Origin of the sequence: Paenibacillus borealis (assembly GCF_000758665.1) — a bacterium.
Lineage (GTDB): Bacteria > Bacillota > Bacilli > Paenibacillales > Paenibacillaceae > Paenibacillus_AQ > Paenibacillus_AQ borealis.
In genome coordinates this window covers 1,211,102-1,268,772 of the sequence record NZ_CP009285.1, presented here as the reverse complement: position 1 = coordinate 1,268,772, position 57,671 = coordinate 1,211,102, and the positions used below count along the sequence as shown (strand labels likewise).

Annotated in this window: 51 protein-coding genes and 2 riboswitches (1 of these 53 cut by a window edge); of the genes, 11 read left to right on the top strand and 40 right to left on the bottom strand. The window is 52.1% G+C overall.

Going from position 1 to position 57,671, the window contains the following annotated elements; all coding sequences use genetic code 11:
* On the bottom strand, positions 1–287 hold the 5' end (the start) of the coding sequence (locus PBOR_RS05340; protein WP_042210798.1) for a M50 family metallopeptidase. Its footprint begins 400 nt before the window's first position; only the first 287 of its 687 coding nucleotides appear in the window; the start codon lies at positions 285–287; the stop codon falls past the left edge of the window.
* 213 nt (positions 288–500) lie between these two features.
* Between PBOR_RS05340 and PBOR_RS05335 the strand changes: the two genes are divergently transcribed.
* Both PBOR_RS05335 and PBOR_RS05330 read left to right on the top strand, forming a co-directional pair.
* On the top strand, positions 501–1,010 hold the full coding sequence (locus PBOR_RS05335) for a phage tail tape measure protein (protein WP_042210797.1): 510 nt from the start codon (positions 501–503) through the stop codon (positions 1,008–1,010).
* Positions 1,011–1,063: 53 nt separating this feature from the next.
* Positions 1,064–1,768, top strand: a complete 705-nt coding sequence (locus tag PBOR_RS05330) for an AIM24 family protein (protein WP_042210796.1) — start codon at positions 1,064–1,066, stop codon at positions 1,766–1,768.
* 87 nt (positions 1,769–1,855) lie between these two features.
* On the opposite strand, the gene PBOR_RS05325 is transcribed toward PBOR_RS05330, so the two are convergent.
* The 24 genes from PBOR_RS05325 to PBOR_RS05210 all read right to left on the bottom strand — a co-directional run bounded on the left by PBOR_RS05325 (position 1,856) and on the right by PBOR_RS05210 (position 32,774).
* On the bottom strand, positions 1,856–2,311 hold the full coding sequence (locus PBOR_RS05325) for a Dps family protein (protein WP_042210795.1): 456 nt from the start codon (positions 2,309–2,311) through the stop codon (positions 1,856–1,858).
* Between the two features lie 229 nt (positions 2,312–2,540).
* Entirely contained in the window at positions 2,541–4,019 is a 1,479-nt protein-coding gene (locus PBOR_RS05320) for a potassium/proton antiporter (RefSeq protein WP_042210794.1), read from the bottom strand.
* 87 nt (positions 4,020–4,106) lie between these two features.
* Entirely contained in the window at positions 4,107–6,653 is a 2,547-nt protein-coding gene (locus PBOR_RS05315) for a discoidin domain-containing protein (RefSeq protein ID WP_042210793.1), read from the bottom strand.
* Between the two features lie 220 nt (positions 6,654–6,873).
* Positions 6,874–8,388: a glycosyl hydrolase gene (locus tag PBOR_RS05310; RefSeq protein ID WP_042210792.1), complete on the bottom strand. Its 1,515-nt coding sequence runs from the start codon at positions 8,386–8,388 to the stop codon at positions 6,874–6,876.
* Between the two features lie 212 nt (positions 8,389–8,600).
* Positions 8,601–11,063, bottom strand: coding sequence for a PA14 domain-containing protein (locus tag PBOR_RS37935; protein ID WP_245648048.1), 2,463 nt, complete (start codon positions 11,061–11,063; stop codon positions 8,601–8,603).
* Between the two features lie 13 nt (positions 11,064–11,076).
* Positions 11,077–11,157: riboswitch (cyclic di-GMP riboswitch) on the bottom strand.
* Positions 11,158–11,294: 137 nt separating this feature from the next.
* Positions 11,295–12,668, bottom strand: coding sequence for a sugar phosphate nucleotidyltransferase (locus PBOR_RS05300; RefSeq protein ID WP_042210791.1), 1,374 nt, complete (start codon positions 12,666–12,668; stop codon positions 11,295–11,297).
* 590 nt (positions 12,669–13,258) lie between these two features.
* On the bottom strand, positions 13,259–13,618 hold the full coding sequence (locus PBOR_RS05295) for a hypothetical protein (RefSeq protein WP_042210790.1): 360 nt from the start codon (positions 13,616–13,618) through the stop codon (positions 13,259–13,261).
* A 42-nt stretch (positions 13,619–13,660) separates the two neighbouring features.
* Positions 13,661–15,001 carry a UDP-glucose dehydrogenase family protein gene (locus PBOR_RS05290; RefSeq protein WP_042210789.1) on the bottom strand — a complete coding sequence of 447 codons (1,341 nt, stop codon included), beginning with the start codon at positions 14,999–15,001 and terminating at the stop codon, positions 13,661–13,663.
* 4 nt (positions 15,002–15,005) lie between these two features.
* Positions 15,006–16,106 (bottom strand): glycosyltransferase, encoded by a 1,101-nt coding sequence (locus PBOR_RS05285; RefSeq protein WP_042210788.1) that lies wholly within the window; start codon positions 16,104–16,106, stop codon positions 15,006–15,008.
* 102 nt (positions 16,107–16,208) lie between these two features.
* Positions 16,209–17,348 (bottom strand): glycosyltransferase family 4 protein, encoded by a 1,140-nt coding sequence (locus tag PBOR_RS05280; protein WP_042210787.1) that lies wholly within the window; start codon positions 17,346–17,348, stop codon positions 16,209–16,211.
* Positions 17,345–18,535 (bottom strand): glycosyltransferase family 4 protein, encoded by a 1,191-nt coding sequence (locus tag PBOR_RS05275; protein WP_042210786.1) that lies wholly within the window; start codon positions 18,533–18,535, stop codon positions 17,345–17,347. Before PBOR_RS05275 ends, PBOR_RS05280 begins: the two co-directional genes overlap by 4 nt.
* Complete coding sequence (locus PBOR_RS05270; RefSeq protein WP_042210785.1) at positions 18,522–19,376, bottom strand: glycosyltransferase family 2 protein; 855 nt, start codon at positions 19,374–19,376, stop codon at positions 18,522–18,524. Before PBOR_RS05270 ends, PBOR_RS05275 begins: the two co-directional genes overlap by 14 nt.
* A gap of 256 nt (positions 19,377–19,632) precedes the next feature.
* On the bottom strand, positions 19,633–21,012 hold the full coding sequence (locus PBOR_RS05265) for an oligosaccharide flippase family protein (protein WP_042210784.1): 1,380 nt from the start codon (positions 21,010–21,012) through the stop codon (positions 19,633–19,635).
* Complete coding sequence (locus PBOR_RS05260; protein WP_042210783.1) at positions 20,978–22,477, bottom strand: O-antigen ligase family protein; 1,500 nt, start codon at positions 22,475–22,477, stop codon at positions 20,978–20,980. The genes PBOR_RS05265 and PBOR_RS05260 overlap by 35 nt, the downstream gene beginning before the upstream one ends.
* A 31-nt stretch (positions 22,478–22,508) precedes the next feature.
* Positions 22,509–23,282: a WecB/TagA/CpsF family glycosyltransferase gene (locus PBOR_RS05255; RefSeq protein WP_039302998.1), complete on the bottom strand. Its 774-nt coding sequence runs from the start codon at positions 23,280–23,282 to the stop codon at positions 22,509–22,511.
* Positions 23,279–24,625: an O-antigen ligase family protein gene (locus PBOR_RS05250; RefSeq protein ID WP_042210782.1), complete on the bottom strand. Its 1,347-nt coding sequence runs from the start codon at positions 24,623–24,625 to the stop codon at positions 23,279–23,281. The genes PBOR_RS05255 and PBOR_RS05250 overlap by 4 nt, the downstream gene beginning before the upstream one ends.
* A gap of 14 nt (positions 24,626–24,639) precedes the next feature.
* On the bottom strand, positions 24,640–25,575 hold the full coding sequence (locus PBOR_RS05245) for a glycosyltransferase (RefSeq protein WP_042218950.1): 936 nt from the start codon (positions 25,573–25,575) through the stop codon (positions 24,640–24,642).
* A gap of 25 nt (positions 25,576–25,600) precedes the next feature.
* Positions 25,601–26,293: a sugar transferase gene (locus PBOR_RS05240; protein ID WP_042210781.1), complete on the bottom strand. Its 693-nt coding sequence runs from the start codon at positions 26,291–26,293 to the stop codon at positions 25,601–25,603.
* Between the two features lie 30 nt (positions 26,294–26,323).
* Positions 26,324–27,214 carry a UTP--glucose-1-phosphate uridylyltransferase GalU gene (gene galU / locus PBOR_RS05235; protein WP_042210780.1) on the bottom strand — a complete coding sequence of 297 codons (891 nt, stop codon included), beginning with the start codon at positions 27,212–27,214 and terminating at the stop codon, positions 26,324–26,326.
* A gap of 45 nt (positions 27,215–27,259) precedes the next feature.
* Positions 27,260–27,901 carry a CpsD/CapB family tyrosine-protein kinase gene (locus PBOR_RS05230; protein ID WP_042210779.1) on the bottom strand — a complete coding sequence of 214 codons (642 nt, stop codon included), beginning with the start codon at positions 27,899–27,901 and terminating at the stop codon, positions 27,260–27,262.
* Entirely contained in the window at positions 27,885–28,625 is a 741-nt protein-coding gene (locus PBOR_RS05225; RefSeq protein ID WP_042210778.1) for a YveK family protein, read from the bottom strand. Before PBOR_RS05225 ends, PBOR_RS05230 begins: the two co-directional genes overlap by 17 nt.
* A gap of 363 nt (positions 28,626–28,988) precedes the next feature.
* Positions 28,989–29,624 carry a response regulator gene (locus tag PBOR_RS05220; RefSeq protein WP_042210777.1) on the bottom strand — a complete coding sequence of 212 codons (636 nt, stop codon included), beginning with the start codon at positions 29,622–29,624 and terminating at the stop codon, positions 28,989–28,991.
* Between the two features lie 23 nt (positions 29,625–29,647).
* Positions 29,648–31,093, bottom strand: coding sequence for a sensor histidine kinase (locus PBOR_RS05215; RefSeq protein ID WP_245648046.1), 1,446 nt, complete (start codon positions 31,091–31,093; stop codon positions 29,648–29,650).
* An 826-nt stretch (positions 31,094–31,919) separates the two neighbouring features.
* Positions 31,920–32,774 carry an AraC family transcriptional regulator gene (locus PBOR_RS05210; RefSeq protein WP_042210775.1) on the bottom strand — a complete coding sequence of 285 codons (855 nt, stop codon included), beginning with the start codon at positions 32,772–32,774 and terminating at the stop codon, positions 31,920–31,922.
* Between the two features lie 84 nt (positions 32,775–32,858).
* Between PBOR_RS05210 and PBOR_RS05205 the strand changes: the two genes are divergently transcribed.
* Positions 32,859–34,793: a beta-N-acetylhexosaminidase gene (locus PBOR_RS05205; protein WP_052429342.1), complete on the top strand. Its 1,935-nt coding sequence runs from the start codon at positions 32,859–32,861 to the stop codon at positions 34,791–34,793.
* 392 nt (positions 34,794–35,185) lie between these two features.
* On the opposite strand, the gene PBOR_RS05200 is transcribed toward PBOR_RS05205, so the two are convergent.
* Positions 35,186–36,262 carry a Gfo/Idh/MocA family protein gene (locus tag PBOR_RS05200; RefSeq protein ID WP_042210774.1) on the bottom strand — a complete coding sequence of 359 codons (1,077 nt, stop codon included), beginning with the start codon at positions 36,260–36,262 and terminating at the stop codon, positions 35,186–35,188.
* A gap of 222 nt (positions 36,263–36,484) precedes the next feature.
* On the opposite strand from PBOR_RS05200, the gene PBOR_RS05195 reads away from it, so the two are divergent.
* Both PBOR_RS05195 and PBOR_RS05190 read left to right on the top strand, forming a co-directional pair.
* Positions 36,485–37,423, top strand: coding sequence for a M14 family metallopeptidase (locus PBOR_RS05195; RefSeq protein ID WP_042210773.1), 939 nt, complete (start codon positions 36,485–36,487; stop codon positions 37,421–37,423).
* Between the two features lie 84 nt (positions 37,424–37,507).
* Positions 37,508–37,747 (top strand): NHLP leader peptide family RiPP precursor, encoded by a 240-nt coding sequence (locus PBOR_RS05190; RefSeq protein WP_245648045.1) that lies wholly within the window; start codon positions 37,508–37,510, stop codon positions 37,745–37,747.
* Positions 37,748–37,761: 14 nt separating this feature from the next.
* On the opposite strand, the gene PBOR_RS05185 is transcribed toward PBOR_RS05190, so the two are convergent.
* Together PBOR_RS05185 and PBOR_RS05180 are read right to left on the bottom strand one after the other, a co-directional pair.
* Positions 37,762–39,678 (bottom strand): sensor histidine kinase, encoded by a 1,917-nt coding sequence (locus PBOR_RS05185; protein WP_245648042.1) that lies wholly within the window; start codon positions 39,676–39,678, stop codon positions 37,762–37,764.
* Between the two features lie 116 nt (positions 39,679–39,794).
* Complete coding sequence (locus PBOR_RS05180; protein WP_167549517.1) at positions 39,795–41,687, bottom strand: sensor histidine kinase; 1,893 nt, start codon at positions 41,685–41,687, stop codon at positions 39,795–39,797.
* Positions 41,688–42,024: 337 nt separating this feature from the next.
* Between PBOR_RS05180 and PBOR_RS05175 the strand changes: the two genes are divergently transcribed.
* The 3 genes from PBOR_RS05175 to PBOR_RS05165 all read left to right on the top strand — a co-directional run bounded on the left by PBOR_RS05175 (position 42,025) and on the right by PBOR_RS05165 (position 44,340).
* Complete coding sequence (locus PBOR_RS05175) at positions 42,025–42,204, top strand: hypothetical protein (RefSeq protein WP_042210769.1); 180 nt, start codon at positions 42,025–42,027, stop codon at positions 42,202–42,204.
* 21 nt (positions 42,205–42,225) lie between these two features.
* Positions 42,226–42,831 (top strand): hypothetical protein, encoded by a 606-nt coding sequence (locus tag PBOR_RS35270; RefSeq protein WP_052429341.1) that lies wholly within the window; start codon positions 42,226–42,228, stop codon positions 42,829–42,831.
* Between the two features lie 49 nt (positions 42,832–42,880).
* Positions 42,881–42,942: riboswitch (Fluoride riboswitch) on the top strand.
* A 63-nt stretch (positions 42,943–43,005) separates the two neighbouring features.
* Positions 43,006–44,340, top strand: a complete 1,335-nt coding sequence (locus PBOR_RS05165; protein ID WP_042210768.1) for a voltage-gated chloride channel family protein — start codon at positions 43,006–43,008, stop codon at positions 44,338–44,340.
* Here the strand turns inward: PBOR_RS05165 and PBOR_RS05160 are convergent.
* Positions 44,337–45,560: an MFS transporter gene (locus PBOR_RS05160; RefSeq protein ID WP_042218946.1), complete on the bottom strand. Its 1,224-nt coding sequence runs from the start codon at positions 45,558–45,560 to the stop codon at positions 44,337–44,339. The genes PBOR_RS05165 and PBOR_RS05160 overlap by 4 nt on opposite strands.
* 175 nt (positions 45,561–45,735) lie before the next feature.
* Between PBOR_RS05160 and PBOR_RS05155 the strand changes: the two genes are divergently transcribed.
* On the top strand, positions 45,736–46,431 hold the full coding sequence (locus PBOR_RS05155) for a peptidylprolyl isomerase (RefSeq protein ID WP_042210767.1): 696 nt from the start codon (positions 45,736–45,738) through the stop codon (positions 46,429–46,431).
* Between the two features lie 133 nt (positions 46,432–46,564).
* Here the strand turns inward: PBOR_RS05155 and PBOR_RS05150 are convergent, their stop codons facing one another.
* The 9 genes from PBOR_RS05150 to PBOR_RS05110 form a co-directional block, all read right to left on the bottom strand.
* Entirely contained in the window at positions 46,565–46,903 is a 339-nt protein-coding gene (locus tag PBOR_RS05150) for a DUF898 family protein (protein WP_099052442.1), read from the bottom strand.
* Positions 46,904–47,149: 246 nt separating this feature from the next.
* On the bottom strand, positions 47,150–48,244 hold the full coding sequence (locus PBOR_RS05145) for a Leu/Phe/Val dehydrogenase (RefSeq protein WP_042210766.1): 1,095 nt from the start codon (positions 48,242–48,244) through the stop codon (positions 47,150–47,152).
* Between the two features lie 183 nt (positions 48,245–48,427).
* The gene (locus PBOR_RS05140; protein ID WP_042210765.1) at positions 48,428–48,757 is read right to left on the bottom strand and encodes a hypothetical protein; all 330 of its coding nucleotides are present in this window, start codon (positions 48,755–48,757) and stop codon (positions 48,428–48,430) included.
* Positions 48,758–48,794: 37 nt separating this feature from the next.
* Entirely contained in the window at positions 48,795–49,502 is a 708-nt protein-coding gene (locus PBOR_RS05135; RefSeq protein ID WP_042210764.1) for a pirin family protein, read from the bottom strand.
* 180 nt (positions 49,503–49,682) lie between these two features.
* On the bottom strand, positions 49,683–50,330 hold the full coding sequence (locus PBOR_RS05130) for a nitroreductase family protein (protein ID WP_042218944.1): 648 nt from the start codon (positions 50,328–50,330) through the stop codon (positions 49,683–49,685).
* Positions 50,331–50,462: 132 nt separating this feature from the next.
* Positions 50,463–50,900 carry an RrF2 family transcriptional regulator gene (locus PBOR_RS05125; protein ID WP_042210763.1) on the bottom strand — a complete coding sequence of 146 codons (438 nt, stop codon included), beginning with the start codon at positions 50,898–50,900 and terminating at the stop codon, positions 50,463–50,465.
* A 30-nt stretch (positions 50,901–50,930) separates the two neighbouring features.
* A complete protein-coding gene (locus PBOR_RS05120; RefSeq protein ID WP_157763978.1) occupies positions 50,931–51,506 on the bottom strand; it encodes a hypothetical protein in 576 nt (191 codons plus the stop codon).
* A gap of 160 nt (positions 51,507–51,666) precedes the next feature.
* Positions 51,667–52,599, bottom strand: coding sequence for a manganese-dependent inorganic pyrophosphatase (locus PBOR_RS05115; RefSeq protein WP_042210761.1), 933 nt, complete (start codon positions 52,597–52,599; stop codon positions 51,667–51,669).
* A gap of 95 nt (positions 52,600–52,694) precedes the next feature.
* Positions 52,695–53,525, bottom strand: coding sequence for an AAC(3) family N-acetyltransferase (locus tag PBOR_RS05110; protein ID WP_042210760.1), 831 nt, complete (start codon positions 53,523–53,525; stop codon positions 52,695–52,697).
* A 203-nt stretch (positions 53,526–53,728) separates the two neighbouring features.
* Between PBOR_RS05110 and PBOR_RS05105 the strand changes: the two genes are divergently transcribed.
* Positions 53,729–54,712 carry a ring-cleaving dioxygenase gene (locus tag PBOR_RS05105; protein ID WP_042210759.1) on the top strand — a complete coding sequence of 328 codons (984 nt, stop codon included), beginning with the start codon at positions 53,729–53,731 and terminating at the stop codon, positions 54,710–54,712.
* Between the two features lie 117 nt (positions 54,713–54,829).
* On the opposite strand, the gene PBOR_RS35265 is transcribed toward PBOR_RS05105, so the two are convergent.
* Complete coding sequence (locus PBOR_RS35265; RefSeq protein WP_052429340.1) at positions 54,830–55,501, bottom strand: stalk domain-containing protein; 672 nt, start codon at positions 55,499–55,501, stop codon at positions 54,830–54,832.
* A 147-nt stretch (positions 55,502–55,648) separates the two neighbouring features.
* Positions 55,649–56,332 (bottom strand): YjjG family noncanonical pyrimidine nucleotidase, encoded by a 684-nt coding sequence (locus PBOR_RS05095; protein WP_042210758.1) that lies wholly within the window; start codon positions 56,330–56,332, stop codon positions 55,649–55,651.
* A 103-nt stretch (positions 56,333–56,435) separates the two neighbouring features.
* Here PBOR_RS05095 and PBOR_RS05090 point away from each other — a divergent pair, with 103 nt between their 5' ends.
* Positions 56,436–57,395: an MraY family glycosyltransferase gene (locus tag PBOR_RS05090; protein WP_171720677.1), complete on the top strand. Its 960-nt coding sequence runs from the start codon at positions 56,436–56,438 to the stop codon at positions 57,393–57,395.
* The last annotated feature ends 276 nt before the right edge of the window (positions 57,396–57,671 follow it).

Genomic DNA, 57,671 nt, shown 5'->3' with positions numbered 1-57,671 from the left:
CTATATAAGTAGAACAGCAGGAATGAGAATAGTGAGGCCAGAGGATAACCGGCCAGCGATACAAGGATTGCCCTTCCCCCTGCGGCAATCGCCGAGTAGGTTACACCGCTATGATCAGGGTGCAGCTCTATCCGCAGCACACTCCCGGAGAGCAGTAGGGTTGCCAGCGCATGGCCGAATTCGTGAAACATCGTATCCAGATTACGAAATAGGGATGAGAACGGAATAAACCGGGTCAACAGCGCAGAACCCGCCAGAAACAACAACGTTTTGAGCCATTTATTCACTTGGAAGCAGCTCCTTTCCGTTCAAAGTATACGTTAATTTAAATGCACACTCAATATATTAGAAACCTTCATATGATTTGTACTGTATTACACATATGGTTACCTGCATAGACAGGAAGGGTAATTATGCCTAAAGCTGCCCGTGCTGCCCAAATCAGGACTGGCTATGATAAAATAAGAATACAACAAGCCTATAACAGGTGGTGACCCGTAATGTACAAACGTGCAACAAGAAATATGATTAAGCTGCTGGGGTCGGCCTTGCTGATATTCGGGATTTCTTTCAGTTATGATATCCCTGCGGCACAAGCCAACTATTTCACTGATTTATATAATGGACTACAGAGTTTCTCGGAGCTGCCCGGTGAAGTCAACAAATTGCAGGAGAGCTATCAGCAGACGGCAGAGGAGCTTCAGAAGACCAAAGAGAACCTGGGAACGGCTGTGGACGAGCTGGGGCAGACCAAAGACCAGCTGGACCAGACGCTGCAGCAAATGGCGACTTACCAGGCCCAGAACGCTGCCCTGCAGGAACAGAACCGCCAGCTCAGCCAGGTCGTAGATGAGCTCAAAAATGACCGTACGGCACGTGAAAATTACTATAACCGGATCAAGGTGACTGTGATTACCGGACTTGCTCTTATCCTGGGTTATTTCCTGCTGATCCGGCTGCTGCGCTTCACCATGCGCCACCGTTCCAGAAGAAGCGACCGGCTGCGTTAAGACCGGGGCAGGAATGACATGTATACGGCACTGCACGAGGGGAGCATGAAGAAATGAACGTTGATGTCCAGGATGAAGGCGACAGCGGCAGCGGACAGGCCGTTGCATTTACCGTCGCAGAGAATGAAGAGGTCCATGTGCTCCATCCGCAGCAGATTATCGCTTATCAAGGCCCTTCATCAGGCCGGGCGGACCGGCTCATGGATGTTAAGGGCATGTACCGCAAACGGAAGCTGATCCGCTCGGATATCACCGGCCCCTGCCGGTTCGTGGCTGCCTTACCGCCCGGTTACCGGGTCAAGACGCTGCAGCTCGACGGCAAGAGCGATCTGCTCTACGATTTCAGGCATCTGTTCTTCTACAGCAAGGGAGTCACCATGCAGACAAGAGTGCTGAATATGAAGAATATGCTGATTACCCGGGATATCGTCAAGGTGAAATTCTCCGGTCATGGCAGTATCGGCATTCTGACGGAAGGCACAGTCTGTGAAGCCGAGCTGGACCCGTTTGATCCGCTGTACGTTGACGCCGGCAGTATCATTGCCTATCCCGAGAATGCCCGGCTTGAGCTTACGGTCTACGGCAATCATCTCGCCAGCCAGCATATGAGCTATCACTGGAAGATGACCGGCCACGGGCCTGTGCTGTTCCAGGCCGGACGTCAGAGCAGGCGCTTCCAGCGCGATAATAATGAAGACGGCATTGTCAAACGCTTCCTGCGCGAGGCCCTGCCGTTTGGCGGAGTATTCATCAAGTAATCAATGCAGGGATAACCTTCCATCCAACTGCAAAGAGCGCCTGTGCGGATAACCCACAGGCGCTCTTCTTGTATACTATGGTTACAATTAAGCCAGGTAAGCGTTCAGCATCCAGGCCGATTTCTCTACACTTGTTCTGATACCGATCAGCAGATCAGCTGTAGGCTGGTCGCTAAGCTCCTCTGCAGCTGAGATAGCCTGCTTCAGTTCTTCTGCTACAGCAGCGAAGTCCTTCACCAGCTGCGCTACCATTTCCTTCGCGCTTTCTCCGCCGGTTGCTTCCTTCAATTCGGAGAGGGCCAGGTACTGTGTCATTGTGGAAGCAGGTTGTCCGCCAATGGCGAGCAGGCGTTCAGCCAGCTCATCGACATAACCGGCAGCTTCATTGTACAGCTCTTCAAATTTCTCATGCAGTGCGAAGAATTGGGCACCGCTGACATACCAGTGGTAGTGATGCAGCTTCACTCCTAGCAGAGTCCAGTTTGCTGTCTGACGGTTCAGGGCAGCATGCAATTCAGTTTGGCTTTTAACGTGTGTACTCATTCTAATAACCTCCTGGGATGTGTATTTATTTGTTATTGTATTTAGACTCATTCTAAATCTATATACAATTTAACACAAATTAAGGCTTAATGCAATCTGTTTTATGATTCGGTTACTGCAAATTCTAGCATTCCCCTTTCTGAACCTCCTATTATTTCGGTCACAATGCTGTAAAAATCTGCTATATTGACACAATTCACTTCACCCGGCAGAGAAGCTCACATCTTCACTAAACCATTGTGGTATCCGTCTCTGCTGCCTTCCCCTTCCCGCTCCGGAAGATCGCGCGCATCTCGTCACGTTTGCTCTTGGGGCTGAGCACGTACACCGTGTCGCCCGGTTCAATAACCGTGCTGCCATGGGGCGTCACAATGCTCTTGTTGCGGATTATTGCCGTGAACAGGATATCATCCGGCAGGCCGATCTGCGCAATCTGCATCCCGGCAATCGGCATATGCCGGTCAATTCCGATATGATTGAACTCGGAATCCGTCTTGCCAAGGGCGACGAGCTCCATCAGTGACGGCTGGCCCGCATCCTCCCGGCCGACCAGCTTCAGCCGCGAGGCCAGCGGTGAAATGGTCGTTCCCTGAATAACCGCAGAGGTCAGGACTACGAAGAATACTACATTGAAGAACAGCCGGCCCTGGGGAAGTCCCGCGAGCAGCGGATAGGTCGCAAGTACAATGGGCACAGCCCCCCTGAGTCCGGCCCAGGAGATCAGTGTCTTTTCACGGAAGGAGAACTTGGCAAACAGAAGACTGATGAATACCCCCGCAGGTCTGGCCACGACCATCAGAATGACAGAGAGCAATATGCCCTGCCAGGCAATGTCCGCCAGCTCCTGGGGAAAGACCAGCAGCCCGAGCAGAATGAACATGGCGATCTGCATCATCCAGGCAAAGCCGTGATTGAAATTCATAATCGTACGGTGATACATCAGCTCAGAGTTCCCCAGCACCAGCCCCATAACATAGACGGCAAGCAGACCGCTGCTGTGCACCATCGCTGAGAGCCCGTAGGTCAGAACAGCAAAGCCGATTGCCATCACCGGATACAGCCCGGTAGAGTCCAGATTAATCCGGTTGATCAGATATGTAGCCAGCTTCCCGATAAGAATCCCCAGCAGGAGACCGATCCCCATCTCCCAGAAAAAGGACAGTACCAGGCTCCAGATTGCGGTATCGGGATGCTGTATCCATTCGATCAGGGAAACGGTGAGAAATACCGCCATCGGATCGTTGCTGCCGGACTCTGCTTCGAGTGTGGAGGTCAGGCGTTTATCAATATTTTTGCCTCCGAGTACGGAGAACACTGCTGCCGCGTCCGTTGAACCGACAATCGCCCCGAACAGGAAGCTCTCCGCCCACGGCACGCCTAGGACAAATCTGGCAAAAACACCGACAATTACTGTAGTCAGCAGTACACCTGCCGTAGCCAGCGACAGCGCCGGCTTCATAATCGGACGGATATCCTTCATGCTCGTCTGCATTCCGCCCTCAAACAGAATGACCACCAGCGCAAAAATTCCGGCGATCTGTGTTAAGGAAGCATTGTTGAAATAAATAAAATGGCTGAGCACCATCCCGGCAGCGATAAACAGAACCAGTGCAGGCATTCCAAAACGGGTGGAGAATTTGGTGGACAGCACGCCTACCAGCAATAACGCCGCCAGCAGCAGAATAATTTGATCGGCAAGATGAGTCATCGGTCCGGTTCACTCCTTTCCCATATTTACTCCGCAGCAAAAAACCCCGGTGGGTTCTGAAATCCACGGAGGTTATTATGCCGTCCTTTATTCTCTTGAATACACCTGCAGCTCCTGAATCGACCAATAGTTGCCTCCGGAGCCTGTCTGCAGAATGCGGATATAGCGGGTTTTGACCGGTGAAAAGGCAATCTTGGTCATCTCCAGCTTCCCTTTGCCGGATGCTACCTGTCTCCAGCTCTTGGCATCATCCGATACCTGGACGGTATATCCCCGCGGATAGTCATATGACGATAACGTATAATCAAGATCAATGGCTTCTACTGCATGTACTGCACCCAGATCAATCTGGAAGTATTCCCCTGATGCCTGGTGCTTGCCGGTATCCCAGCGTGTGCGCCGGTCTCCATCAATGGCACTCTCCGGTTTCGAGGCTGCCGTATTCACGTTGGACGTGACCTTCCAGCCGGTCCGGTCCAGCGGGACGAGTTCGGTGGCCGTAATCTGCGTCTTCTCTGACATAACGCCAGAGCCTGACACTCTTACAGCATAAGTATAGAGCGTGCCCTCCTGCAGTTTCCTGTCGGTGTACTCTGTACTCTGCACACCGGTAGCAATAACCTTCAAATCTCCGCTGGGGCCGTCGGCCCGGAGCACTTCATAGCTTGCCCCGGGAGCCTCCAGCCAGCTGAGATGCATCGACAGTCCTTTGACTGCCGCAGCCTTGAAGCCTTGCGGCGCCACATCCGCCACTTCGGAAGAAGGCTGCAGAATATACTGCACCGCCTCACCCGGAGCCAGCGTTTCGGTGAATTCCAGCACAGGTAAGGCATTTCTGCCCGATATATAGCTGCGCGCCTCATCATAAGTATCCCCGCTGCCAAACCGTTCACCTTCGTATACTGTCTTCTCCGGCATGGTCACCTTCACTTTAACCGTCTGCTCGGTTTCTTCGAAATTGACGAAGTTCACCAGCAGCTTGTTGGAGGTGGCTCCGCTGCCTGCCAGCGGCTCAAGGGTTGAAGTATCTACCGCCCGCACGTACACCAGCTTATCAGCCAAATCGTCTTTGTTAGTAATCTGGTAGCTCAGCGGTGTCCCGTGCGTGGCATAAGCCAGATCCAGCCGGCGCATAATACTGACGCGTGAGTCTTCACCTTCTTTGGTATAATAAATCTCCGTAGCTCCCGGATCATGCTCCTCCAGGTTGAAGCCGTACTTGAACAGACTGAAGTTTTTGAAGAAAGCGGCATGCTGCACAAACATATCGGCATATCCGATATGCCCCCGCATAATCCGGTCGAACACAGCCGCAGTCCGCTCGGATGCGCCGTATTGATAAGCATCCACATGGGTATCCGAGGTGCCGAATTCTGTGGTGAGCATTTTTTTGCTGAGGCCGTCAACCGCTCCACCGAAGGTCTTCAGGTTCTCTGTAAAGCTGCCTCCGTTGCTGAAAATGTAGGATTCCCCATAGGAATGCCCATTGGTCAAATCCGTTACTTCCTCCAGCTCATTGCGCTGCTCCGGGTCACGTTCCCAGCCGTCCGGATCGCCGCATTGCTTGACCGTCCCCTTCTGGTTGCCGCAGGAGTCTTCGCTGTAGCCCGGCCAGTATGCCCAGCCCGGGGCAACCGTCTGCAGATGCGGTGCGATCGTCTTACCCTTCTTGTTCAGCCAGTCGGCTATTGCCAGATTGACCGCTTTGGAACGGTTGAACAATCCGGGCTCATTATCCACCTCATAGTACTGGAAATACGGGCTATACTGCTCGAAATAATCAGTCAGCTTCTTCTCCGCATCATCCGGCAGTGAACCGTCTTCCTTGAGCTTGATATCGCCCGTGTACAGGTAGAGCGCAACAGCCTGCATATTATAATCCTTCAGGACCTCATAGTAATCGCCCATATTCTCGCAGGATCTGCCCACATCACTGGCACAGCTGGTCCGCATGATGTTGCCGCTGTAGGCTATGCCGAGCCACTTCATAATATAAGGCAGATGCGTAACTGCACCTTTGTCGAAATAAAACTGTTTGTTGTTGACCATGGTTCCGGTCAGCGTATAGCTGCCGTGAATCGGCTCCTTGACCGGAGTCTTCAGTGCTTCCAGACTAAGGTCATCCCATGTCCACCAGTTGTACTTATCCTCCGCAGCAGAAGAGTAGATCCCGCGCGCTGCCCGCAGCGTCAGCTCGTTGGTTCCGCTGATGAGCTGTTCTTTGGGAATGTATAGCTCATAGGTTTTGCGGAAATCGTATTTACTGTCCGTACCATCCACACCGGCAATCTGAATAATCCCGGACAGCTGCCGGTTGGAGAACACACTCATCTGCGGGACGGATTTGTAGGCATCAAGGATGCTGACGCGAAATAAGACCCCGTTAACCGGGATCTTATCCAGCTTGTACGTAATCCGCAGTTCAGGATTGGTCTCGCCGTGCAGCCCGGATGGGATAGTCTGAAGCTCAGCTGCCTTCACTGTGGATGAAGCAATGCTGAATACCCCTTTGGCCCCGTTTGATCCGGCTGCTGCGAACTCTGCAGCTGAACCGTCATGCTGGCCAAGCTTCCATAGCACAGTCCCCTCCGGAACTGCGGGGCCCGCATCCTTAGCCGCAGATAATTCCGACATATCGACTTCCACCTCGCCGCTATTTGTCCCATTATCTCCGAAGACAGAGACGGACAACAGAAACAAGATGATCAATGCTGCAAATTTTAGTAGTAGATAAATGGGTTGTTTTCTTTTTTTCTTGAGTCTAGTCCTCATTCCCTTGTCCTCGCTTTCTTCCGGGGTCGCTGTAATGTACCGGTTTGCGTAGAGCTTCATTCGTATTGACCAGCTTCATTCCTCAAGGAAGAGTCAGCGCGTTCTGGGGAATCACCGTCTGTTTCTGGCGTGGGCTCTTCCACATCAAACGGACGCTTGCATCACCGTGATTCTCATAATACTCCACTTTAATATCGTAGGCTGTTGCGGCTGTGAGAGTTATACTTCCTTCCCGGCTGACACCGCTTTGCTTCTTCCAGCTGTCAATGACCAGCTTGCCGCCAATCCACACACGGATACCGTCATCCGAAGAGGCTGTAAAAGTATACTTTTCGCTGTAGACTGGCTTAATCTTACCGGTCCATCGTACGGAAAAAGAGTCCTTGCCGATTCCCGGTGCCGGTGAGTCTCCATGCCAGTTGAAGTCAATCTTGTTATCATTGCGCGTAAGCAGCGGTTTGCCGGACAGCTCCGCATTGCCGAAATACTGTCCCTGGAGGCCGTTACGCGACGCCGCAGCGAGTGCATTCATCTGAGCGCCCAGAGCCAGCTTGTAATCATCCCTTGATACGGTGTACTTATTGCTCATGAAACTTTGAATTTTCTGGAGATTATTATTTTCGAGCAGCATTTTCCCCCATGTCATCGTATATACCCATTTACTCTGGGTTTGAGACAATATGACAGGGTCTGGAAGCTCTCCGCTCTCGCCGATGCCGATAGGTTTGCCGTCGGCCAGCTTCAGCAGGTTCTCGTAATACGATTGCTTAAAATCATTGTTATAAATATCGGCTGCCAGGATATCTACCTTAGCGGCACCCGGATAATAATTGCTGTAAGCCTCTGCCCATTCATTCGGTGCATTCGGATTCCATACCCACAGCAGATTATTGAGTTTATGCGTATTGACCATACGCTCGTACACAATGTCCCACAGCTTGGCGAAGTTATCCTTCTGTCCCCACCAGAACCAGTTGCCGTTCATTTCATGATACGGCCGCCATAGGACCGGCACCCCTGCATCCCGCAGCTCACCCAAATATCCGGCAACCTCATCCAGCTCTGCAATCAGGGCTTTGTACTGGGGTGTTCCGGGAGTGACGTAGGCGTCGAATTTGGCCTGGCTCAGGTTCATTTTCACATTATTCCATTCCGGCGAGGTCCCCGGCAGATTCTGGTGGAAGGTCATTGCTACAATGCCTCCGCCCTTGTGCCACTTAATAGCACTGTTTACGACAGCCTGGCGCTGCTTGGCAATGGTCTCCTTGGACTGGTTATTGATAGCTCCCAGTTCGTAGCCGTGCAGAACGGCATACTGTCCGCTTGCATTTTTGAGCTTATTATTGAATTCATCAGGACTCTCCAGATAATCATGCTGGCCGGAGATCATACCTTTGCCGCTGAGATCGGCAAGATAACTTAACAGTGCGGCAGCTTCCTTGGAAGCGGAGGGATTCACGGGTTTGACGGGAGCGGCAGGAGTGTTGACGGTACGCGCTACAGGAAGACTGCGCGCCTCCCCCCATGGCAGAAGTGAAAGGATAAGGATGATCGGAATAATTGTTGTATATAGCCTGTACTTTCGGTAAGTGTTCAATATAATCTCCTTTCCCCGGGTTTCACTGCCGCCTTAGGCGTGCAGGCATGCAGCCCTCTATTAAGCGGCTGCAATGAATATACCCGGATGGTCTATAGCTTAGTAGCCCTGCTGATAAGCAGGGCCATTAAGATTGGACTTTATAAGATTAGAATTGTAACGTCTTAACCAGTATCAGCGCCAATAATGAATGCAGCTGCGGGGGTATGACCTTAGGAAGCGGAAGGAAGAAACAATGCGCTCGAGGGAACTGTTGCCTTGACCTGGCTTGGGCTCTCCCACATCAGGCGCGCTCTGGCATCTCCCTGATTCTCGTAATATTCGACTTGAATATCATATAGCTGACCTGCTTCCAGGCTTATGCTTCCTGTACGTTCGGTCCCGCTCTGCTTCATCCAGCTGTCAATTACAAGCTCACCATTAATGCGTACGCGGATGCCGTCATCTGAAGTTGTATAAATCTGATAAGTCTCAGTGTATAACGGCTTGATCTTACCGCTCCAGCGGACAGAGAAGAAGTCAATGCCGATTGCGGCATCCGGCGTGCCCTGACGCCAGTTGAAGTCAAGCACGGCATCGGTACGTACCACTGCCGGAGCACCGGACAACGTCATATTATTGAAATATTCCCCAACCAGCCCGTTCGCCGCCGGAGCCGTAAGATTCTCCGGTGCGGCAGCCGGCGCTGGAGCTGCTGTCGGTGCAGCAGTTGGAGTTGCTGTTGGCACCGGCGTTGGTGTTGCTGTTGGCACTGGCGTTGGTGTCGGTGTTGGCGCCGGTGTTGGCACCGGCGTTGGTGCCGGTGTCGGTGCTGTTGGCACCGGTGTTGCTGTTGGCACCGGTGTTGCTGTTGGTGTTGATACTGGTAATGGCGTTGCTGTTGGTGCTGGTGTTGCAGTCACAGCCGGAGCAGCCAAAGCTGCCTTGCTGGCTGACGAAGCAGCCGTGTTCACGAATAACGCGCTTGTAGGAACAGTTGCTTTGGCCTGGCTTGGGCTCTGCCACATCAGACGGATATTGGCATCGCCGGCATTCTCGTAATACTCAACTTTGATATCATACAGCTGACCTGCTTGCAGGGTTATGCTTCCTGTACGCTCGGTACCGCTCTGTTTGGTCCAGCTGTCAATTACAGCAGTGCCGTTAATATAGACACGGATACCATCATCAGAAGTAGTGATAATTTGATAGGTTTCACTGAAAGACGGTTTGATCTGTCCGGTCCAGCGGATGGAGAAGTTATCCACGCCAAGCGTGGCATCCGGTGCTGCCTGCCGCCAGTTAAAATTCAGCAGCGCATCATTCCGGACCAGAACCGGAGTCCCTGACAGCGTCATGTTCTTGTAGTACTCCCCTTGAAGACCATTCTGTAAGGGGGCCGACACAGAGTCATTGGAGTCAGGTACCGGAATCGGCGTAGCTATTGGTACCGGCGTTGGCGTTGCTGTTGGTACCGGCGTTGGCGTTGCTGTTGGTACCGGTGTCGGCGTTGCCGTTGGTACCGGCGTTGACGTTGCCGTTGGTACCGGTGTTGGCGTTGCCGTTGGTACCGGCGTTGGCGTTGCCGTTGGTACCGGCGTCGGCGTTGCCGTTGGTTTCGGCGTTGGTGTCGGTGTTGCAGCCGCAAATGCGCCTGCTTTATAATCATCGCGGGTCAAAGTGTAGCTGTCGCTCATGAAGCTTTTGATGGTAGCATCTGTGTTGGTTTCGTACAGCATTTTTCCCCAGCTCATCATATATACCCAATTTTTCTGGGAGAGCTGCAACTTTGCCGTACTCGGCATTTGTCCATTCTCGCCAATGGCAATCGGTTTGCCATTCGCAAGGCTGAGCAGGCTGTCGTGGTATTTATTCATATAATCATTCTCATATATATCTGCTGCCAGTACATCCACCTTGTCGGCTCCCGGATAGGTCAGCTCATAAGGATCGGACCAGGCATTCGGTGCATTAGGATTCCATACCCACAGCAGGTTGTTTAATTTATGAACGTTCACGAAACGGTCATACATAATATTCCAAAGCTGAGCAAAGTTATTTTTCTTCCCCCACCAGAACCAGTCACCGTTCATTTCATGGTAAGGTCTCCAGAGTACGGGAACACCAGCATCCCGCAGACTTTTAAGTGAAACTGCCACTTTGTCCAGATCTGCAATTAATGCAGTGTACTGTGTTGTACCGGGAGTGATATATTTATTGAATTCCGCCTGGCTCAGCGGTTTCTGAACATTGGACCAGAGGTATGCGGTGCCGGGCAGATTCTCATGAAAAGTCATGGCTACAATGCCGCCGCCCTTATACCAGTTGATTGCGCTGTTCACAACATTTCTGCGCTGCGCCGCTGCTGTGCTCTCCGATTGGCCGCTGATTACACCCAGCTCATAGCCGTGAAGAGCAGCATATTGTCCGCTGGTTCCCTTCAGCTTGTTGCTGAATTCGTCCGGACTTTCCAGATAGTCATGTTGTCCTGTGATAATGCCTTTTCCTGTGATGGAATACAGATCGTTCAGCAATCTGACAGCTTCGGTTGAAGCCTCCGGATTAACGGGTGCTTTGGAACTAGATGCCGCTTCTACGGTTGAAGGCATGCCGCCGAGTCCCAGAGGGACTGCAGTCAACAAAAGGGCCAGAGACAGCACGGTGCACAGCAAACGAGACTTACGGTAAGTTTTCAAAATCCATCTTCCTTTCGGTAGCCAGGCTGCCACTCTTTCGAAGGCCCTATAGCTTTGCGTCCCTATCTTTCGATTAGGTTTGCCTTTGTCGTTTTGGAAGGATCAATCCCTCTTACCGTAAGTATCGTCGCTATTTAGTTATAGTTTAGAGCAAAAATAAAAATTTCTTAATAAATGGTTCTTAATACCTGTTTTGGATTTGTAACAATTGGTTAAATAGATAGTTTAGACCTAAGAAATGAATTGCTGTAAGGCGATATCTTCCCAATCCAAGGTGATTCGGATGTTATCTTCCTCCACCAGCTCAGAGCCGGTCTGCACTTCGATAAATTCCATATCTGTCAACGCCAGGATCGCATGCTTGGTGCCTTCCGGTATCCGTACGACATCCCCTGCCTTCACATTATGCATTTTCTCATTCAGCACAATGCTGGCTTCACCGCTGACAATAGTCCAGATTTCACTGCGTTTGTGATGCAGCTGATAGCTGATGTTCTTGCCTTCGGAGATGAAGATACGCTTCGTCAGCACCTCATTGCCTTCCGCATATTTCACGTAGTCAATAACCTTGTAGTGGCCCCAGCGGCGTTCTTCGTACATCGGTCTTTGTTCAAAAGACTTCAGCACTTCCTTAATGCGCGGGCTCTCTGCCTTATGCGTAACCAGAATTCCGTCCGGGCTGGCGGCGATAATCAGATCCTTCGCTCCGATCACGGTGATCGGAATGTCCAGTTCGTTGATCAGGCAAGTACCTTCGGAATCTGCAGTCACGAAGCCTTTACCGACATGATTGCTGGTCATTTCCTCGGTCAGAGTGTTCCAGGTACCCAGGTCCTTCCAGAATCCGGCGTACGGCTGAACCACGATATTCTCTTCCTTCTCCACCACTTCGTAGTCGAAGCTGATGGAAGCCAGCAGTTTGTACTGCTTCTGCAGTTCCTCATAATTCAGCGGCAGCCCTTTGCGCTGCAGAATATCCAGCAGATACCCCAGACGGAAAGCGAACACGCCGCAGTTCCAGAGTGCGTTCCGGCTGATCAGCTCCTCGGCCTGCTTGCGGTCCGGCTTCTCCTGGAAGTGGCTGACCTGCAAATAACCGCTCGCTCCAGCTTCGGCGCTGGTGGGAATGATATAGCCGTATTTCTCGGAAGCATGCTCAGGCACTACGCCCATCAGCGCCAGATTGGCGCCGCTCTCCAGCATCGTGCTCTCCAGCTGCAGTACGGTATCGAAGAAGGATGACTCCACATAAGGATCGACAGGCAGGATGGCTACGGTCTCGCTTGGTGACACACCAGCGACCGAATACAGGTAAGCTGCTGTCAGTGCAATGGCGGGAAAGGTATCGCGCCGCTCCGGCTCAACGATAATCGGCACCTCGCCGCCCAGTTGACTCTGAATCATCTCTACCTGGCTGCGGCCGGTAGCCAGATATGAAGATTCTGCCATCCCTGTCTCCTGCAGCTGTCTCCATACCCGCTGTACCATGGATTCCGGTTCACCTGCCGGGCTTTCCAGTACTTTCAGAAATTGCTTCGAACGTGAATCATTGGACAAAGGCCAGAGCCGTTTACCAGAACCGCCTGATAGAAGTACTAGTTTCATAAGTGAACCCTCCTAAGTTTATGTGTTGTCGCGAAAATATCGGATTGTTATTGGGAGCTGCAGATTGCGGAAAAGCTTAATGCGCTGGCTGTTATGAGAGTCACTGCAAGGAATGTTTGGACTTTCGGCCGCTGCCCATCTCCGGATTTCCTGATTAGACCGCTCTTCGCGGTAGAAATCCGGAGACAGCATATGCTTCCGAAGCTAGCTTTCCTACGGAAAGCTTTCAGGCGGACGCTATCGCTCCTACAGTTCCAAAATCCCTCTCCGTTCCATTACATAACAGGCTTCCTATGAGAATTCCAGCTGCTGGGCTATTCGCCCAAGCAGTGAATTCTCATCCTTCGCTCACCGCCTCCTGGGCGAAGCTCCCGGCTAAAGATCCGGCTATTGCCGCTTGTTGTTGCGGCAATTGAATTAATTGCTGCCGCCTGCTTTAGCGGCGGCAAGGCCAGCTCACGCTTGTTCCAAGGCGTCGCCGCTCAATCAAGCGGCGGGATACCCCAAAACTCTTGTTCCAAGTTATTCCCGTTGGCTATAGCAGCGGGTGAAGGAACACAAGATTCTTGTTCCAAGTTTTTGACGCTCACTTACGCGGCGGTGAAATCAAGTGCACCTTTGCTCCTCATTTCCTCGTTTAGCCCGCATCTGGTGAAATCAAGAGCACTTTTGCTCCTCATTTCCTCCTTTAGCCTGCATTCAGCGAAATCAAGAGCACTTTTGCTCCTCATTTCCTCCTTTAGCCTGCATTCAGCGAAATCAAGAGCACTTTTGCCCCTCATTTCCTCGTTTAGATCAAATCCGGCGAAATCAAGAGCGCTAATGCCCCTCATTTCACCATGCAGCGCACTTTCAGCGGAATCAGAGGGATTTTTTCCTTTAATCCCCTCATGTAGCCGACTTTCGGCGAAAACAGAGGGATTTTTCCCTCTAATTTTCCCATGCAGCACACTTTCAGCAGGAGGCTGCAGGAACCCTGATAGACCAAGGGATTAAATCGCGCCGGCAACGCTGGCGGAGAATCCGCTAAGGCCGCCCATCTGCGGGCGGCCGACGGAATGATACTCCAGGCCGGTGCCCTCGATCTGCTCTTTGGTATAGACGTTGCGGCCGTCGATCAACACTTGGCGGCGCATGCTCTTCGCCAGCAGATGCAGATCGATATCCTTGAACTGGCTCCAGTCGGTGAGGAGGCATACCGCATCGCTGCCTTCGGCAGCTTCTTCCGCCAGCCCGCACCAGCGGAGCTGCGGATGATCGTATTGCGCTCTGAAGTTCTCAGCGGCAATCGGATCATAGAGCTTCACGGTTGCGCCTTCGGCAACCAGCGCTTCAACAATCTCACGGGCTGGGGCTTCGCGCACATCATCGGTGTTCGGCTTAAAGGCTAAGCCCCAGATGCCGATGACCGCACCGCGCAGGCTGCCCAGCGACTCATGCAGCTTGGAGATAATCATGAAGCGCTGGCCTTTGTTGACCTCAACAACCGATTTCAGCAGTTTGAACTCGTAGTCCACGTTGCCGGCGATCTGGATCAGCGCATTGGTGTCTTTCGGGAAACAGGAGCCTCCATAACCGATGCCGGCCTGCAGGAAGGTAGATCCGATTCTCCGGTCCATCCCCATGCCTTCTGCCACTTCGGTTACATCAGCTCCCACTTTTTCGCAAATGTTAGCAATCTCGTTAATGAACGATATCTTCGTGGCCAGGAACGCATTTGAAGCATATTTGATCATCTCGGCGCTGCGGATATCCGTGACGAATACATTATCCGTGAAGCCCTGATGCAGCTGGCGCATCGTCGGCTCAAGCTGAGGATTGTCGAGTCCGATTACGATCCGGTCGGGGTGAAGTGTGTCGCGGATCGCGGAGCCTTCACGGAGGAACTCAGGGGCGGAGACAATATCGAAGGGATGATTCGTATGCATCGCAATAATATTGCGGATTTTCTCATTGGTGCCTACCGGAACGGTCGACTTGGTCATGATGATCTTGTAGCCTTCCATCGCCTGGGCTATCTCAATGGCTGCCCCTTCGATATACCTTAAATCTGCTTCACCGCCCGGCAGTGAGGGAGTACCTACTGCAAGAATGACGATGTCGGAGCGGCGGACCGAATCCTTAAGATCGGCCGAGAAGCTCAGCCTGCCCTCGCGGAGATTCATTTCAATCAGCGCCTCAATGCCCGGCTCATAGATGGGTGATTCCATCCGGTTCAGCTTCTCAATCTTCGCCTCATCCTTATCGACACAGATGACATGATTACCGTTAAGGGTGAAGCATACACCTGAGACAAGACCTACATAGCCGGTACCGATTACTGCGAGTTTCATACAATCATCCTCCTTTTAGGAAATTGACGTAGGCCTGTTCCACATACTGCTTGAACTGGACCATAAACGCCTGCTCATCGAATTTGCGTGCATGGCCCATAATCTGCTCGATATCCCACGCATAGGACTCAGCCTCATCAATGGCCTGGAGCAGATCATCAACTTCCTGGTGCTGGAAGAACACGCCGTTGACGTAAGGAATAATCGTGTCCAGCGCTCCTCCGGCCTGATAGGCGATGACCGGTCTTCCAGCTGCATTCGCCTCCAGCGGCGTAATGCCGAAATCCTCTTCTCCGGGAAAAACAAGCGCCCGGCACTGCGACATCAGCCCTGTCACTTCCTCATCCTCCAGCCGGCCCAGGAAGGATACATTATCCTTGGCCATGCCTTCCAGACGTTTGCGGTCCGGCCCGTCTCCCACGATATACAGCTTCACCCCGTTACGGTTGAACGCCTCCACTGCCAGATCGATCCGCTTGTAGGAAACCAGCCGGGATACGATCAGATAGTAATCTCCAATGGTAGGAGAGCTGGTGAAGCGCGCTGTATTAATCGGCGGGAAGATCACATCGGAATCCCGGTGATAATAATTCTGAATCCGCGTCTTCACGACGGAGGAGTTGGCTACGAACTGATTTACATTTTTGGAGGTACGCTGGTCCCAGTTCTTCAGGCGCTGCATGTATACCTTGAGCAGTCTTTTGAATATACCGGAATTCGACTGGCGCTCCATGTAGGTGTCATAATCCCAGGCGAACCGCATGGGGGTATGGCAGTAACACAGATGAAATGTAGACTCGGGAACCTGGATGCTTTTCATAAAAGCACTGCTGGAGCTAAGGACGATATCATACCCGCTGAAGTCCAAATCGCGGACGGCCATCGGATAGAGCGGCAGCACCCCTTTGAAATTCTTCTTCACACCCGGGATTTTCTGCAGCCAGGAGGCCCGGATATCCGCATCTTTGAGGTTATCGGTCAGGCGGCTTCCGTTAAAAACCGTTGTGAAGATCGGAGCATCCGGATACATGTGATGAAAAACCTCCACCACTCTTTCCGCTCCGCCCATTTGGATTAAGTAATCGTGCGCTATCGCAATTTTCATGTGAATCATCCTCAAAGTTTTATGGAGCAGCATCATCAAGCAGTGAACGCATGGTAGGAACGGATGGTGAAGCAAGTCTTAAGCATTGTTCAAGGCAGAGGGTCAGGTAACCGCCAGCAAACCTTTGTAGTAAGCGACGATATCCTTGACCGTGTTCTCGATGACAAAATGCTCTTTCACCCGTTTCATTCCATTATCCGCCATCCGTCTACGCTCTTCGGGATGGTTCAGCATCCAGGTGATGGAGTCTGCAAGTACAGTAGCATCTCCCGGCTGGATCAGCAGTCCTGTTACGCCAGGAACTACAATCTCCACCGGTCCGCCTTCATTGGAGGCAATCACCGGCAGTCCGGCCGCCATACCTTCGACGATGACCTGGCCAAACGGCTCGGGGGTGATCGACGTGTGAATCAGCAAATCGGCTTTGTTCATAAGTCCTTGTATGTCATCTACATGACCCAGCAGGCTGACATTGGTAATGTTGCCTTGCTGCATCTGCTGAATTAATTCCTGTTTGTACTCCTCTTCCCCGAACAGCGCGTCCCCGGCAAGCCAGAATTTCACCCGGCGGTCATTCTTGAAGGCCTTGGCAGCTTCCAGTACAATATGCTGGCCTTTCCAGTGAGCCAGGCGTCCCACCAGCAGGACGTTGAAGTCCTTCTGGTCCCGCTTGCCGATTCCTTCACCGATGGCTTTGGCAAAAGCGGAGTAGACGACCAGCGTCTTCTTCGACCGCGGCAGCTCCAGTGCATTCAGCGTGGAATGGGAATTGGCGATGACGCCGTTCGGCAGCAGGCGTGACAGCAGCCGGATCGCCTTGGCGACAACCGGCTTCAGGTACGGGGCTCCGATATGGTCCCGGATATGCCAGATCAGGGGCACTCCGGCTTTTTTGGCAGCCACCGCTCCGTAAAATGCCGATTTCAGCGAATTGGTATGCACGCAATCGACCTTCTCCTCTTTGAGCAGCGGGGCGAGCTTGCGGCCGTAGGCCAGCAGCTTCATTGCAGCAGCCGGGGCCCCGAGATTCACAGCGTTGCGTCCGCGGCTGCGGATGCTCTCATCCAGCGGGATAATGCGGACATCGATGCCCTTCTCCCGCAGGCGTTCCGCCAAAGTGCCTTCTTCCGCCAGAATCACCAGCGGGCTAATCTGTTCACCGATATTGGTGAGAATGTTGAACAAGGCAACCTCTCCGCCGCTCCATTTGGCGGTGTGATCAATATAAGCGACTTTGATCATCCTACGCTCACACCCTTTCCCAAAGTTTCGAGGAATACGGACTCTATCTTGTCGCCTACATGCTGCCAGGTATACTTCTCCAGCACATGATTCCGGCATTCGTCACGGCCCGGCAGCAGCTTGCGGTTGCTTAGCATATGAATCATGCCTTCCGCCATATCGTCGCTGGCTGCACTCTTGAACAACAGCTCCGGCCGGAAGCCCTGCAGAATCTCCTTGTTGCCGCCGACCGGAGTCGCCATCACCGGAAGTCCGGAGGCCAGCGCCTCCACGGTGATCAGGCCGAAGCCTTCCAGTGCCTGCGAAGGAACTACGAACATGTCCGCCGCCTGATAATAGGAGGCCAGCTCATGATCGGGAATATAGCCCAGGAGCCGGACTTTGTTGCCCAGTCCATAATCGGCTATTTTCTCTTCGAGCTCTCCGCGCAGCGGGCCTTTGCCCCCGATCAGCAGAATCGCGTTCGGGAACCGCTCGGCCACCTGCTTCCAGGCTTCGAGCAGCTGCAGCAGCCCCATCCGGTTCATCAGCCGCCGGACGGTCAGCACGGTAGTTGCACCTTCCGGCAAATTCAGCGTCCGCCGGATCGCCAGCCGGTTGGTGGAAGGCACGAAGCGTTCCACATTGGCAGCACCCGGAATGACGATGATCTTGTGCAGCGGCACCCCATGCAGATCATGCAGCATATTGCGGAAGTATTCGCTGAGGACGATGAATTTGTCCGCCAGCTTGTAAGCCTTATGTTCAATCGATTTGGCAATCGTTGTTTTGACCTTGTGCTTAATGCCTTGACCTTCGATCTTCATCTCTTCATTCCAGGGGCCGTGGAAGGTCATCACCACCGGAATGCCCCGCTTCTTCGCTTCAATCGCCGGCCCGATGCCGTAAGGTGCGAAGTGGGTATAGAGGATATCAATCCGCCCGCTGCCGTCTCCCATCAGGTCCGCCGCCTTGCGCTGGAAGGCATCCTTGCGTTTCCAGATCGTCTCCTTGGGATCGCCGGCGTTGTGGATGATCAGTTCCTTCGGGGTAGCGGGTGTCTCCTGACTACAGATCAGGGCATGCACCAGGTTCCTTGAGGAGAGCTGCTCACATACGGATTTGAAATAAGTGTTAAGTCCTCCGGGCTGTAACGAGGGCCAGCTGAGGCCGGTCGTCATAATGTTCAATCCGTCATTGTACGACATAGCTTCTCTCCCCTTTGTTCTCCTTCTCGGCCTGGCCCATGGCATTATGCCGGGTCAGCTTGCCGGAGCTGTGCAATTCGTAATGCTTGAAGCCGACCATGAATTCATACATCACCCAGAATATCGATACCGCGAAGCCTGAAATGCCTTTTTTGAATAAGCCGTGCACGAAATACTTCTGGAGGAAGCGTGCCGGCGGCCGCAGCAGCAGGTGGCTCAGCTTGAACGGCTTGCCGCTGGCAAAGGCGCTTTGCGCTTCCAGATCCGTGTATTTGTTGAACCGGGCCACGTGGTCGTTGATGCTGCGGAAGCCTTGATGCCACAGCGTTCCGTTCAGCTTCACCGTCCGTTCCTCGGATACCTCGGGCATCTCATGCACCAGGCTGTTGCGGATCCCATACTCCTTGCGGTTATACAGCCGCACGAGGTACTCCCCCTTATCCAGCCATTTGCCGAGAAAATCACCAATCCGGTATAGCGAGAACGCTACGGTTGCATCCGTAAGTCCCGGCTTGCGCTCCAGAATATCCTGCGCCAGCTCTTCACTGACCACTTCGTCGGTATCAATCAGGAAGACCCAATCATGGACGGCGCGTTCCACTCCGAATTCCCTTTGCTTCGCGTATCCGGGCCATGGGTTAACGTACACCCGGCATCCCAGGCTTTCGGACAGCTGTACCGTCCCGTCTTTGCTCCCTCCGTCGATTACAACCACCTCGTCGGCGAACAACCGGCAGGACTGAATTGCTGCGGAGATTCGAACTTCGTCATCCTGAGCAATGATGACCGCCGATATCGGGTAACTCCCCCGGCCGCCAAGCACGCTTGTCATTGAATCCATGAAGGTATCCTCCTTTGCCTTGGTAGGTCCGGTGTGTGTCGTCGCTGCGAGAAAAGTTTGGGCTTCCGGCCGCTGTTGTCTTCTGATTTCATTGATTGGACCGCTGTTTGCGGTTGAAATCAGAAGACAAAGGCGGACGCTGACGCTCCTGCAGCTCCAAATTTTCTCTGCGCTCCTCCAAGCACCGTCCCTTGGTTTTTTAGCAGATAAGCTGCTCGCCTCATATTCTCGGCTCGCTGAATCAATTACTTACCTGCTACACATCCATAGGTTTCTTGCGAATATACGAATTCATCGTCGTCTTCAGCCACTGAAGATCCTGGCTGTTAATAAGCAGCCGCGGAAGCTTAACCTTCAGGTTGTATCTGATATTAAGAATAATGAACAGGAACCGCAGCACTGCCGATGAGAGCATCGCCACTCCGGCTCCGAACAATCCGAACTTCGGCACCAGCAGGAAGAGCAGCGGAATCACGAGGATGAGGCCGACTCCCTGAAGAATGGATACGAACTTCGGCTTGCCCAGCGCCATGAACACCTGGGCCAGAATCAGGGTCCCTCCGCTGATGGTCACTTCCAGCAGCAGCAGGCGGAACACGGTAAGCGCCGTGTTGAAATCCTTGCCGTAGAGCAGCGGGATGACAAACGGGGCAACCAGCATCAGGAACACTGCGCCTAGCAGAGTACAGGTAGTACTGATCCGGAAAGCCTTGAAGGTAAGGGCTACCGCTTCATCCTTTGACATCTCGGAGGCTTTGGGGAACAGGACCACCGTTATCGAATTGGAGAAGAAGTTGACCATTCGCGACAAGCTTACCGCAACCGCATAGAGCCCCAGATCGGCCGGCCGGAGCAGCCCGGCAATAATGATCTGGTCTATGTAATAAGAGAACTGTCCAAGCAGATCATTACCGTAGGAGCCCATACCGTAAGTAAACAATCTTTTGAAGTTAAGATAGGCATCCCGCAGCTTTACTTTGTAGGTGCGGAGCAGCGAGACCGTCATTCCGATGAACAGCGGAACCGACGGGACCAGATAGGCCAGCGCTGTTGTATAAGGATTCATGTGTCCGGTCAGGATGAGTATCCCAATCGCGGCCAGGGTCAGCAGGGGAATCAGATAACGCAGCCAGTTGAAGGTTTTGTAATCGCCTCTGAACTGGAACGCCGCATTGTTGACCTGCGAGACCACAATCAGCGGACACAGGATCATCGACCACTGGGCGAAGACCACAACATCATGGCTGAAGGACTTTAGCCAATACGGGAGAACAATAATCCCGATGATCATGGCCATGGTCCCGAACACAAGTCCGATCAGCAGCGCCACCCTGTACAGCACCCCGGCTTCATCCGGGTTCTTCTTGGCGTTGTAGATCAGCGCCGAGGGGATGCCGAAGCTCATGCTGAACGCCAGGAATTGTGACCAGTTCACCATAGCGGTCTGTTCCCCCCGCCCTGTCGGGCCTAGATACCGGGCGGTCAGCACACCGGTCAGCATATTGACCAGCAGAATCAGTACGCTGACGAACATCGTTTTGACGGCAGCCGAGCTGTTGTCCTTACTCTTCGTGAAGCGCCGGAGGGAGGACCAGACTGTACTAGCGGGAAGTGATTTCGCGTTCAACTGCTGCATGTGGTATACCCTTCTTTCTGCTCTGAGTAATCTCTTTGGCACTGAGCCCAAGTCCGATCAGCATCCAGATCAGATAACCCTTGAGACCCGGAAATCCGTTATCCGATACCAGACTTACCACAGCCCCCATCCATGCCGCCAGCGACAGGCGGGCGTAAGGCTGAAGATGATCCTTGCTGGTTACTCTGACGGCAATCTCTTTAATGACAGCCCCCAGGGCTCCGAAAAAGAACAATGCGCCGAGTACTCCGAAGGTGAGCAGCAGTGCGATCACACCGTTATCCATGTTCCCGTATTCACCAAGCTCCCCGCCGTTGCCAATCTTCGTCCCCTGTCCTACACTGCCGATTCCCTGCCCGACCGGATTGCCTGCCACCATCGGCAGCATGTTCGTCCATAGGCTGAGACGTTCATTGTAGGAATGATCCTCCTGCACCGAGGTGAGGGTCTCCATCCGGGCGACCAGCCCCTCTGCCCCCGGCAGCTTGGGAACAATCGTGAACAGCGCGGCTGCCACGAATACAAGCTGCAGCAGGGTTTTCCATTTGCCTTTGGATGGAGAGGAGGCAATGTACACCAGCAGCATCACCAGCAGGACCAGCCATGCGGAACGCACCAGCGTAGTCAGCAGGCAGACTACTACGAGCAGAACACCGATCCAGCGCAGTGTCCCCTGCCATCTTTTCTCCAGAATCATCGGGACCAGTGCGAAGACCAGGAAGGTTGCCGCCGGGCCCGGAGAATTCAGAGTGGAGAACACCCGGATCTCCAGGGGATACGGTGTGCCGATGGACATCATATCCGCGTTCCGCATCCAGAAGGCGTCCCACGGGGGAACCGTCAGATACTGTACAATTCCATATGCTGCAACCAGCACGGCGATATTGGCAAAAGCGTACAGCAGCCGGTCGATATCCTTCGGTTTGTACTGGGTTACCGCGAAGAACGGAATCAGCAGCAGCGGTACGATATAATTCGCCAGATCGTATACCGAGCCAATGCCGTTCTTCGCGAGGCCAATCATCGCGCCGTAGGCCAGCGCAATGGAGAACAGCAGAAGGATCCGGGTAGAGGATTTGCGGATCTTGTGAATCTCCTTCAGCACCGGAATGGCTAAGGTAGCTCCGGTGAGCAGAGGAGCCAGACTCAGCAGTGATACGGAGTGATACACCCCTTCATACCAGTCTGCGATCCGCCGCAGCTCCGGAGCAACCGCCCAGATCAGCAGCGTGTAAGGAATTAGCAGCCGTGTATTCAGCAGCGCCAGCAGGAAGGCCGGGAAGAGGATTCCTGCCAGTATCACTCCCTGCAGACTGTTCGATGAGCTGAGCTTCGCACTGGCGAAGCCGATCAGCAGCGGCAGAATCACTGCTGCGCCGCAGATCATGGTCATCACTGCCGCTGACTTCACAGCTGATCTAGAGGGGAGACTCAGACTGTTCTCATCCCTGCTTAGCATCTTCATTCCCCCGCCTCCCGTCTCCGCCGCTTCTCGTTTATTGCGATTTGCTGTTCTTCACTTTATCCCGCTTGCGCAGCTCCTTGAGGAGCAGCACCAGGAACTGGGCATCATCGACCAGGTATCTTTTCCATAGACGGCCCGGCTCCTGACTGAGCCTCCACAGCCATTCCATCCCGGTTCTCTGCATGAAATCCGGAGCCCGTTTGACCGAGCCTGACAGGAAGTCGAAGGTTGCGCCCACACCGATCGAGATCGGCGCCTGATAAGAGGTATAGTGACGGTATATCCATTTCTCCTGCTTCGGCGCTCCCACGCCTACGAACACAATATCCGGCTGACTCTCGGTCAGCATTTGGATAATCCGCTGGTTCTCTTCTTCGTTGTGCTCAAAGCCGTAGGAAGGAGAATAGCAGCCGACAACATTGATACCCGGATAAGCTGCTTTCAGGTTCTTCGTCGCCTGCTCCGGCACGCCTTCCGCTGAGCCCAGGAAGAACAGCCGGTATTTCCTTTGTTCAAAAGCATTGCCCAGCCTGCTGAACAGGTCCGCTCCCGATACCTTTTGCTTCAGCGGCTTACCGAGCATTTTGGAAGCCCAGATGAGCGGCATTCCGTCTGCCACAACAGCTCCGGCTTCGGAATAGACTTCCTGGAACTCTTTGTCCTTACGGAGCTTGATCACATGATCGACATTGCATGTCAGGATGTAGGACTGGTTCCTTTCCTGAATCGTTTTGTCAATGTAATCGAGCAGGTCCATGAAATCATAGTTATCGAAATTGACATCGAACATATTCACTTGGTTCATCGTATCACTTCTTTTTGTGGGGAATCGGCCAGCTGTGAAGATCGATACAGGCAGTTCAGGTACCAACAGAACGGAATGATGAATTGGACCGTCGACAGCGTGTTATCTGTGAAAGAGTAGATCAGAAACGCTGCTATAAAGAGCAGATAATAAGGTTTGACCGGCGGTGCCAAAGCCCTGTACACCAGAAGGAACACAGCCAACAAGGAAAGCAGCAGCAGGATTGCGCCGAAATACCCTCCATCGAAGTAGAAGCGGATATACTCATTGTGCGGAACAACGAACCCTTTGTAGAGCGATCCGTCATTCGCCACCGTCACCGCTCCAAGACCCCGTCCCGCATAGGGGGAATCCTCCGCTTTGTTCAGGAAGTACTCCCAGGCTTCCGCACGCCCTGACAGGTCGACCCCCGTTTCCGTCGTACGTTCGAAGGAACGTTTCTTGATGTTATCGAGCTGCAGGTAGACTGCCGAGGTGATTACCAGCAGCGAACACAGCAGCGGGATCAGGAATTTCGTTTTGCCTTTTAAATACTGCCGGGAGATGTCGTAGAAATAATAGAGCACCATCAGGACCAGTGCCAGGATCGGCCCCCGTGTCCCGGTTCCAATGAGAATCAGGAAATTCAGACCCAGCATTGTGTAGTAAAAGCGGATATGCTGCGGGCTTCGCTTAATTTCAATGAACGCGATCGCGACTCCCATGAAAGCCAGCATAGCCAGATGCGCCGGAATATTCGCCCCCTGAATCCGTACTGCGCCGGTGAATTCGATGTCGAGTAAGGAATGCAGATGAGCCGCCTGCAGCACCACTCCGGCTAATACACTGACCAGCGGCAGCAGGGTGATGATGCGGATTTGCTTCTCAGCCACCTCCTTCTTCCAATTGATAAGCAGGAATACGAAGGGCAGCGATAATCCGATAAAAGCTTTGACTGCAATCGATGAGCTCATCTCCGGCAGCCAGATGGAGAAGGTGAAGGTAATGAAGACCAGCACCAGCATCGCCCACAGGGGCTGGCTGAGCCGGAACTTCAGGCCGTTGACCAGAATGCACGGCACCAGCAGCATCAGGATAACCAGTTTGTAGAGTGAGAGAATCTCAACACCGAACATACTGCCGCTGAACAGGAAGTTAATCGAGACTGCAGTGGTCAGCAGAACGAAGTAGCTGATCAGTTCCGGACGGGAGATGGAGACGAACAGCAGCATAATCAGGAGTACAGCAGCTACGGCTATGACCGGCTGGTAGATGACCGCTGCCCCCAGGAATAATGCGGACATGAGATAGAGCATTCCGTATGGCAAAGCGTTTATTTTGGAGCCCCATTCAAAATTAGTCATGTCACGCACTCCCCTCACCCCGCTGCGGATTCCCTCTTCCGGTTCCAAATCATATGGAGAGTTCCGCGAATACTCTCCAGCCGGCATTTGTTCAGCAGCCTTCTTCCCTGACTGCGGGAGAGAATGGAATCTGCCAGAATGTATATCACCTTGGCCCCTGTTTTGCCCAGCAGCAGCAGGTTACCCTTCATCCCTTCGCTTTTCATCGCATTGGAGATGCCTTGGCTGTAATACCGTTTCATGATCCAGTCTTCAGTCAGACGGTTAGCCGGTACGAAATGATCCACCGCCATCTCCGGATGATAGAGAATGGAATGCCCCTCCTGCTGGATTTGGCCGAACAGCCAGGTCTCTTCACCGGAGAGCAGCGAATCACCTTTTCTCCCCAGCTCCAGCGGAAACAGGCTGATGTCGAACACGATCTTGCGCATCGCCATATTGGCTCCGCAGGGGTGCAGACGCTTCGGATATTCCCTGATCCGGTTGCCCAGATCAACTATGGTATATGGAAGCTCGAATGGCTTAATCAGCCATTCCGGCCGTTTGCTCTCGAAGATCGGAGCAATTTTACCGCCCATCGCCATCACTTCCGGCTTCTGCTCAAACGTACTGACGATCGTACTAATCCAGGTCCGGCAAGGTATCGCATCATCATCCAGGAAGGCGATGAGCGGCGATTTGGAAGCCAGAATCCCCGTATTCCGGGCCGCCGACAGTCCTTGCACCGGCTCCAGAAGATAACGGATATCCATATCAGCACCATAGGTATCAATAAACCTCCGGATGGCGGCTGCCGTATCATCCTTGGAACTGTTATCCACAACGATGATTTCGGCCTGGTCCAGATTCTCCAGCGGAAGCAGCGAATGAAGAGTCTTGACCAGCAGAGCCGACCGGTTATAGGTGCAGATGATAATGGAAATCTTAGGTACATCTCCGTGTACAAGCATCGGCATTCACCCAATTCCCATAGTTTTAATAAGCATTTTTGGAGCCAAGCAGCATCAGGCCGGTTTTGACAATGATCTTAAGATCCAGCATAGTACTCCGCATGTGGATATAGGTCAGGTCCAGCTGGACCATTTCGTCAAAGCCAACGCTGTTTCTGGCATTAACCTGCCAGTACCCGGTGCAGCCCGGTGTAACCATCAGCCGTTGTTTGTCATACTCCGTATACTGCGCCACCTCTTCAACGAGCGGGGGACGGGGGCCTACCAGACTCATATGGCCCAGAAGCACGTTCCAGAGCTGAGGCAGTTCATCAATACTTGTCTTACGCAGGAATCTTCCCGTCCGCGTGATGCGGGGATCATTCTTGATCTTGAACATTGCGCCGCTGACCTCGTTGTAAGCCATCAGATTGGCCTTCAGCTCCTCGGCATTGGAGACCATGGATCTGAATTTGTACATGGGGAACAGCTTTTCATCTTTGCCGACCCGGTTCTGGCGGAAGAACACCTTGCCTTTAGGATCTTCCAGCTTGATCAGGACAGCCACTACCGCGAACAGCGGCAGCAGTACGAGAAGGCCAAGAGCGGAGAAAAAAATGTCGATAATCCGCTTCAATACCAGATAGGAATCCATTTCCTTACTTCCTTCATTGGCATGCAGCATGTAAAGTTTCGGCAGGACGGCCTCATAGTCTTCCGGCAGTTTTTGCATGCTCATCTCTCCTCATTCCTCCTAGATATTGTAGGTTCAGCTGCTCAGTGTGGTTTGTCCGGCCTGTTTCAGCCATTCCGCCATTGCATCCATAACCTGATAACGTAAATCTTCGCTCTGGAGAGCAAATTCCAGTGTGGTCAAAATATAACCGAGGCGTTCACCGACATCATATCGCGTACCATCAAAGTTATAAGCATATACCCGCTCGCTCTGGTTCAGCTTCTGGATGGCATCCGTGAGCTGAATTTCGCCGCCCGCGCCTTTTTCCTGAAGGTCCAGATACTTGAAGATCTTCGGTGTGAACACGTACCGGCCCATGATCGCCAGATTGGAAGGAGCTGTTCCCAGCGCCGGCTTCTCCACGAAATTGTTGACCCGGTAGAGCCGTCCGTCCTGCAGATCCGGTTCGATAATCCCGTAGCGGTTGGTGAATTCATCAGGGATAACCTGAACACCGATTACCGAGTTCTGCGTTTCTTCATACTGGTCAATCAGCTGCTTCAGGCAGGGGACCTGTCCGGTTACAATATCATCACCGAGCATGACGCCGAAGGGCTCATCACCGATAAACCGTCTGGCACACCATACGGCATGGCCCAGACCCTTAGGTTCCTTTTGCCGGATATAGTGAATTTCCACTTTTGAGGAACGCTGTACTTCTTTGAGCAGCTCCAGCTTACCGTCTTCCAGCAGTCTGGATTCGAGTTCAAAGGCATTATCGAAATGATCTTCAATCGCCCGCTTGCCTTTACCGGTAACGATGATGATGTCTTCGATCCCGGAAGCAATAGCTTCCTCCACGATGTATTGAATCGTTGGCTTGTTGATAATGGGCAGCATTTCCTTAGGCATCGCTTTGGTTGCCGGAAGGAAACGTGTGCCTAACCCGGCTGCCGGGATTATTACCTTTTTGACCTTTTTCATCACACATACCTCCCAAAAGTTTCATTCACTTGCCGCTTCAGTACATTATCTGGTCTGGTTCATCGCAATTCCGAGAATTCTTACACCTGTCTGCTCCATGAGAGCCTTCAGCTTGCGGAGTGATTCACGCTTCGTCCGTCCGTGTCTAGCCACGATGATTACCCCGTCTGAGAGAGGAGCCAGAATACGGGCATCACTGTACTCTACCGCTTGCGGAGAATCCAGCAGAATCAGATCAAAGCTTGCCTTCAGTTCTTCCAGCAGGGCTGCCAGCTTGTCGCTGCCGAGCAGATCCGGCGGACTGACGCTGGTAATTCCGGCAGGAATAACCGCCAGATTAGCCAGGCTGCCATATACGGCAATATCCTTGGCTTCCTCGTAACCGGCCAGATAAGCGGCCAGCCCTTGGCTTCCTTCTACATCGAACACGCTGTGCAGTCCGGGCTTCCTGAGATTGCAGTCTACAACGGCTACCTTCTTGCCGTCCTGGACAAAGGAGACAGCGAGATTGGAGAGAATCGTTGTCTTGCCCTCCCCGCCTTCCGCAGAAGTGAAGAGAAGCACCTGTCCACCCTCGCCCTTCAGCAGACCGAGCTGGCGGATGTAAGTACGCAGCGAACGGAAGGATTCAGAGATATGCGAGGACGGGTTCATGTCCGTAATCAAACTTCTATTCAGCCGTAACATAAGCGCCCTCCCCTACTCTTGCCTTGGCATTTGCCGCTTTGCCCAAATCACGTTTACGGATAGCAGGAATGCTGGCAATGACCGGAAGGCCGAGATCGAATTCTGCTTCCTTCTCAGATCTTAACGTACCGTTCAGCGTTTCCATCAGCAGGATAATTCCGATTGCTGCCATCAGCGAGACTACAAAGCTGATGATAATGTTCATGGTTGAACCGCTGTTGACCGGTCCAGGCTGATTTGCAGGGTCCGCCGGGGTCAGGAACGTTACATTGTCCAGATTCATCAGTGCCGGCAGGCTGCGGATGAATGTCTGTGAGACCGCGTTTACGATCGTAGCAGCGGTGCCGTAATCCTCATCCTGCACACTCAGATTAATCACTTGGCTTTTCTCCGAGGATTTGATCTGAAGCTTGGCAGCCAGCTGGCTTTCCGTCAGACCGAATTCGGGATGCTCCGCGATCACACTCTTCATAATCGTTGGTGACTTCATGATTTCCTTATAGCTCTCGATGAGGTTAAGACTGAAGTTCAGTGCGTTGAGATTGTTGCTCTCGGGGACATTTACGACGTTGTTGACCAGTAGCTGTCCAGAGGCGGAGTAGACGGGTACGACGAAGTTTTTGCTGACATAGAAGGTGGTGGCGCAGGAGATGAGCACAAACACCGTGATTAACCATAATCTTTTTTTAATCAGGTTAATGTAATCCAGAATCGTCTTTTCCACAGTAACCCTCCTTCCGCTTGTGTTCATTTTGAAAGCAATCATGAAAATTTCAGAACTCTTGCTTTTATTCTATCAACGCGCAACATTTGTCACATGCCTCATAGCATCACTTTACACTTCACTTTCGTGTGAGTCCGTTTGGTCCTCAAGAGGGTACGGATGGTATACTTTAGTAGTATATAGCTGGTAATAACTAACATAATCTGATCACTTTGGCTACTTCACGTGTCACTTCATGCTTGAAATATAAAGAAACCGTTCAGAAAATGTTCAGTTGCTCATGGTAAGGTAGGGACCACAAAGGGCACAAAAAAACACGGACATCATTGTCCGTGTTCATTAATCATCCGTTATCCGCTAACTTTAGTCGTATGACATCTCGTATTTGGTAAGCCCCACCGCATTGGCATATAATGCCGCCTGCGTCCGGTCCGCTACCTGAAGCTTCGCCAGAATCTGGCTGACATGCTTCTTGACTGTGAATTCACTGATGAACAAGCGGGAAGCGATCTCCCGGTTGCAGGCGCCCTGTCCAAGCTCAATCAACACTTCCTTCTCTTTCGGTGTCAATTCATCCGTTGGACTGTTGCCGCTCATCCGCATCTTGTCTTCCATCAGGCCGGGATCGTAATACTTTCTGCCTTTGTGCACCAGCTGAATCGCAAACAGCAATTCCTCCGGCAAAGCTTCCTTCAGCACGTAACCGTCTACCAGCACTTCTTCCGCCTTCAGGAAATCTTCCCGGCTGGCGGAGGACGTAAGCAGAATGAACTTGCTGACAATTCCGCGTATACGCGCTGCTTTGATAATGTCCAGACCGGATTCATCGGCAAGCTTCAGGTCAATCAGCACAAGATCAGGCTGTATCTCTTCTATAACGAGAAGAGCTTCCTGGCCATTCGTAGCCTCACCGGCAAACTCCAGATTGGACTGCATTGAAATCACAGCAGCCAATCCTCTTCTCACCAAAGGGTGATCATCAACAATGACGATTTTCACTTGAACGACCTCCTGCCTAAAGTTTATGCATTTTTTAGTTCAGCCACACCGACAGGGATTGAGATCAAAATTCTGGTACCTGCATTCTCACTGCTGGACAACTGGAAGTCACCGCCAAGGGACTGTGCCAAATATTGCATATTCTTCATTCCCAGTCCGCCGGTGTTATCCTCGGACTCGGTCCAGATCAAGTCCGTATCGAATCCGACGCCATCGTCGATAATCGATAGTCTGATCCATTTGGGCTTCAGGGACAATTCAACATCCACCCGGCTGGCCGCACCATGACGTATGGCATTGCCTGTCGCTTCGGAGATAATCCGGAAGAGCGCCTTGTGGTAAGGATAAGGGAGACTGAAATCATCCCCCGTTATTTTCAGTTCAATTTCCACATCGTTGAGCCTCGACAGGCTCTTAAGATGTGAACGGACCATGCCAAGCCAGCTGGGGCCGCCGCTCTTCTTGGAGCTGAGGCTGTAGATGGTAATCCTGAGTTCCTTGGCAACCTTGGTGGCTGAATCATGGATAAGCTCAATTTGCTCCTCGAGCTCACCTTCGGACATTTTGCGCCAGGACTGCTTCAGAGAATGCGTGGCATAGACGATGCCAAAAAGACTCTGCGATACACTGTCATGCATTTCATCGGCTATCCGGTTCTGCTCATTCGTGATGATCAGCCGGTTCTCGATCACGCCCAGCTCATGGCGCTCAAGAATAATCGCACTAAGCTCCGACAGGAACATCAGCTGCTGGATGTACCATCTGCGGCCTTCCAGCCCTTCCGAGGATTCCAGCCTCACCCCGATCATCCCGACGAAACGTGTGCTCATCCTTACCGGCATCAGCAGAAAATCCCCAAGACCCGGCAGACTCTTGAATACCGGTTCCCGCTGCAGCCTCCATTCATGCTCATGCTTCTCAAGTTCCATGAACAGAAACCGTTCTTCCTCATGCTGCCAGCCCGTCTGGCGGCTCTCCGGAGCAGGCTCCCCGCTCTTCTTCGCGAACCAGAACAAGGCTTTCTCCAGCTTGGTAAGCTTTACAACGTAATCGGTAATGACTTGGCCGATATTCATGAAATCATGCTGGCTCGATGTTTCCACGATGTGATAAAGCGACTTGATATGTTCCATGGTATCGTTGGTCCGCGCGTTTGCTTCCTCCCGTTGCCGCTTTATCCCGTTAACCATTTGCATAACTATAACCGCAAGAGCCAGGGCTAGAAACATGTTGCCATTAGCAAGCACGATTTCGGAAATAGATTTCCCCGTAGATCCGGGGAGCAAATAACACAACGCGGCGACAATACTGAAATACCCGAGAAGCAGGCTCCACGCAAAATAGAATGATAGCGATCCTGCAGCAATCAGGACAGGACTGAGCACATACAGCTTAAACGGGCTGTCGTATCCGCCTGTACATAGCGTCAATACAATGATTCCCGCCAGCTCTATGCCGATTACGGTCATAAGAACACGCGGTCTTGCACGAAGCCTCCGGTAATAGAAAGTAAATGCTTGAGCAAATAAGAATAGCACAATGATTAGTAGGGATTTGTATATTACGGAAGGCCCCGCAGGAACCATGAGGAACATAAACGATGTGAGGGACAAAGAAAAGGTTCTGTAAATAGCGATCATTCTGTCTTCGGCTGTTGCTTTAATTTTCATCCCACCACCCTATTCTCCAGTTTGTGGAAAATTCGAGCTTATTCTAAGCTATGTTTAAAAGCATCATACATGAGAAAAATCACAATAACAAGTTTCGCTTTTTAATGACAGCGTTTACTTTTAAAATAAAAAGCATGTCATTAACCTTTTTTTACAAATACGCACTCAGTTATATCCATAATTCCAAATAATAGCGTATTCATGAACGAACTATAATTTTCTGCCCAAGACAAACAGCCTGTCCCCCTCGTGGACAGGCTGTTGCTTATATAATATTCACTACCGTCATGATCAATTCTGTCGTCTGCAGTCTATTCAGTCACCGCCGGCAAAGCTATTTGCTGCTTGGGCCTATTACATATGCAAATCTGATAACGTTGTTCGCCAACGATATGATACCCGGTGGACATAATACGTAAGGTATGGTTTCTTGTGTCCACCTTATGGAGACTGCGGCAACTGATGCAGTAATATTCTCTCATGGCTTCATCTCCGGCATAGTCTAGAAGAACTATTCAAAAACTGCTAATATTATCTAAATCATATCACTGTCTTTTTCTGCATGTCAACAATAATCTGCAAATTACGACATTAATCCAGAAATAAAGTAGAATAATGTCGGTTTTTATACGTTGTTACGGCATTTCTGCGGAGAAATGCCCATACATCTCTTAAACAGCCTTGAGAAATAGAACGGATCCCTATAATGAAGCATCCCCGCAATTTCCTGAACCTGCAGGGGAGTGTTGAGCAGGAGATGTTTGGCTTCCGCCATTTTGAGACGGTGAATATATTCATGCAGGGGATAACCGCTGCTTCTGCGTACAGTTCGCCGGAGTGTAGACATGGAGATGTGCAGATCCGCGGCGATTCCAGGCAGTTCCGGCTCTTCATAGATGCACGCCCGCAGCGCGTCACGGATATGAGGCATGTTATCCCCCTGCAGGATACGGTTATTGCCCTGGATATTCAGTGAACATTCCAGCAGCATCTCTTCGAGCTTCAGGGCTGCCCGGTCCGCATCCCCGGGAGCTCCGCCATCCATGAGTCCCAGAACTTCTTCAAATAAGGACGTAAGTCCCTGCACCGTATTCGCCTGACAGACAGTCCCCCCGGCTATCATCCCTGTCTCTATCCATTCCGTTACACGGCTTCCGCCAAAATTAATATAGTATTCATCCCAATACCCTCCTGGAGGCGGTCCGAAACTGTAGCTGCAGCCGGGACGGAAAAAGAACAGGCTCCCTTCACGAACCTGCTGCTCCTTGCCCCCGTTCTCGCTATAAGAACCGCCTCCCGAAACTATGTATACGAGTGCCCAGTGCTCGAACACCACACCGGAACGATAAAGTGTTCTTCCCGGAAGATGACCCGCTTGTCCTATGCGTATTGACTTCAGTCTGAGCCTGGAAGATTCCACCTTGGGATCGATAATCCGGATTGGATAGGGACTGATCATATAATCCATGAGCTTGGGCATAGATTGCATTCCTCCAACTGTTTAGGAGTGATATGGTTGTAATGAAGATGATCATATTCTACATGAATAAGAGGTGTCCACGCTATGCCCGAAATTCGTAATGTACAGTTGCTTCCTTACCCGCAGAAGGTCACCGTATCCCAAGGCCAGTTTCTCATTCCCGCCAAGGGGAGTATTGTTCTGGCCGGTGAGACCCATCAAACCGCACTTCCGGCGGCCCGTAAGCTTCAACAGATAACTTCACAGGCGGTTCAGCTCACGCTGCCTATCTCTGTAGGGATACGCCCTTCCACCGTTTCCGCCTTTACATTCAGCTATAATGCCCTGCTGACAGCCGGAGCCTACGAGATTGACATTGATGAACACGGTGTCACTGTTGCCTACGGCTCGCCGGAAGGCGCTTATTATGCGGCCGGAACCCTGAAGCAGCTGATGGAGCAGTACGGCAGAAGTATCCCCCTGCTGGTAATCAGCGATACGCCTGACTTTGCCGCCAGAGGACTAATGATCGATATCAGCCGTAATAAAATCCCCAAGCTCGAAACCCTGTACGCGATCATTGATCTGATGTCCGATTTGAAGCTGAATCAGTTACAGCTATATATAGAAGGAGTTCCATTTGCCTATGAGTCTTTTCCGCAGGTTTGGGAGCTGGAAACCCCTATAACAGGTGAGGAAATTCTGCTGCTGGATGCCTACTGCCGCGAGCGTTATATCGAGCTGGTACCCAACCAGAACAGCTTCGGCCATATGGAGGGTTGGCTGACCCGTCCCGAATTCAACAGCCTGGCCGAAATTCCGGAGGGCTTCATGCTTCCCGATAATATGTATGACAGCGATCTGTATCCCGAGGGGCTATTCATGCACCCCGGAACCTTCGATACGGAAGATCCGGAAGTGCTGAAGCTTCTGGGCACAATGTATGATGACCTTCTTCCTTACTTCCGTTCACAGTTATTCAATGTCGGATGTGATGAGACCTATGAGCTTGGACTTGGCAAAAGCAAAGCTAAGGCCGATTCCGCAGGCAAAGGCGAGCTCTATCTGTCGTTCCTGCAGAAAATTCACGGACTCGTTACAGAGCGCGGTAAAACCATGCAGTTCTGGGGCGATATCATCATTCAGCATCCTGAGCTGATTCCCCGCCTGCCGAAGGATATTATCGCCATGGAATGGGGCTACAGCGCCGCTCATCCCTTCGAAGCGGATACCCTGAAATTCCGTGAAGCGGAGATTCCGTTCTATGTCTGTCCGGGAACCAGCTCCTGGAATTCACTTACCGGACGGACCGACAATATGCTGGCTAATCTGCGCAGTGCGGCAGTGCACGGCAAACGTAATGGCGCGATCGGCTACCTGATTACAGACTGGGGCGATTTCGGCCACTGGCAGCATCTGCCGGTCAGCTATGCCGGATTCGTCTACGGGGCAGCACTGGCCTGGAATGTGGAGGGCAATCTGGATGCGGATGTAGCGGGATACCTGAACACCTCCATCTTCCATGACCGCTCAGGAACCATCGGACAGTTGCTGCTCGACCTCGGAAATTACTATCAATTCGAATCCGGTACCCTCCGCCCGAATGATACAGAAATGTCCATGCTGCTGCGCAGCAGTCTGGATCATGTGCATCTGGCAGAGAAGCTGGCCGGAGAGCAGCTTCAGCAGCTTGAGCATTATATCACCGGCATAGAAGCAAGACTTGAAGGGCTAGCCCTGGAATGCGGGGATGCCGGTCTTGTCGCAGAAGAACTAAGCAACGGAATTCACTTCGTGAAGCATGCCGTGCAGCTTACCCGGCTGAAGCAACAAATGGCCGGGGCAACTCCGCAGATTGATGCGGCGCTCGTGCAGGCACAGATTCACGATCTGGACCTCCTGCTTCATCATTACCGGCAGCTATGGACCCGGCGCAACCGGCTCGGGGGCCTGGAGCAGAGTGTATCGAAGCTGGTCCGCCTGCGCGGGGAGTATGTTGCGCTTGCAGCCAAGCTGGGCGAGGCTGACGTACAAGGATAGAGTTAGTTCCAGGACTATAGAAGCGCTTAGTATGATCAGAAAAGGTGAGCACAAGAAAATGTTGTATGAATTACAGCTTTAACCTCCTGATAGGTGGGCTTTTACAAGGAATGTTGTATGAAATACAGGAATTATCCTGCTAAGCTGCCTGGAGGAGAAGAAATGCTGCATTTCCTACAACAATTTCCGATTACGGGTTATATATCTCGAAGAATGTTGTATTTCGTGCAGGAATTCTGATCGAAGTTGTACTGTATTGCGGTACCAGCCATTCATTATCTCTAAACAAACGAGTCCCTATCCACAATAGTGGAATTGGGACTCGTTTTACTATATCCGGCACTTCCCTGATACTACCTGCTCCGCTCTTCCATCCGCCACCCGCCAGTTGGTCACTCCGCCGCCCAAGGCTGAGTAGTAGAACGGACGGTCTCACCCCTTAACGCAGCCTGCTCCATGAGCAGCGCCAGATATTGATCCTGGCTGCCCTCGGCCAGACTGTAGAAGGAAGGGCCTCCATCTACATGCCGCTGCATTCTGTCCAGACTCTCGGCGATAGCGATCTCCTCTTCCGTAAGCCGGGCAGGGATAAAGGGATTGCGGTACAGCCACTCCCCGTCCCCCATAATACCTCTAAGATATAAGCCCTCCAGATTACCGCCATGACCGGCATCGATCCGGCGCAGCTTGCTGTAGACTGGAGTGTCATAGCTCTGCAGCCAGGATACTTCATCGTTTATCATCTCTCCGCGGTCTCCCCGGACGAGCAGCCGGCCAGCGCGAATCCAGGAGAAATACTGGTCACGGGTGAAATCATAGACTCCCAGCTTGCCGCCGAAATCCAGGGTCGCCAGCGTTTGCTCGGTCTGAACCAGCTCCTCGGCAGTTGGAGGACCGCTGCGCTGCGGGCCGTTAATAATAGAAGAACCGAAACGCTGGGCACGGATAGTCACATTCTCGAAGCGGAGATCCAGCAGCTGCCGGATCAGGCTGATGCCGTGATATCCATGGGCTGTGGATACCTGAGCCTGGCTGATCGTCCCGAGGCGTCCGGAGCGGGCCAGCCTGATTCTGGCTGCATGCATCGGCTGGAACATATACTGCTCAGCGATCTGGATGACGGCTGATCGGTCCAACGCATTCCACAGCTGAGTGAGCTGCTCCAGATCCGGCGCCGGAGGGGTTTCAGCCAGGAGCGGAATTCCTTCAGCCGCCAGTCTAATGATGTAGTCTTTACTGGCCTCCCTCTTCAGGCAAATGACGGCAAAGGAAAAGCCGCCTGCTTCAATAAACGTATCGATTGAAGTATATACTTCTACGCCCCAGCTTCTCTTCAATTCTTCCGCTTTATCCTTATTGCGGACGTACAATGCCGCTACGGCAAAGCGCTCCGGAAATGCTCTGGCGATCCGCAGATAGAATTCTGCCCGCCAGCCTCCGCCCACCAGTCCGAACCTGATAATCTTCATGTATAACATCCTTCCTTTCTGCACTGCTCACATAGTGTTATTCCGTTGTTCAGCCCTTCTCCCGGCCTGTAATCTCTGCGGTTAAATAGTCCGTTAGCCCCTCCAGGACCTCATTTCCAAAATTGGATTGAAATAGGATGAATCTAGGACTATAATCATGACAAATACCCACTTTTTTCCTAATAGTAGAAGAACAATACATTGTTGACAGGAGACAAGCCTATGGATTGGCTTCATGATTACGAGGACGAACTCCGCCTGGTTTTTCAGGAGAGCCGTACGATTATCTCAGCGTTTCCCGAACCGCTTAATGCTCAAGGCCTGTCCTATCTTGATCAGTTTAACGTATTTAAGGCAGGTAGCCACAAAAATTACATATGTTATCTCCTCCCCTTCTGGCTGCAGGACAAATGCGGGCTGACTATTCCCCTGACCCGTCATATGTCGGTCGGCAACGTCTTCTTTATGCTCTACTTTTTCCTCCAGGATGATCTGATGGACAGTAATGAGCTCACCGCTGCACATGCACTTCCGCTGGCCAATCTGCTCTATGTCGAGTTTCTGAATATTTACCGTCCGCTGTTTCCGGCGGATTCCCCGTTCTGGTCATACTTTGGCCGTTACATCTCGGAGTGGGCAGACAGTGTAAGCGGTGAAGCCAGCGGAGATTACTTCCTTAGGGACCGCCTCCGCATCTCCCATAAAGCCAGTCCGCTTAAGCTTACCAGCACTGCGGCACTGTTGCTGTCAGACCAAGCCTCCCTGATCACCGAAGCAGAGGAGATGATACATAACGTACTGCTGACTTTGCAAATGCTTGATGACTATGAGGATTGGGAACAGGATTTGGAGGAGGGGAATTACAATTGCCTGCTGTCTCTGGCACGCTGCCACGGGGGTGATGATGGGGAACCGCTCAGTAAATCATCGGTAAAGGACTTTATTTTCACAACAGGCGGACTAGCTTCGTATGCAGGGACAGCTCTGACCAATCACAGAACACTTGAAGCCTTCACGCTGGAGCTTCCCCATTTGTTATCCTTCCATCAGGTACTGGTGAAGAACCTGCAGCATATGGCCGCAGCAATCGAAGCGGAGAAGCAATTATTGCAAAGCGGAGGGCTCAATTATTGGTTAACCAAAAATATGAATATTTTATAAAATATATAAAAAAGCAATAGAATTATAGATTGGCCTATGTTATGCTTATCAGGAAAATATAACCAATTCGAAAGGGTGATTGTATTGTCAGACGCAATTCTTAAGAATCAAGTGATTCAGAAGGCCTGGGAAGATCCAAGTTTCAAACAGAGACTACTCACAGATCCGAAAGAAGCCCTCAAAGAAGTGCTCGGCATTACCCTTCCTGATAACATTACATTGAAGACAGTAGAGGAAGGCTCCAATGAGTTCTATCTCGTTATTCCTCCAAGTCCGGCTTCCGGAATGATGAAGACTAACGTCTCTGCGCTCGGCATCTGGTAACTTTCACTAACAAATCAAGCTAATAAGGAGTTGGAATCATCCGGACCCTCTGCACGCGGCAGAATGGTGATGGATTCGGTTCCGGCTCCTTTTTTGCTCATGAAGCGGATTTCCCCCTCCATCGCCTCGATAATACGGAAAGTAACCATCAGTCCAAGCCCCGTACCTTTTGTTTTGTTGGAAGAGAAATACGGTTCCCCCAGCCGGCTGAGGACCGCAGGCTCCATGCCTACCCCATTATCCTTAATATGAATATGTACTTTATCCCCTCTGCCATATGCCAGCAGCTGAATGGTGCCTTCATCGCCCAGCGATTCGATGCTGTTCTTGATAATATTAATCAGCGCCTGCTTAAACTTGGAAGAATTCCCTTTGACCCACAGGCCATCCTCTACATCCAAAATCATTTTGCCCCCGTTCAGGTGACACAAAGGCAGCAGAATACTCTGAATATGCTTGAACTCCTCATCCACGTTAAGCAATGAAATCTGCTCAAACTCCGGTTTGGCAAAGGTCAGGAAATCCGTGATGATACTCGCTGCACGGTCCAGTTCACTGAGTGCCATGAACAGATATCTCCGCTCATCGCCGTTCGACTTCTCGCTGAGCAGCTGAAGGAACCCCCGGGTGACCTGAAGCGGGTTGCGCACCTCATGGGCTACAGACGCTGCCAGCTCGCTGATAATTTCCATCTTCTCTGAACGCTGCAGTTCATTGTTGAACAGCTCCAGCTCACGCGAATATTTCACCACCTGCTGATGATTCTGCGCCAGCCGCCGGCCCAGGATGACAATCAGCGACAGAATGAATACCACCAGCGCCCATTTCCAGTAGAACAGGTCATAGTTTCCGCCCTTAACATAATACCAGACTAGCTCCGTGACCCCAGTTAACGCGGCAGTACCAAAACCTATGGCAAAAATGATAGCATCCTTATTGCGCTTCAGGGAGAATATGATCACGCAGGCGATTAGCAGAATGAATTGCAGGATCATGATGATCCCAAGAATCTTAGTCGAGACAAAATAGTAGAATTCCAAAATCCGGTCGCCGGAGAGCGTATTAACAATCAGACAGAGGATACAAAAAAGGGAGTAGACGGACTCAAATTTACGGAACGAGCGGATGATGCCAAATTTGCCGCCGCCGAATATTTTCTCAAACAGAAAGGTCAGGGAAGGCAAAAGGGACAATAGCGCCACGTCAAAGAACACTACGCTGACCGGCCCCAGATAACTGTAGAAGGTATACGTAAACGGAGAGTAGGTAATGGACAGCACTCCGGTGGAGGCTATTACTATAGCTAAAGAAGCGGCAACCGGAAAGTACTCTTTATTCAGATAAAATGCGCAGACAAACAGGACTACCGCCACGAACACAAAGGCGCCGCCCAGGATCACATCGATAAGTCCGTTTTTAATATAATCCTTGATCAGCACACTATGCTCACCGACCACGATCTTATCCTTGATTCCAATCCGGTCCTTCATGGTTTCTGTCCAAATATACATCGTCTTGCCGTTGTCCATCATTTCCAGAGGCACAAGCAGCGAATAATTATCCTTAATAAAGCTGCGGTCGTTCTCGAAAATCAGCCGCTCATCCACGTACACTTTGACATGCAGGGCATAGATCGCATCAATATAGACGGAAGGGGCTGCGTAGCTGTATGAAGGCAGTGTTATCTTCGTCCAGGCGGAGGATACCCCCGGCGGCATCTGAGGCATCTCAGTCTTCGCTCCGACCTCCATCCATCCTTCCGTTTCCGTCAGAGGAATCTTACGCCCGCTGTCTCCCGGACCCTCCTGCCACTTCATCTGCCAATGGCTGATCTCGCTGGCAGGATAGTAGCTTTGCGCTGATACCAGAAACGATCCGCAGATTACTGTGAGCAGAAAGAGTACCAAGGTTATATGTAAACTTTTGAACATCAAAGACATGCAAGCACCTCAGAAGAAAGTTTCAGAAACAAAGTTCTGTTAGTGTTAGTATTTCGCTCCGCCCTCCGCCCATCCCTTCAAAAAAACGGAATAAACAAAAATAATTCCTAATTATTACCGGAGACTGGTAATTTAACAATAACCTCTGTCCCCTCACCCTTCCTGCTCTGAAACTCTATAGAACCGTTCATCGCTTCAATAATCCGGAAGGTAACCATGAGTCCAAGCCCCGTGCCCTTCGTCTTATTGGAATAATACGGCTCCCCCAGCCGGGCCAGCTCACTGACCTTCATGCCTTCGCCGTTATCCTGCACACTGATGACCACATGTCTGCCTGTCTTCCAGGCGGTCACTACGATCAGGCCGTCCTCCTGTAATGATTCAATGCTGTTCTTGATCAGGTTAATGAACGCCTGCTTGAATTTGGCCGGGCTGCCCGATACTTGGAGATCCTCCTGCAGATGCAGTTCAATGGCTCCACCCTGCAGATTGGCGAGGGGCACCAGAATGCCTGACACATGCTTCAGCTCTCCGGAGACTTCAAATACATCTACCGTGTCCATACCAGGTTTGGCGAAAGTTAAAAAATCGGTAATGATAACCGAGGCCCTGTCCAGCTCTTCCATGGCCATCTGCAGATATTCCTTCTCCTTCTTGCCCGAGCGCTCCCCCAGAATCTGCAGGAAACCGCGGGTTACCTGCAGAGGATTCCGTACCTCATGGGCAACCGAGGCAGCGAGTTCACTGATAATCTCCATTTTCTCCGAACGCTGCAGTTCATTATTGAATTTCTCCAGTTCCCTGGAGTATTCCACAGCCTGCTCATGATTCCCCGCAAACCGCCTTCCCAGAATAACGATCAGGGAAATGACGAACAGAACCATTCCCCATTTCCACCAATACAGATGATACCTCTCTGAAGAGAAATAATAGATCAGCAGCTCACTTAAGGACAGGAAGGCAAATATAGAGAACCCCATGGAGAAAATCACAGCATCTTTATTGCCCCTGCGGGCATAAGACAGCGATAAATACAGCAAATAAACAAACTGCGCCATAATCAGCACACCTGTCACATCAACGGTCAGGAAGGAGTACAGGTAGTCGAGCCGGAAAGCGAGCACTGCATTCAGCACAAGCGCACCCAGGCAGAACAAGGAGTACGCCAGCTGAAAATTGCGCAGCCGGGTGGTAAGTCCACGCTTGCCGGGTCCGAATAACTGTTCGAAATAGATCGTAAACGCCGGCAGAAGTGTGAAAAGCGCCAGATCGAAGCAGATTCCCGTCAAACGTTCCTGGCTGTTTACAATCAGCCGCAGAAACGGGGAATAAGTAATAAGCAGCACGCCAAAGGATATAATGACCAGAATCAGGGAAAAACCGCCCGAGAAAAACTCCGGTTTGAGAAACAGCAGGCAGATCATCAGCGCTCCGCCCATAAATATCAGCGCCGCTCCAATGACAAGATCCACGAGATCCTGCTTCACATAGAAGGACAGCAGCTTATCATAGCTGCCGACCCTGACTTCTCCCTCTATGCCGAACTCTCTGCCGCCGCCAGTACTCCACAGATATAGCTGCTTGGCACTGTCCTCCCGGGATAGCGGGATTAGCACCTTGTTGCCGCTGTAGTGGATAAGGTCATTGGAATCATAGATAAGCCGGTTGTCTATATATGCCTGCAGGCTGTCGCCGTATACTTTGTCGATCAGGAGTGCCGAGTTCGCCTCTGTACGCGGCAGAGAAAACCGCAGCCAGGCTGAATCTGCACCTGAAGGCGGTTGCGGCCTGTCCTCCCGCGCCTCTACCGTTCTCCACTCCCCGGAAGGAGCAGTCATGGCCTCCTGAATATCATGTATAGCTGTGTGTTCCCATTTAAGCTGCCATACCGGCAGGGCAACTTCTTTATGCCCGCCCCATTCCATGGCAATGCCAACCGGGATTATAGCAATCACGAGCAGCAGCATAATCAGTGCGGCTGCTGTTTTTGTTGAAGGCAACTTCATTGTGGCACCCCAGTGAATCCATAGTTATATTTTCGTAGTTCATATGATTCTTATTTTCGACAACGTTCGCACTATACCTGCCTTATCTGGCAAAATACCTCGAATTATAAGTAGAAACGACAAATCCATCCTCCAAGGGCGGCTTTGCCGGTTCAGCGAAAAATAGAAGGATAACTTATCGAGTGAAACATATAAATTCTTATATTTGCTCGGTTATTTTGGTTATTCCACGGAAGGAATGAATATATTAACAGAATGACCGCCTGGCTGGTGAACAGATTCGCCGCCGGTTTAAAGGGTATACAATTACTATAGGTAAAGGAGGCTCGCGATGGACATTCATAAGAAAGCCGCTGACGGTGAAGAACAGGACCGTGAGGATCTGATTACCGAGCGGGATATTGATGAAGAGTCCGGACTGTTCCAGGAAGGTACCTATCCCGGCGCACTTCCGGACAAGGATCAGAAAGCTGCTATTAACCATGCTGTCCCCAAAGAGGGGCAGACTTAAAATAAAGGGAGCTGAACAGCAATGGGCAATGAATTCAATAAAACGGAAGCCGACTTTGTGTATGAGCGTTATACCAAAATGGGCGGCATTTCCCCGGAACAGGATATTCCGCTGGAAGAATTACGTCCGCTTGGCACGATTACCGAACAAAGTCCGGGCGATGAAGTGGACACTGCCGGGAACCGGCCGCTGGAATCCGCTCTGGCCAGTCATGATCCCGCTAACTTCACACCTATAGACTTCGACGGTGTAGTGGATGACGGTTCCGATCCGGCACTGGTTGGCGATAATATTCTGGCTGCCGACATCGGGCTGAATGTGCCGGATTCCGGGCTTGGCCCGCGGGCGGACCGGAGCCTCCCTTCGGCAGGGACCCCTGCACCGGAACGGGACGAGCTGCTGGAATCGGATGCACTGTACGCCGCCGGCGCGGCAGGCCTGACCGGCGATGTTATTGATTATGCGGAGGATGAGGAGCTGCTGGAGGAGGATGAGGAGCTTCCGCTGGAGGATATCCCGGATGCCGACGAGCTTGATCCCGGCAGCGCAATTGACCCGGTCTCCCCGGACCCTGACGCAATGCCCGGAACCGATGTGCTGAACGGCTCCAGCGGTGAAGAGGACTAAGCGGCAGATCCGTATTGACTTTTGACCGAAATAAACTTACTATAATTTCATTCAATACGGCGATGGAGTTCGCCATAACCGTCCTTCGGGGCTAATGACTCCTACCAGTGGTCACTCGCTGGTAGGAGTCTGTTTATTTTCAGGGAGTATACTGTAATATGGGGGCATTGCGGGATGAAGAGGAAGTATGCACGGTGGGTGGAGCTTGCAGCGCGGCAGAGCCAGCTCGCTCTTTGGAGTACATTTGTGAAGTGGGTGGTGCTGGGGGGATTGGTCGGGCTATTGTCGGGGAGTGCCTCGGCTATTTTCCTGAAAAGCCTGGATGCCGTGACCAAGGTCCGGCTGGAGCATGCCTGGCTGCTCTTCCTGCTTCCTGTGGGGGGGGCTCTGGTTAGCGGTATGTACATGCGTTACGGCAAGACTAGCGCAAAGGGGAACAATCTGATTCTGGAGCAAATTCAGCAGGGAAATGAAGCGGTTCCGCTGCGGATGGCGCCTCTGGTCCTTATCGGGACGCTCATCACCCATCTCTTCGGAGGTTCTGCCGGACGTGAGGGGACAGCTGTGCAAATGGGTGGCAGTCTGGCCGATGCACTCGGAAGATGGATTAGAATCAACCCGCTTGACCGGAAAATACTACTGATGTGCGGAATCAGCGGCGGTTTCGGCTCCATCTTCGGGACCCCTCTGGCCGGAACGGTATTCGGTCTGGAGGTCATCGCCATCGGCCTGATTAGCCATAAGGCACTGCTGCCCTGTTTTGCCGCCAGCTTCACCGGTGATCTTGTGGCTTCCCGCTTGTGGGGCGTGCACCATATCCATTATCAGGTGGATGTATTCCCCGGTATGGATGCGCTGGTGCTGGTCAAAGTCATTGCCGCCTCCATCATGTTCGGTCTGATCAGTCTGCTGTTCAGTGAGCTCACCCATTATCTGAAGCGGACCTTCACAGCCATGATCCATAATCCTATGCTCAAAAGCGCCGTCGGCGGCCTCATCATTATCGCCCTGGTGTACATCGCCGGTACGCATGACTATCTTGGCCTCGGAATTCCGCTAATCAGTGATTCGTTTACGATGGATGTACATCCTTTCGCCTTTCTGTGGAAGCTCATCTTCACAGCCTTCACCTTGGGGACGGGATTTCAGGGGGGCGAAGTGACGCCGCTCTTTGCCATCGGAGCTACCTTGGGGAACAGTCTGGCCGGCGTGCTTCATCTATATGGGCCTTTTCTGGCTTCGCTCGGCTTCATCGCCGTCTTCTGCGGAGCCACTAATACACCTATCGCATGCTTCATTATGGGCATAGAGCTGTTTGGCTCAGGCGGAGCGGTATACATGTTCATCGCCTGCGTAATCAGCTATCTGTTCTCCGGACACAGCGGCATCTACAGTTCCCAGCTCATCGGCATCTCCAAAAGCGCACTGCTCCCGGTTCCTGAAGGAACGACGCTGGCTAACGTCAAAACCGTCAAAGGTCCGGGGGGCAAAACTGCCGGCGGCAGTTAACCCTGAGCTGCCGCCTTGGCTCCTGAACGGGCTGAGTCTACCTTCGATTCCAGCTTGTTGGCCTTCACCAGCACAGCTGCCGTAAGCAGCATGATGCCGTTAATGACAAATACCCAGCGGATCGGCAGGAAGGCTCCGAGCAGTCCGCCGATAATCGGGCCTGCCATCGTTGCCAGCTGGCTGGCCGCCTGATTCAGGCCGAAGGCCCGTCCGCGGAAGCCCGGTTCGATGACCTGGACAATCATCGCATTGACTGACGGGAGCACGCCGGCATAGAACAGGCCGTAGGCAAACCGCAGAATGGCAAACTCGACATAACCTGATACAAAATACTGCAGAATATTACCAATGCCTCCGCCGATCAGCCCGATGAAGAGAATAAATCCATAGCCCTTGCGGCTGCCGAGCCTGCCCCACTGCGGTGCCATAATCACGGTAGCAATGCCGACCGCAGAGAAAACAATGCCCGAGCTGAGCGAGGCGGTATTCTTCGCGATCCCCATGTCCAGCAGATAGATCGGCAGCAGCGGCTCCAGGATCATGACGGAGAAGGTACTGATGCCGGCAAGCACCAGCAGGGTGATGAACGCCCGGTTCTTGCCGGCTTCCCGGATATCATCCCTGACCCGGGACCGCGCTGCGGAGCGGTCGAAATTCTCTTCCTTCGCGAAGAAGGTAGCGATCAGTGCAGAGACGAGCACGATCACAGCCGAGAACAGGAATGCACTGCGGTTGCTGGAATAGTAGCTGACTACGCCGCCGATCAGCGGTCCGATGATGCTGCCGGTAGCTCCGGCCGTGGACATGATGCTAAGCGCATAGCCCGTCTTCTCTTCCGGCGTGTTGGTTGCTACCATGGCGATGGCCGCCGGAACGAATCCCGCCAGCAGTCCCTGCAGAATCCGCACGACTATGAATACATAAGGATCATGCACAAAGAAATTGATTAAATATAGCGCGGCCAGGCTGAAGCCCGAGCGGATCAGCATCGGCTTGCGGCCGTATTTGTCAGCAAGCGAACCCCAATATGGCGAGATTAGCGCGCTGGCCAGAAACGTAATGCCGAAGCTGACCCCCGACCAGATCTCCAAATGGCTTGTAACACCTAACTGGTCACTGAGAAAAATGGAGAGGAACGGAATCGAGATCGAATATGCCGTACTGCAAAAGAATACCCCTACCCAAAGCACGATCAGGTTCCGCTTCCATGAAAAACTCATGCTGTACACATCCCTTCTGTGTTTTTGTGGAAGCACTTCCCCCATTCTACCCCTCTTTGGAGAATGTGCCAATCCCGGCCGGAGCGGCAGGCTTTGCATGAAGCGGGACAAAGAAGGTATGATACAAGAGTGGCTGTACCCCATTATTCAAAGATAAAAGGAGAGATTGTGACTAATGCTTACTACAAGAAAACCCGTCATCCTGCTTGCGGCGATGTGCCTGATGCTCGTAATTCTGGCGGGCTGCGGCAACAAACCAACTAACAATAATGCTGCTGCCGGCAGCGAGGCCACTGCGGCGCCGCAGGATAATGCTGCTGCAGCTACGGAAGGCGTGCCTTCAGCTACGGCCAGCCATCCGGTGGTTACAATTGAAATGGATAACGGAGCGGTCATCAAGGCTGAGCTGTATCCCGAGGTTGCCCCTAACACGGTCAACAACTTCATTTCGCTGATCCAGAAGGGCTTCTATGACGGAACCATCTTCCACCGGGTCATTCCCGGCTTCATGATTCAGGGCGGCGACCCTGACGGTACAGGTATGGGCGGTCCGGACTACAGTATCGCCGGAGAGTTCTCCGCCAATGGATTCACCAATAATCTGCTGCATACAGAAGGTGTTCTATCCATGGCCAGAAGCCAGGACATGAATTCCGGAGGCTCGCAGTTCTTCATTATGGCCGCCGCTTATCCGAGTCTTGACGGCAGCTATGCCGCTTTCGGCAAGGTTACCGAAGGACTGGAAGCCGTGCAGGATATCGTCAATCTGCCGCGTGATGCTGATGACCGGCCCGAACAGCCGCCGGTGATGAAGAAGGTTACGGTCGATACCCTCGGCGTAACTTACCCGGAGCCGCAAAAGGTGCAATAACCGCTATTACCTGCGTAATCCGCTGCCGCCCTTCCAGCAGCGGCAGCGCAAAGTACAGCAAAGCAAGAGCCATCCTCCGGTTACGGAGGATGGCTCTTGCTTTATAAACCGTATTCTTAAATCATGCGGCGGATTATTGGAAATGGGTGTTCTTCGTTCTCCACTGCTCCAGCTTAATCCTTACCCAGAAGCTGTAGATGCCGAGGGTTATTACCGACAGTACGAACCACTTGATCCATTGTCCGAACAAGCTTACTGCACTGCCGTCAAACCGCAGACGCTGTCCGTTTACTACGGTATGCTCCACCTTCCAGCGGTAGATCATCACCACGGACCAAGGATAGCAAATCCCGAGGGTACACACCGTAACGAGCCAGCCTGCCAGGCACCAGCCAATGTACTCGATAAGCGTCCCGTCAAAGTAGGACTCCCTGCTTCCGTAATTCATTGCCGCATTCATATTCACTGCCATGTGTCTCCACCTTTCAATCCTGTAAGATCTTACCTGGTTCTATTTTCCTTATTATCCATGCCGGCTACTGCTACATTTCTCACTATCCTGTATGAAATAGCCAACTAATTGTCGAATGATCTGCTATATAAAAAGAACCGGCCCTGTTCAGCGCCAAATAGCGCGGAACAGGGCCGGACGATGTACAATTTCATTAGCTGCCCGGATGATACAGCGGGATCACCGCTCCTGCTCCGGCCGCCTAACTTATCTTCTGCTGAGGGCATGCTGCCCGTTGCGCAGGAAGGTACTGCGGCTGTTCCGCAGCAGCGAGATCCGCTCCTCTGCGAGCTGGTCCGCTGCAGCGTAAGCTGGAATCCCGCTCAGCTGGGAGATTTCCAGCACGCGGGTAATGCTGTCGTAGATTTTGGCGATTTGCTTGAACGCCCGTTCCTTGTTATAGCCGTTCAGCTCGTCTGCGATATTGATTACACCGCCGGCATTAATGACATAATCCGGGGCGTAGACAATCCCCATCTCATGCAGGGCATCCCCGTGGCGCGGCTCTTTGAGCTGATTGTTAGCGGCTCCTGCCACAACCTTGGCTCTCAGCAGCGGCAGGGATTCATCATTGATGGTGGCACCGAGTGCGCACGGCGCATAGATATCGCAATCCGCCCCGATAATCTCGCCCGGGTCCACCGCTGTAGCACCGTAAGCCTCTACTGCCCGGCTGACAGCTTCTTTATTAATATCTGTGACGATCAGGCGTGCGCCCTCTTCATGAAGATATTTGCACAGCGTGAAGGATACATTGCCGACACCCTGCACAGCAACGGTTCTGCCTGTCAGTGAATCACTGCCGAATGCTGCCTTCGCCGCTGCCTTCATTCCCTGATATACCCCGAAGGCTGTAGCCGGTGAAGGGTTGCCGGAGGAACCATAGGTAGCCGAGATCCCGGTGACGAAATCCGTCTCCTGATGGATGATGTCCATATCTTCTTCCGTTGTGCCTACATCCTCGGCTGTAATATAACGGCCGTTCAAGCCCTGTATGTATCTGCCGAAGGCGCGGAACATCGCCTCATTTTTATCTTTTTGGGGATCACCTATAATCACCGTCTTGCCGCCGCCCAGATTCAGCCCGGCAACCGCATTCTTATAAGTCATGCCCTTGGCCAGCCGAAGCGCGTCCACAACCGCCTCTTCCTCTGTAGCATATGTCCACATTCTCGTTCCACCCAGTGCGGGACCCAGTGTTGTGTCATGAATGGCAATGATCGCCTTTAAGCCTGATGCCTTATCCTGACAAAACAGCACTTCCTCGTAGTCGTCCCGCTCCATTGCCGCAAACAATTCCATTAGATTCATTTCTCCTGTCTCCACTTTATGTACATGTTACGTTTCATAACAAAGCTAGTCCTTTCAGGACATGTTGTCAATATATTTTGTCCCATTTTCAGCTTTTTTCAGCAAATTCAGGCAAGCAGCAGACATCAACCTTACGTGAAACGTTAGAGAGTCAAGGTTGATGTCTATGCCGCTTTATTCCCAGTATTGATCAGGCCGGTATTTGATCTCTGATTGTACAGCTATCGTCAGGCGGCCGGAGGCGGCATCATACACTACAGGATTATCACCTACATAATACCAGTGCTTGATCACCGGCCCGTCAGCGGGTTCCTCGAAACGGAATACATTCAATTCAGCCTTCAGTCCGGTAACCGCCGCGCCTTGTGCAGCTGTAACTCCGGTCAGGGTAATCAGGGTCAGTCCGCCCTGCTTATCGAAGGTATAGCCTATGCCGTCTGTACTGCTGATCAGCATGCGCCCCGTTACGGAATGCTTCACCAGCACTCTTTCCTGTTCTGCCATTAGGGATTCCTCCTCCAAATATGGGTTCAAGCCTTATTCAAGGCAGATCAATCAGCATGACAAGCGTATCCGTATCCTTGTCTGCCTGCAGCGCGAGCTGGCTGACCGCCTCAATCCGGGCAGAATCTCCCGGCCTGAGCACAGCGTCCCCGTTCAGTGTAATTTGTCCCTCGATCAAATAGATGAAGATCCGCCGTCCCAGCTCCTGCCGGAAATCCAGCCGTCCGCCTGCCAGCGTTCTGCCCAGATAGATGGTCATATCCTGGGCGATACCGACAACCTCCGCTGAGGCTTCAGCCGCCACTACCGGAAGGAGTCTTCCTTCAAGCTTCGCCGGGTCGAAACGCCCTGTCGCGTAGGAAGGAGCCGTGCCCCGTGTACGCGGCATGAACCACAGCTGCAGCAGCCGCACCGGCTCGCTGTCTGAAGGGTTATGTTCCGTATGAATGGCACCTGTTCCGGCTGACATCCGCTGAATACCGCCAAAGGAAGTCTCCGCCACATTGCCCAGGTTATCCTCATGGCGCAGCACGCCGGACAGCACAATGGAGACAATCTCCATGTCACTGTGCGGATGGGCACCGAAGCCTCTTCCCGGAGAGATGGTATCGTCGTTACAGACCCGCATCGGGCCGAAAGCTGTATTGTCAGGATCATAGAAATCGCCAAACGAGAAGACATGACTGCCCTTCAGCCAGCCGTGATCGAACCGGTGTGCAGACTCTGCAGGATATACTTTAATCAATGTGATCTCCTCCTAAAGGCTGTTATTGTCTGTCTTAACTTAAGTTCATGCGTTCAATATCTTCAGTGTAGCAGAAAGCTCCGCAAACAAGAAGAAACGGGCACCGTCCTCAGGGGCGGCATCCGTTTCTTCAGTAGATAACAGGTACAGTAATATAGCGTAAAGCTCAATCCTTCAGAATTAGGCCTGAAAAGCGTTCCAGTGCGTAACTGCTTCCAGCGGAAGTCTGGCTGTCGGCCGTCCTTCTACTGCTGCCTTGCCCAGCGCAATGAGCATCACCGGCACATAACGCTCCGTAATCCCGAACAGCTCCTTGAAGCTGTCGTGAACGAATCCGCCCATAGGCACGGTATCATAACCTCTCGCTTTGGCTGCCAGCATAAGCTGCATGGAGATCAGCCCGCCGTCTATCAGCGCAATATCCTTCAGCCTCTCAGCAGGCATGCCGGAATAACCGTCATAGCTTCTTTTGGCCATAGCCGCGCCTATTTCTGCTGTGACATATCCGGCTGCCTCTGCGTACTGATAGATGGTCTCCGCATTGCGGTACGCCTCAAGATCGCCAAGCACGGCTATCGTCGCTGAGGAATCGGTAATCTGTGCCTGGTTATGGGCAATCGGCAGCAGCTGTGCCTTCACATCCGGATCGGTAATGACAATGAACCGCCACGGCTGCAGGTTGGAAGAAGACGGGGCCAGAATCGCCTCTTCGAGGATCTCCTTAATCTCCGCATCGGATATCGTCCAGGACGGATCGTATTTCCGCACAGAATGCCTATCGCGAATCACCTTGCTGAATTCCTGTTCTGCCTTCAGTTCTGCTGACATACGCTCATCCTCCTCTTCCTCTTCCTCTTCCTTTTCCTGATCCACAAAAACACTTCATCAACCACCGCATCCCAGCGCTGGCGTTTAACTGTATAATATTACGCACAGTATAATTCAAAAAAAAGCACACTGTCAACCTTCCGTTTTGCGCACCATATCGGCCAGCGTGTAGCGTTCCAGAACACTTAGCGCACTCCGGTCCAGCTCGTCCAGCAGTTCACCATAGGCTGCCTTCATTTGTGTCCCCAGTGCATTTACACACATTGTATCACTGTGACCATTATCGCGTCCTTCTCCTGCCTCCATAGCCCGATAAATCTCAGCAAGCGTCAACTCCTCCGGCGCCCGGTTAAGCAGATATCCTCCGTCACGCCCCTCGCGGGTCACCAGAATCCGCTCACGGGTCAGATTAGCCATAAGGCGCCTCAACAGCGTGGCTTCGGACGACAGCAATTCGGCGATCTCGCAGCTCGAACAGGTATTTCCTTTTTTCGCGAGGATCACTAACGCCTGCAGCACGAGACCAAACGACTTATATTGGGGAGCTCCGCTGTTTCGTGTTTTCGCCATAGTTCCCGCTCCTCCTTCATGATTAAGTGATTAAGTGGTCGATATCTGCAGTTCGGAAACGATGAACCATTTCTTGGATGCAGTATCTTTCAAATAGACTTGGATCGTATAGCTGCCCTTCTCCGTGAAGGTGTAATTATACGCCGCCGACTTGAACCAGAAGCTGTCCTTCTTCTCCGTAATCTGCTGATTATCCACGGTATCCGTTTTGCCGGCCGGATCAGTAATCGTTATTTTCAGGTCCGAGACATCTGTTTTCAGCTGATCCACCTGCACCAGGGTGTAGAACGTACTGCTGGATGCGGTTCTTACTTTGCCAAAAATGGTCCCCTTATCATCAAGCAGCACCGTGTTCACATTAGGCTTATAGATACGGATCGTCCCCGCCGACTCGTCCAGTGACAGGATCGCATGCATATTGTCAGGAAGCTGGTCCAGCGGCAGATAGGCCTGGCCTTCCGATGATATCCCCGGCTGCTTTTGAAGCACGTTATTTATGTACACTGAGAGATCCGTTTTGCCCGCAGCAGCATACAGCAGAGTTCCTCCTGAGATAATCATCAGCCCGAGTGTGGACACCACCAGCTTACGCATTTTCCCCATCATTTCCGTCCCCCTCAAATATCCCTATGCTGATTATACCCGTCAAACCGGAAGGAGTTGCTCTCAATTGTAAAATAAAACCGGTTGCCTCATCCTGTTAAGAATGCTGCAACCGGTTATTATGCGTAAAAATTATAAATATAAAACGATTCCGGGCGAGTCTTTACAGCTTGGCAATCGTTTCAGTCAGAACCGGTACGATCTGTGATTTGCGGGAAACTACACCCTTCAGCACAGCTTTGTTGTCGTCCAGCTTCACATTGTAAGCCTGCTCCACAGCGCCGGCTACACGGCCCAGAGCCAATCCTACAGAATCGTTATTCAGGATATCGGTAACTACGAACAGGAACAGATCAAGTCCCTTGTCATCGATAATAGCTGTAAGGGCCGTTTCCAGCTCAGCCTGCTTGGACAGCACATCATTCACATCCACAGCATTGACCTGGGCGATCTCCACTTTGTATTCACCCATTTTGAATTCCTTGGCATCCAGGGAGATCAGCTGGGCGATACTCTTGTCACTGAGGTCAGCACCTGCCTTGAGCAAGGCAAGGCCATAGCTCTCAGCATCTACACCAGCGATGTCAGCCAGTTCACGTGCAGCGGCAACATCCTCTTCAGTGCAGGTTGGCGATTTGAACAGCAGGGAGTCGGAAATGATAGCGGAGAGCATCAGACCGGCGATGTTCTTCGGAATAGCTACACCATTCTCTTTGTACAGCTTGTTCAGGATTGTTGCAGTACAGCCTACAGGCTCTGCACGATAGTACAGCGGATGAGCGGTTTCAAAGTTCGCAATCCGGTGATGGTCGATAACCTCAACCACACGGACCTGATCGATATCATTCGCACTTTGCTGGCGTTCATTATGGTCAACGAGAATAACCTGGTTCGCTTCAGCTGCAACATTCTCCACCAGACGCGGTGCCGGTACCCCGAAGTGATCAAGTGCATATTGAGTTTCGCCGCTGACCTCTCCCAGACGGACCGGCTCGGCATCCCAGCCTAATTCCTTCTTAAGTGCTGCATACGCAATTGCTGAACAGATTGTATCTGTATCCGGGTTTTTGTGTCCAAAGATCAAAGTTTTTGTCATTTCCAATCTCCTTACTTTGTTTTTTGTGAGAATAATATACCATACATTGATAGAGCCTTGCCAGAATGGGCAGGTAACTTAGATTCAATTTAAAGTTACGTACGTTCCCTGACGGTCCGCTGCGGGACTCCCGGCTTCGTCTTGGGCAGCGACTCGGGCACAGCTTCCCCGTGCAGCGGCTCATTGTCCGAGAACAAATCCGGATTCTCCCCAAGCATGCGGCTCAGGATATCCGTTGTCTCCACAGTGCCGCAGATCATGACCGCAGCATCGCCGAACCTGCCCCGGCGCAGGGCACCGCCTTCCTCCAGCACAGGCTCCACCTTCCAGAAATGCTGTGACCAGGACAGTCCGGAGTGCCTGCGTGAGGGAACAGCAATTTCCTCCCCCTCAGGTGTCACGGTGTATAACTGTTCATGCCCGTCCGTCATTCTGCCGGGGATATCCACCCATTCTTCAATTCCGTGGATGAACGTGTTTCTCCGCAAATCAACACCCAGCAGCATAATCTCCGCCTTGCGGTCCAGCAGCCTGCCATAGACCGAGCCGCGCGCGCAGGGTGTATCCCAGCGCTGGTCTCCGGCAGTAAAGTCTGCCGCGTCCGCACCAAGCGCAGCTACAGAGTGTGTCGGATGCCAGGAACGGATCACGCCCGGCCGCTTACGGAACAGCTCCGGCAGAATGCCGACGCAGACTGGTGACTCCAGAACGGAGAACCGCGGATTCAGCGCGTTAATATACGACCAGGTATGCGCCGGCAGGACAAGCAGCCCTTCCTTCATATACTCGGAGAGCGCATCCAGTACGGTCTCCGCCCCTCCCTCTACTTCACCGATGCTCTTATAGGAGGAATGAACCAGCAGCGTTCCTTGCGGATCTATCCCCAGGCTCTCCAGCTGCTTCATCAGACTTGATTTGGTGTGCATGTTTAACCCCGCTTTCTTGGATACTAAATCGGACACTAAATATGAATACAAAATACACCTTGCATTTCTCCTAATTTACTATTAAAATTATAGTAACTTAAAAATACTCATTAAGTATCCGGCACGGTTAGACATATACGCTTAGACTCACAAAGCTTGAGTTTCTGATCTCGAAGCGACAAAACTATATAGGAGGCCTTCACATGAGTTTAACATTAAAAGGGCTGCATCATGTATCCGCCATTACAGCCAAAGCACCGGAGAACTACAAATTCTACACGGAAGTGCTCGGACTACGCCTGATCAAAAAAACTGTAAACCAGGATGACGTTTCTGTCTATCATCTGTTCTATGGTGATGAGACCGGGAACCCGGGCACCGAGCTTACCTTCTTCGAGCTGCCGAACGCCGGCCGCAACCGTGACGGCAACAACAGCATCTCTGCGCTTTCACTCCGTGTACCAAGTGATGATGCGCTGCTCTACTGGACCCAGCGGTTCACAGTGTTTGGCGTGGAGCACGATGAGATTGCCGAACGCGGCGGCCGCAAGACACTGGCCTTCACCGATCACGAGGGACAGCGCCTTATCCTCGTCTCGGATGAGCATAATCAGGGTATGGCTGGCGGCAAGCCCTGGGACAAGAGCCCCGTACCGGCGGAATATGCCATTGTTGGACTTGGCCCGGCACACCTCACCGTAGAGACAGCCGAACATACGGCGCTGATCCTGGAGGATCTGCTCGGCTTCCGCCGCAAGGACACTTACCCTTCGCTGGTAAACGGACAGCCGGATGTCATCGTATTCGAGACCGGAGAAGGCGGCTCCGGCACAGAGATCCATCTGGAGGAACGCAAGGATCTGCCGCAGGAGCGCCTCGGACGCGGCGGTGTACATCACGTCGCCTTCCGCGTAGATAACGAAGAAGAGCTCAAGCTGTGGATCGAACGTATCCGCACCGTGCAGCTGCCCAATTCCGGATTCGTCGACCGCTTCTACTTCCGCTCGCTCTATTTCCGCGAGCCGAATGGCATTTTGTTCGAGCTGGCTACGGATGGACCGGGATTTGCCACCGATGAAGAGGTAGAGCATTTGGGCGAGGCCCTGGCCCTTCCGCCGTTCCTGGAATCAAAGCGCGCGCAGATTGAAGCGCATTTGAAGCCGCTCGATACCCGGCAGCAGGCTTAAGCTTAAGAAGGTGCCGGAACAAACCATCTAATCCTTTCCGCACTAAATACTCCGGACCGCTTCGCGGCCCGGAGTATTTGTTCTATTCATGAGAGCATAACTGCATACTTATGCCTATCAGCTCTCTGACCAGGTAACCGTGAAGATATTGTAGCCTGGACGGGCAGTGGAAGCTTTGCCCGTGATCGATACCGGACTCGTGCCGCCGAGTCTGCCTGTGATTTTGACCGTGCTGGCTGTTACGGTCTCTGAAGCATTATCAAGCCGCTTGATGCGCACATATTCACTGTACACGAATCCCATCATGTCCAGCGTTTCCTGCGTGGAATAGCTGAAGGCCACCTTTTTCACACCGTTTGCATCCGTATCAAGGGTGGTCGCAATCAGGGCATCTGCCGGAATCGGGAAATCCTTCGGCAGGTTAACCGGCCGGGCAGTACCCTCCACCGGAGCTGTAGTCCCGCCGCCGGCGGAGGCTCCCGGTGAAGGGGCAACCTCGCTGCCGGTACCGATTCTCACTTTATAATTCGCAGCATCATAAGTTATCGGCACATCCAGCGCATCTGCGATCGACCGGATCGGCAGGTAGGTGGTGCCTTCGTAGGTGATTGGTGTTAGCGTTTTACCGTTGCCGTCTTTCAGCCAATACGGAGTACCATCCACCACAATCCCGAGGCTGTGGTTCAGATAGGCCTTGATTTGCTGCAGCTTGGCGCCTGCATAGACACCTGCCGAACCGGTTACTGTAAGTCCGGTAACCACGGCGGCAATCAGCCATTTTTTATTCATAGTAATCCTCTCCCGTGTGTTGTTATCAATATTGGATATATATAGCGTCCTTATATATTTAACACAGGGGAGAATCTTTCAACCTGCCGGAAGCCAAGTTCAAGAGGGATTGGCACTCAACGTCACCCGCCTGCCACAAACATTGCCCTAGCGTACAATCTTCAGAAGCTCCTCTAAACTGCGGATTTCATATGTAGGCAGCACATCCGGATCTCCCGGTTTCTCCAGCGGATTGAACCAGCAGGTATCGATGCCATAATTGATCCCGCCCTGAATATCCGAGGTCAGCGAGTCACCGACAATCAGCACCTTACTTTTATCAGAAATACCAAGCCGTTCAAAAGCATAATCAAAAATCCCCGTCTCCGGCTTCTGGTACCCTGTCTCCTCAGAGATAATAATTGCTTCGAATACTTCGCTCAGCGGGGAACCCTTGATTCTCGATTGCTGCACATCCTTAATTCCGTTTGTTATAATAGCCAGCCTGCAGCCGGCAAGCTCTCCGCATAGCTCTACCGCCCCTTGAATCAGGAACGTGCCCTCCCCGAGGAACCGCAGATAAGCTTCGCTGAATTCATCCGGCTTAAGCTCAAGACTATGCGCGGCAAACAGCCGGTTGAACCGTTCCACACGCAGCGCAGCAGAGGTAATCCGTCCCTGTTCGAAGTCCTTCCACAGTGAATGGTTAATTTCTTTGTAGCTGGACGCGTAATCCTCCGCCCCTGTCGGCAGTCCGAAATGGGCAAAGGCGTGGTACAAGGCATGGCTCTCCGCCATCCCGTAATCAAACAGCGTATCATCGGCATCAAATAAAATCACTTTGTACTTCATCTTTCAATATTTCCCTCCATCTCGTTTGCCGGTTCGACAACGTATAACCTTCTGCGATATAATTTACACAGACCAGCCTAAATAAATCAACGGGGTGATTGTCATTTTATACGTTTTAGCGTTTCTCGTGTCATTTTTTATCGTTTATCTGCTGATTCCTCCTCTTGGCAAGCTCGCTTTCCGGCTGGATTTTGTGGACAGGCCCAGAGAAGATGTAGAACGCAAAATACATAGGGAGCCGATTCCGCTCACGGCCAGCTATGCCATATTCGTAGGCTTCTTTATTACATATCTGCTGTTCGCCCGGGATTTCTCACTGGAGACACTGGCCCTCTTCATCGGCGGTGTACTGCTGCTGACTATAGGAACCATTGACGACTGGTACAAAACCAAAGGCAAGGACTTCCCGGCGCTTCCGAAATTCATTGTTCAGATTGCCGCAGCGATTCTCGTCTTTTTCTCAGGCAATGCCTTCACGGGATTCATCAATCCCTTCTCAGGAGATTATATCTCACTGCCGTTCATTCTGCAGTTCCTGCTGACGATTATCTGGATCTTCGGCGTCACCACGGTGATTAATTTCTCTGACGGCATGGATGGTCTGGCCGGAGGACTTACAGCGATCTCGGCAGTAACCCTGTTCGTAGTCGCCATTACCATGGGACAATCCTCATCAGCCATCATGGCGATGTCGCTTATCGGAGTCACAGTCGCGTATCTGCGCTACAACAAAGCTCCCGCCAAAATCTTCATGGGCGACGCCGGTGCCACCTTCCTCGGCTTCATTCTGGCCGTGATTGCGCTTGACGGTGCCTTCAAGCAGGCAACGGTGCTGTCGCTGTGCATTCCGATTCTTGCGCTCGGCGTACCGATCTTCGATAATATTTTTGTTGTTGTCAAAAGATTCCTCAAAGGGCAGGCCATCTATCAGGCCGACGCCACCCAGGTCCATTACCGCCTGCTCAAGGCCGGCCTGAATCAGAAACAGGTGGTCGCTGTGCTGTATCTGGTCAGTGTCTGCCTCTCGTTATCATCGATCATTCTGCTGTTGATTCAGATCTAGCTAAGTTAAGCCCCCTTGAGCCTTTGGGCCAAGGGGGCTTTTGTTTTAAGCGCAGTTCAATGCAAGCTCCAGATTTATCAGCCTTGCGTATAGCCTTTTTCAGCGGGTTTTCCCAAACATAAGGTCCACTGAGTCCGCAAGCAGCGAGCAACTGCCGGTCAGGCTGGAACTGCCAGTAACATTGGAACTAGAATCCTGCCTTATAGCGCACCACATTAGCAGCGTTCGCAGCATTCACATCAATTGCAGCATCCGCAAACAGCTACATTACTTGTG

Coding starts and splice junctions, on each gene's coding strand:
- PBOR_RS05335 (WP_042210797.1), top strand. CDS start 501: ATGTACAAACGTGCAACAAGAAATATGATTAAGCTGCTGGGGTCGGCC.
- PBOR_RS05330 (WP_042210796.1), top strand. CDS start 1,064: ATGAACGTTGATGTCCAGGATGAAGGCGACAGCGGCAGCGGACAGGCC.
- PBOR_RS05325 (WP_042210795.1), bottom strand. CDS start 2,311: ATGAGTACACACGTTAAAAGCCAAACTGAATTGCATGCTGCCCTGAAC.
- PBOR_RS05320 (WP_042210794.1), bottom strand. CDS start 4,019: ATGACTCATCTTGCCGATCAAATTATTCTGCTGCTGGCGGCGTTATTG.
- PBOR_RS05315 (WP_042210793.1), bottom strand. CDS start 6,653: ATGTCGGAATTATCTGCGGCTAAGGATGCGGGCCCCGCAGTTCCGGAG.
- PBOR_RS05300 (WP_042210791.1), bottom strand. CDS start 12,668: ATGAAACTAGTACTTCTATCAGGCGGTTCTGGTAAACGGCTCTGGCCT.
- PBOR_RS05290 (WP_042210789.1), bottom strand. CDS start 15,001: ATGAAACTCGCAGTAATCGGTACCGGCTATGTAGGTCTTGTCTCAGGT.
- PBOR_RS05285 (WP_042210788.1), bottom strand. CDS start 16,106: ATGAAAATTGCGATAGCGCACGATTACTTAATCCAAATGGGCGGAGCG.
- PBOR_RS05280 (WP_042210787.1), bottom strand. CDS start 17,348: ATGATCAAAGTCGCTTATATTGATCACACCGCCAAATGGAGCGGCGGA.
- PBOR_RS05275 (WP_042210786.1), bottom strand. CDS start 18,535: ATGTCGTACAATGACGGATTGAACATTATGACGACCGGCCTCAGCTGG.
- PBOR_RS05270 (WP_042210785.1), bottom strand. CDS start 19,376: ATGGATTCAATGACAAGCGTGCTTGGCGGCCGGGGGAGTTACCCGATA.
- PBOR_RS05265 (WP_042210784.1), bottom strand. CDS start 21,012: ATGCAGCAGTTGAACGCGAAATCACTTCCCGCTAGTACAGTCTGGTCC.
- PBOR_RS05260 (WP_042210783.1), bottom strand. CDS start 22,477: ATGAAGATGCTAAGCAGGGATGAGAACAGTCTGAGTCTCCCCTCTAGA.
- PBOR_RS05255 (WP_039302998.1), bottom strand. CDS start 23,282: ATGAACCAAGTGAATATGTTCGATGTCAATTTCGATAACTATGATTTC.
- PBOR_RS05250 (WP_042210782.1), bottom strand. CDS start 24,625: ATGACTAATTTTGAATGGGGCTCCAAAATAAACGCTTTGCCATACGGA.
- PBOR_RS05245 (WP_042218950.1), bottom strand. CDS start 25,575: ATGCTTGTACACGGAGATGTACCTAAGATTTCCATTATCATCTGCACC.
- PBOR_RS05240 (WP_042210781.1), bottom strand. CDS start 26,293: ATGAGCATGCAAAAACTGCCGGAAGACTATGAGGCCGTCCTGCCGAAA.
- galU (WP_042210780.1), bottom strand. CDS start 27,214: ATGAAAAAGGTCAAAAAGGTAATAATCCCGGCAGCCGGGTTAGGCACA.
- PBOR_RS05230 (WP_042210779.1), bottom strand. CDS start 27,901: ATGTTACGGCTGAATAGAAGTTTGATTACGGACATGAACCCGTCCTCG.
- PBOR_RS05215 (WP_245648046.1), bottom strand. CDS start 31,093: ATGACCGTAATCGGCATAGAGCTGGCGGGAATCATTGTATTGACGCTA.
- PBOR_RS05210 (WP_042210775.1), bottom strand. CDS start 32,774: ATGCCCAAGCTCATGGATTATATGATCAGTCCCTATCCAATCCGGATT.
- PBOR_RS05205 (WP_052429342.1), top strand. CDS start 32,859: ATGCCCGAAATTCGTAATGTACAGTTGCTTCCTTACCCGCAGAAGGTC.
- PBOR_RS05200 (WP_042210774.1), bottom strand. CDS start 36,262: ATGAAGATTATCAGGTTCGGACTGGTGGGCGGAGGCTGGCGGGCAGAA.
- PBOR_RS05195 (WP_042210773.1), top strand. CDS start 36,485: ATGGATTGGCTTCATGATTACGAGGACGAACTCCGCCTGGTTTTTCAG.
- PBOR_RS05185 (WP_245648042.1), bottom strand. CDS start 39,678: ATGTTCAAAAGTTTACATATAACCTTGGTACTCTTTCTGCTCACAGTA.
- PBOR_RS05175 (WP_042210769.1), top strand. CDS start 42,025: ATGGACATTCATAAGAAAGCCGCTGACGGTGAAGAACAGGACCGTGAG.
- PBOR_RS35270 (WP_052429341.1), top strand. CDS start 42,226: ATGGGCAATGAATTCAATAAAACGGAAGCCGACTTTGTGTATGAGCGT.
- PBOR_RS05165 (WP_042210768.1), top strand. CDS start 43,006: ATGAAGAGGAAGTATGCACGGTGGGTGGAGCTTGCAGCGCGGCAGAGC.
- PBOR_RS05160 (WP_042218946.1), bottom strand. CDS start 45,560: ATGAGTTTTTCATGGAAGCGGAACCTGATCGTGCTTTGGGTAGGGGTA.
- PBOR_RS05155 (WP_042210767.1), top strand. CDS start 45,736: ATGCTTACTACAAGAAAACCCGTCATCCTGCTTGCGGCGATGTGCCTG.
- PBOR_RS05150 (WP_099052442.1), bottom strand. CDS start 46,903: ATGGCAGTGAATATGAATGCGGCAATGAATTACGGAAGCAGGGAGTCC.
- PBOR_RS05145 (WP_042210766.1), bottom strand. CDS start 48,244: ATGGAATTGTTTGCGGCAATGGAGCGGGACGACTACGAGGAAGTGCTG.
- PBOR_RS05140 (WP_042210765.1), bottom strand. CDS start 48,757: ATGGCAGAACAGGAAAGAGTGCTGGTGAAGCATTCCGTAACGGGGCGC.
- PBOR_RS05130 (WP_042218944.1), bottom strand. CDS start 50,330: ATGTCAGCAGAACTGAAGGCAGAACAGGAATTCAGCAAGGTGATTCGC.
- PBOR_RS05125 (WP_042210763.1), bottom strand. CDS start 50,900: ATGGCGAAAACACGAAACAGCGGAGCTCCCCAATATAAGTCGTTTGGT.
- PBOR_RS05120 (WP_157763978.1), bottom strand. CDS start 51,506: ATGATGGGGAAAATGCGTAAGCTGGTGGTGTCCACACTCGGGCTGATG.
- PBOR_RS05115 (WP_042210761.1), bottom strand. CDS start 52,599: ATGACAAAAACTTTGATCTTTGGACACAAAAACCCGGATACAGATACA.
- PBOR_RS05110 (WP_042210760.1), bottom strand. CDS start 53,525: ATGCACACCAAATCAAGTCTGATGAAGCAGCTGGAGAGCCTGGGGATA.
- PBOR_RS05105 (WP_042210759.1), top strand. CDS start 53,729: ATGAGTTTAACATTAAAAGGGCTGCATCATGTATCCGCCATTACAGCC.
- PBOR_RS35265 (WP_052429340.1), bottom strand. CDS start 55,501: ATGAATAAAAAATGGCTGATTGCCGCCGTGGTTACCGGACTTACAGTA.
- PBOR_RS05095 (WP_042210758.1), bottom strand. CDS start 56,332: ATGAAGTACAAAGTGATTTTATTTGATGCCGATGATACGCTGTTTGAT.